At 42.7% G+C, this 57,671-nt stretch carries 56 protein-coding genes and 2 pseudogenes; 19 read left to right on the top strand and 39 right to left on the bottom strand.

What is annotated here, in order from left to right; genetic code table 11:
- Positions 1–9 precede the first annotated feature (9 nt).
- Complete coding sequence (gene cspE, locus NXS07_RS01560) at positions 10–219, bottom strand: transcription antiterminator/RNA stability regulator CspE (protein WP_038195172.1); 210 nt, start codon at positions 217–219, stop codon at positions 10–12.
- A 482-nt stretch (positions 220–701) separates the two neighbouring features.
- Between cspE and NXS07_RS01555 the strand changes: the two genes are divergently transcribed.
- Complete coding sequence (locus NXS07_RS01555; RefSeq protein ID WP_080717481.1) at positions 702–905, top strand: hypothetical protein; 204 nt, start codon at positions 702–704, stop codon at positions 903–905.
- A 246-nt stretch (positions 906–1,151) separates the two neighbouring features.
- Here NXS07_RS01555 and NXS07_RS01550 read toward each other — a convergent pair whose 3' ends face one another.
- Entirely contained in the window at positions 1,152–2,522 is a 1,371-nt protein-coding gene (locus NXS07_RS01550) for an amino acid permease (RefSeq protein ID WP_258086045.1), read from the bottom strand.
- 504 nt (positions 2,523–3,026) lie between these two features.
- The gene (gene mgrB, locus NXS07_RS01545) at positions 3,027–3,167 is read right to left on the bottom strand and encodes a PhoP/PhoQ regulatory lipoprotein MgrB (RefSeq protein WP_461716741.1); all 141 of its coding nucleotides are present in this window, start codon (positions 3,165–3,167) and stop codon (positions 3,027–3,029) included.
- Between the two features lie 188 nt (positions 3,168–3,355).
- Between mgrB and NXS07_RS01540 the strand changes: the two genes are divergently transcribed.
- A complete protein-coding gene (locus NXS07_RS01540) occupies positions 3,356–3,742 on the top strand; it encodes a helix-turn-helix domain-containing protein (RefSeq protein WP_012989155.1) in 387 nt (128 codons plus the stop codon).
- A gap of 110 nt (positions 3,743–3,852) precedes the next feature.
- On the opposite strand, the gene NXS07_RS01535 is transcribed toward NXS07_RS01540, so the two are convergent.
- The gene (locus tag NXS07_RS01535) at positions 3,853–4,683 is read right to left on the bottom strand and encodes an N-acetylmuramoyl-L-alanine amidase (protein WP_258086061.1); all 831 of its coding nucleotides are present in this window, start codon (positions 4,681–4,683) and stop codon (positions 3,853–3,855) included.
- 340 nt (positions 4,684–5,023) lie between these two features.
- Entirely contained in the window at positions 5,024–6,478 is a 1,455-nt protein-coding gene (locus NXS07_RS01530; RefSeq protein WP_046336836.1) for an alanine/glycine:cation symporter family protein, read from the bottom strand.
- 783 nt (positions 6,479–7,261) lie between these two features.
- On the opposite strand from NXS07_RS01530, the gene NXS07_RS01525 reads away from it, so the two are divergent.
- The 3 genes from NXS07_RS01525 to NXS07_RS01515 all read left to right on the top strand — a co-directional run bounded on the left by NXS07_RS01525 (position 7,262) and on the right by NXS07_RS01515 (position 8,846).
- Positions 7,262–7,453: a hypothetical protein gene (locus NXS07_RS01525; protein WP_012989158.1), complete on the top strand. Its 192-nt coding sequence runs from the start codon at positions 7,262–7,264 to the stop codon at positions 7,451–7,453.
- Between the two features lie 427 nt (positions 7,454–7,880).
- Complete coding sequence (locus NXS07_RS01520) at positions 7,881–8,363, top strand: PliI family lysozyme inhibitor of I-type lysozyme (protein ID WP_046336837.1); 483 nt, start codon at positions 7,881–7,883, stop codon at positions 8,361–8,363.
- Between the two features lie 111 nt (positions 8,364–8,474).
- Positions 8,475–8,846 carry a hypothetical protein gene (locus NXS07_RS01515; protein WP_046336838.1) on the top strand — a complete coding sequence of 124 codons (372 nt, stop codon included), beginning with the start codon at positions 8,475–8,477 and terminating at the stop codon, positions 8,844–8,846.
- Between the two features lie 43 nt (positions 8,847–8,889).
- Here the strand turns inward: NXS07_RS01515 and prfH are convergent, their stop codons facing one another.
- From prfH to NXS07_RS22155, 4 genes and pseudogenes are all read right to left on the bottom strand, one after another.
- Complete coding sequence (gene prfH, locus NXS07_RS01510; RefSeq protein ID WP_038206527.1) at positions 8,890–9,507, bottom strand: peptide chain release factor H; 618 nt, start codon at positions 9,505–9,507, stop codon at positions 8,890–8,892.
- A complete protein-coding gene (locus tag NXS07_RS01505; RefSeq protein WP_038206525.1) occupies positions 9,504–10,625 on the bottom strand; it encodes an RNA ligase RtcB family protein in 1,122 nt (373 codons plus the stop codon). The genes prfH and NXS07_RS01505 overlap by 4 nt, the downstream gene beginning before the upstream one ends.
- Positions 10,626–11,007: 382 nt before the next feature.
- Positions 11,008–11,745, bottom strand: a complete 738-nt coding sequence (locus NXS07_RS01500; protein ID WP_038206523.1) for an ankyrin repeat domain-containing protein — start codon at positions 11,743–11,745, stop codon at positions 11,008–11,010.
- Positions 11,746–12,044: 299 nt separating this feature from the next.
- Positions 12,045–12,140: pseudogene (locus NXS07_RS22155) on the bottom strand (hypothetical protein); the annotation flags it as partial.
- A gap of 414 nt (positions 12,141–12,554) precedes the next feature.
- Here NXS07_RS22155 and NXS07_RS01495 point away from each other — a divergent pair.
- A complete protein-coding gene (locus tag NXS07_RS01495) occupies positions 12,555–12,713 on the top strand; it encodes a hypothetical protein (protein ID WP_155271343.1) in 159 nt (52 codons plus the stop codon).
- A gap of 9 nt (positions 12,714–12,722) precedes the next feature.
- On the opposite strand, the gene NXS07_RS01490 is transcribed toward NXS07_RS01495, so the two are convergent.
- Positions 12,723–13,970: an amino acid permease gene (locus tag NXS07_RS01490; protein ID WP_258086044.1), complete on the bottom strand. Its 1,248-nt coding sequence runs from the start codon at positions 13,968–13,970 to the stop codon at positions 12,723–12,725.
- Between the two features lie 78 nt (positions 13,971–14,048).
- On the opposite strand from NXS07_RS01490, the gene NXS07_RS01485 reads away from it, so the two are divergent.
- Complete coding sequence (locus tag NXS07_RS01485) at positions 14,049–14,336, top strand: hypothetical protein (RefSeq protein WP_258086043.1); 288 nt, start codon at positions 14,049–14,051, stop codon at positions 14,334–14,336.
- Between the two features lie 11 nt (positions 14,337–14,347).
- On the opposite strand, the gene NXS07_RS01480 is transcribed toward NXS07_RS01485, so the two are convergent.
- Entirely contained in the window at positions 14,348–14,584 is a 237-nt protein-coding gene (locus NXS07_RS01480) for a hypothetical protein (protein WP_258086042.1), read from the bottom strand.
- A gap of 874 nt (positions 14,585–15,458) precedes the next feature.
- Complete coding sequence (gene icd / locus NXS07_RS01475) at positions 15,459–16,712, bottom strand: NADP-dependent isocitrate dehydrogenase (RefSeq protein ID WP_046336840.1); 1,254 nt, start codon at positions 16,710–16,712, stop codon at positions 15,459–15,461.
- 141 nt (positions 16,713–16,853) lie between these two features.
- Between icd and rluE the strand changes: the two genes are divergently transcribed.
- The 8 genes from rluE (at position 16,854) to NXS07_RS01435 (ending at position 24,814) form a co-directional block, all read left to right on the top strand.
- The gene (gene rluE / locus NXS07_RS01470) at positions 16,854–17,483 is read left to right on the top strand and encodes a 23S rRNA pseudouridine(2457) synthase RluE (RefSeq protein ID WP_258086041.1); all 630 of its coding nucleotides are present in this window, start codon (positions 16,854–16,856) and stop codon (positions 17,481–17,483) included.
- Positions 17,476–17,928, top strand: coding sequence for an NUDIX hydrolase (locus NXS07_RS01465; RefSeq protein WP_038203345.1), 453 nt, complete (start codon positions 17,476–17,478; stop codon positions 17,926–17,928). Before rluE ends, NXS07_RS01465 begins: the two co-directional genes overlap by 8 nt.
- Before the next feature lie 109 nt (positions 17,929–18,037).
- Entirely contained in the window at positions 18,038–19,141 is a 1,104-nt protein-coding gene (gene mnmA, locus NXS07_RS01460; RefSeq protein WP_258086040.1) for a tRNA 2-thiouridine(34) synthase MnmA, read from the top strand.
- A 2-nt stretch (positions 19,142–19,143) separates the two neighbouring features.
- Entirely contained in the window at positions 19,144–19,770 is a 627-nt protein-coding gene (gene hflD, locus NXS07_RS01455) for a high frequency lysogenization protein HflD (protein WP_038203320.1), read from the top strand.
- Between the two features lie 23 nt (positions 19,771–19,793).
- On the top strand, positions 19,794–21,164 hold the full coding sequence (gene purB, locus NXS07_RS01450) for an adenylosuccinate lyase (protein WP_038203317.1): 1,371 nt from the start codon (positions 19,794–19,796) through the stop codon (positions 21,162–21,164).
- A gap of 298 nt (positions 21,165–21,462) precedes the next feature.
- Entirely contained in the window at positions 21,463–22,146 is a 684-nt protein-coding gene (gene phoP, locus NXS07_RS01445) for a two-component system response regulator PhoP (protein ID WP_038195148.1), read from the top strand.
- On the top strand, positions 22,136–23,596 hold the full coding sequence (gene phoQ, locus NXS07_RS01440; RefSeq protein ID WP_308686586.1) for a two-component system sensor histidine kinase PhoQ: 1,461 nt from the start codon (positions 22,136–22,138) through the stop codon (positions 23,594–23,596). Before phoP ends, phoQ begins: the two co-directional genes overlap by 11 nt.
- 96 nt (positions 23,597–23,692) lie before the next feature.
- Positions 23,693–24,814: a ribosomal protein uL16 3-hydroxylase gene (locus NXS07_RS01435; RefSeq protein ID WP_258086039.1), complete on the top strand. Its 1,122-nt coding sequence runs from the start codon at positions 23,693–23,695 to the stop codon at positions 24,812–24,814.
- 40 nt (positions 24,815–24,854) lie between these two features.
- On the opposite strand, the gene pepT is transcribed toward NXS07_RS01435, so the two are convergent.
- The 5 genes from pepT to lolC all read right to left on the bottom strand — a co-directional run bounded on the left by pepT (position 24,855) and on the right by lolC (position 30,310).
- The gene (gene pepT, locus NXS07_RS01430; RefSeq protein WP_258086038.1) at positions 24,855–26,102 is read right to left on the bottom strand and encodes a peptidase T; all 1,248 of its coding nucleotides are present in this window, start codon (positions 26,100–26,102) and stop codon (positions 24,855–24,857) included.
- A gap of 67 nt (positions 26,103–26,169) precedes the next feature.
- The gene (cobB, locus tag NXS07_RS01425; protein ID WP_038212813.1) at positions 26,170–27,000 is read right to left on the bottom strand and encodes a Sir2 family NAD+-dependent deacetylase; all 831 of its coding nucleotides are present in this window, start codon (positions 26,998–27,000) and stop codon (positions 26,170–26,172) included.
- Positions 27,001–27,166: 166 nt separating this feature from the next.
- Positions 27,167–28,414 carry a lipoprotein-releasing ABC transporter permease subunit LolE gene (lolE, locus tag NXS07_RS01420; RefSeq protein ID WP_038203305.1) on the bottom strand — a complete coding sequence of 416 codons (1,248 nt, stop codon included), beginning with the start codon at positions 28,412–28,414 and terminating at the stop codon, positions 27,167–27,169.
- On the bottom strand, positions 28,414–29,115 hold the full coding sequence (gene lolD, locus NXS07_RS01415) for a lipoprotein-releasing ABC transporter ATP-binding protein LolD (protein ID WP_038195140.1): 702 nt from the start codon (positions 29,113–29,115) through the stop codon (positions 28,414–28,416). The genes lolE and lolD overlap by 1 nt, the downstream gene beginning before the upstream one ends.
- Positions 29,108–30,310 carry a lipoprotein-releasing ABC transporter permease subunit LolC gene (gene lolC, locus NXS07_RS01410; RefSeq protein WP_038212818.1) on the bottom strand — a complete coding sequence of 401 codons (1,203 nt, stop codon included), beginning with the start codon at positions 30,308–30,310 and terminating at the stop codon, positions 29,108–29,110. Before lolC ends, lolD begins: the two co-directional genes overlap by 8 nt.
- 568 nt (positions 30,311–30,878) lie before the next feature.
- Between lolC and mfd the strand changes: the two genes are divergently transcribed.
- Positions 30,879–34,319 carry a transcription-repair coupling factor gene (gene mfd / locus NXS07_RS01405; protein WP_258086037.1) on the top strand — a complete coding sequence of 1,147 codons (3,441 nt, stop codon included), beginning with the start codon at positions 30,879–30,881 and terminating at the stop codon, positions 34,317–34,319.
- A 72-nt stretch (positions 34,320–34,391) separates the two neighbouring features.
- Here mfd and umoD read toward each other — a convergent pair whose 3' ends face one another.
- The 19 genes from umoD to yceD all read right to left on the bottom strand — a co-directional run bounded on the left by umoD (position 34,392) and on the right by yceD (position 50,800).
- Positions 34,392–34,997 (bottom strand): UmoD family flagellar biogenesis regulator, encoded by a 606-nt coding sequence (gene umoD, locus NXS07_RS01400; protein ID WP_230579617.1) that lies wholly within the window; start codon positions 34,995–34,997, stop codon positions 34,392–34,394.
- A gap of 429 nt (positions 34,998–35,426) precedes the next feature.
- On the bottom strand, positions 35,427–36,731 hold the full coding sequence (locus tag NXS07_RS01395) for an NAD(P)/FAD-dependent oxidoreductase (protein ID WP_038195133.1): 1,305 nt from the start codon (positions 36,729–36,731) through the stop codon (positions 35,427–35,429).
- A 414-nt stretch (positions 36,732–37,145) separates the two neighbouring features.
- On the bottom strand, positions 37,146–38,165 hold the full coding sequence (gene nagZ / locus NXS07_RS01390; protein ID WP_238126001.1) for a beta-N-acetylhexosaminidase: 1,020 nt from the start codon (positions 38,163–38,165) through the stop codon (positions 37,146–37,148).
- A 90-nt stretch (positions 38,166–38,255) separates the two neighbouring features.
- On the bottom strand, positions 38,256–39,143 hold the full coding sequence (locus NXS07_RS01385; protein WP_258086036.1) for a phosphotransferase: 888 nt from the start codon (positions 39,141–39,143) through the stop codon (positions 38,256–38,258).
- The gene (gene lpoB / locus NXS07_RS01380; RefSeq protein WP_258086035.1) at positions 39,106–39,672 is read right to left on the bottom strand and encodes a penicillin-binding protein activator LpoB; all 567 of its coding nucleotides are present in this window, start codon (positions 39,670–39,672) and stop codon (positions 39,106–39,108) included. Before lpoB ends, NXS07_RS01385 begins: the two co-directional genes overlap by 38 nt.
- A gap of 50 nt (positions 39,673–39,722) precedes the next feature.
- A complete protein-coding gene (hinT, locus tag NXS07_RS01375) occupies positions 39,723–40,073 on the bottom strand; it encodes a purine nucleoside phosphoramidase (protein WP_038212829.1) in 351 nt (116 codons plus the stop codon).
- Between the two features lie 88 nt (positions 40,074–40,161).
- Positions 40,162–40,956 carry a metal-dependent hydrolase gene (locus NXS07_RS01370; protein WP_238125993.1) on the bottom strand — a complete coding sequence of 265 codons (795 nt, stop codon included), beginning with the start codon at positions 40,954–40,956 and terminating at the stop codon, positions 40,162–40,164.
- Between the two features lie 22 nt (positions 40,957–40,978).
- The gene (gene holB, locus NXS07_RS01365) at positions 40,979–41,968 is read right to left on the bottom strand and encodes a DNA polymerase III subunit delta' (RefSeq protein ID WP_258086034.1); all 990 of its coding nucleotides are present in this window, start codon (positions 41,966–41,968) and stop codon (positions 40,979–40,981) included.
- Positions 41,965–42,606 (bottom strand): dTMP kinase, encoded by a 642-nt coding sequence (gene tmk / locus NXS07_RS01360; protein WP_258086033.1) that lies wholly within the window; start codon positions 42,604–42,606, stop codon positions 41,965–41,967. Before tmk ends, holB begins: the two co-directional genes overlap by 4 nt.
- Positions 42,603–43,628, bottom strand: coding sequence for an endolytic transglycosylase MltG (gene mltG, locus NXS07_RS01355; protein WP_038221520.1), 1,026 nt, complete (start codon positions 43,626–43,628; stop codon positions 42,603–42,605). Before mltG ends, tmk begins: the two co-directional genes overlap by 4 nt.
- A 44-nt stretch (positions 43,629–43,672) precedes the next feature.
- Positions 43,673–44,497: an aminodeoxychorismate lyase gene (gene pabC, locus NXS07_RS01350; RefSeq protein WP_038203276.1), complete on the bottom strand. Its 825-nt coding sequence runs from the start codon at positions 44,495–44,497 to the stop codon at positions 43,673–43,675.
- A gap of 172 nt (positions 44,498–44,669) precedes the next feature.
- Positions 44,670–45,911 carry a beta-ketoacyl-ACP synthase II gene (gene fabF, locus NXS07_RS01345; RefSeq protein ID WP_038193053.1) on the bottom strand — a complete coding sequence of 414 codons (1,242 nt, stop codon included), beginning with the start codon at positions 45,909–45,911 and terminating at the stop codon, positions 44,670–44,672.
- A 74-nt stretch (positions 45,912–45,985) separates the two neighbouring features.
- On the bottom strand, positions 45,986–46,222 hold the full coding sequence (acpP, locus tag NXS07_RS01340; protein WP_012989255.1) for an acyl carrier protein: 237 nt from the start codon (positions 46,220–46,222) through the stop codon (positions 45,986–45,988).
- 150 nt (positions 46,223–46,372) lie between these two features.
- Complete coding sequence (gene fabG / locus NXS07_RS01335) at positions 46,373–47,107, bottom strand: 3-oxoacyl-ACP reductase FabG (protein WP_258086032.1); 735 nt, start codon at positions 47,105–47,107, stop codon at positions 46,373–46,375.
- Positions 47,108–47,118: 11 nt separating this feature from the next.
- Positions 47,119–48,048, bottom strand: a complete 930-nt coding sequence (gene fabD / locus NXS07_RS01330) for an ACP S-malonyltransferase (protein WP_038203273.1) — start codon at positions 48,046–48,048, stop codon at positions 47,119–47,121.
- Positions 48,049–48,066: 18 nt separating this feature from the next.
- Positions 48,067–49,020, bottom strand: coding sequence for a beta-ketoacyl-ACP synthase III (locus tag NXS07_RS01325; protein ID WP_038193047.1), 954 nt, complete (start codon positions 49,018–49,020; stop codon positions 48,067–48,069).
- Positions 49,021–49,026: 6 nt separating this feature from the next.
- Positions 49,027–50,064: a phosphate acyltransferase PlsX gene (gene plsX / locus NXS07_RS01320; RefSeq protein WP_071826299.1), complete on the bottom strand. Its 1,038-nt coding sequence runs from the start codon at positions 50,062–50,064 to the stop codon at positions 49,027–49,029.
- Positions 50,065–50,092: 28 nt separating this feature from the next.
- Positions 50,093–50,263: a 50S ribosomal protein L32 gene (gene rpmF, locus NXS07_RS01315; RefSeq protein WP_004247080.1), complete on the bottom strand. Its 171-nt coding sequence runs from the start codon at positions 50,261–50,263 to the stop codon at positions 50,093–50,095.
- Between the two features lie 12 nt (positions 50,264–50,275).
- Positions 50,276–50,800: a 23S rRNA accumulation protein YceD gene (yceD, locus tag NXS07_RS01310; RefSeq protein WP_038193044.1), complete on the bottom strand. Its 525-nt coding sequence runs from the start codon at positions 50,798–50,800 to the stop codon at positions 50,276–50,278.
- Between the two features lie 145 nt (positions 50,801–50,945).
- On the opposite strand from yceD, the gene NXS07_RS01305 reads away from it, so the two are divergent.
- Positions 50,946–51,539, top strand: coding sequence for a Maf family protein (locus tag NXS07_RS01305; protein WP_038203270.1), 594 nt, complete (start codon positions 50,946–50,948; stop codon positions 51,537–51,539).
- On the opposite strand, the gene rluC is transcribed toward NXS07_RS01305, so the two are convergent.
- Positions 51,533–52,489: a 23S rRNA pseudouridine(955/2504/2580) synthase RluC gene (gene rluC / locus NXS07_RS01300; RefSeq protein ID WP_038193038.1), complete on the bottom strand. Its 957-nt coding sequence runs from the start codon at positions 52,487–52,489 to the stop codon at positions 51,533–51,535. The two genes, NXS07_RS01305 and rluC, sit on opposite strands and share 7 nt — an antisense overlap.
- 557 nt (positions 52,490–53,046) lie before the next feature.
- On the opposite strand from rluC, the gene rne reads away from it, so the two are divergent.
- Both rne and NXS07_RS01290 read left to right on the top strand, forming a co-directional pair.
- Complete coding sequence (gene rne, locus NXS07_RS01295; protein WP_046336852.1) at positions 53,047–56,223, top strand: ribonuclease E; 3,177 nt, start codon at positions 53,047–53,049, stop codon at positions 56,221–56,223.
- 181 nt (positions 56,224–56,404) lie between these two features.
- Positions 56,405–57,031: an SDR family oxidoreductase gene (locus NXS07_RS01290; protein WP_258086031.1), complete on the top strand. Its 627-nt coding sequence runs from the start codon at positions 56,405–56,407 to the stop codon at positions 57,029–57,031.
- A 40-nt stretch (positions 57,032–57,071) separates the two neighbouring features.
- Here the strand turns inward: NXS07_RS01290 and tmaR are convergent, their stop codons facing one another.
- Both tmaR and NXS07_RS01280 read right to left on the bottom strand, forming a co-directional pair.
- On the bottom strand, positions 57,072–57,392 hold the full coding sequence (gene tmaR, locus NXS07_RS01285) for a PTS system regulator TmaR (RefSeq protein WP_012989266.1): 321 nt from the start codon (positions 57,390–57,392) through the stop codon (positions 57,072–57,074).
- A gap of 157 nt (positions 57,393–57,549) precedes the next feature.
- A pseudogene (locus NXS07_RS01280) lies at positions 57,550–57,671 on the bottom strand (IS5/IS1182 family transposase); the annotation flags it as partial.

The raw sequence follows: 57,671 nt of genomic DNA, 5'->3' as shown, positions 1-57,671 counted from the left end.
AGTTTGTTACTATAAAGCTGTGACGTTTGCAGCCGCAGGACCTTTAGGACCATTCTGAATTTCAAACTCAACTTGTTGGCCTTCAGACAATGTTTTAAACCCATCTTTCATAATTGCAGAAAAATGTACAAATACATCTTTGCTACCATCAGCTGGAGTAATAAAACCAAAACCTTTAGACTCGTTGAACCACTTCACAGTACCAGTGATTTTTGCCATTTCAAAAATTTCCTTTGAATCGCTTTATTCGCCGATTGTAATAAAAATAAACAAACCCATATTCGTCGCTGTTATTCATTAACAGAACCAATACTTCGTTTACCCATGTGTTTTATCACATACTCTTTATATAATCGCAAGCCATTTTTTCAGGTCCTGAACCCAACGCACACATTTAAAATTCTTAACAACTGCTCCTATTTTTAAATTACTAAAAAATCCACACATAACACAACAATATGAATTTATGTAAAAATAAAATTTTAACCCTAAGAAACCGATTTAGACAATCTAATACTTTATGCTGTTTTCCACACCTATTATGAAGTACATCAGAGAGTTATAATTGCCAAAGAAATATTTCAGATAACAACAAGATTATGACTAACTTCATTTCAAGGCTGGTATATACAATATAATTATCTTAAACGTCACTAAGTTATATTTTATTTATCCTTTATTAAATATTATTCAATTCTAATATGGATCCACACTCATCTACTATTCTATTAATTAGTGCGATAATATTATTTCATAAAGCTTATAGCGTGTGGATATCAGGTGCTCTGGATGGTTTCAGAATCGGAATGGGATTGACATTAAATGTCACAGCAAGTAATAATTATTATTATGCCCCTTTGCCATTACCGATTTTTTCTATCGAATATAATAGACTGTCATTTTAGTCAACTTATATTCCCGGGACATACAATAGTATGAATGTGCTTTTTGGCTGGCTACGCTAGCAATGGTGATCCAAGATAGTTGAACGAGGAAGTTAGACTGAGTGGCACACATTATGTTGCGCAGACTCTATTTCCTGCATCATTTTCCCTGTTGAGTATGATGCTGGCTGTAGGAAGTTTAATGAAGCTAATCATAAGACCAGCCGGAAATAGATCCGGCCGGAAGAATACTGAACAAATTTACCGTTAGATAACTCGCGCCTTTGCCTTTTTAGCCTTGGAGAACAAGTAGCCTCCCCATAACATGCCAATCCAGAACGGCATCAGGATAACTGAGATACGTATTTCCGGTGTCATCAGAATAATGACGAGAATGAATGCAAGGAATATTAAGCACAAATAGTTGCCGAATGGATACCAAAATGCCTGAAACTTCGTCTTAATTCCTTCTGCATTTTTTGCAGCTCGGAATTTCAGATGTGCCAGACAGATCATAATCCAGTTAATGACCAACGTTGTCACTACCAGCGCCATCAACAATTCAAATGCTTTTCCGGGCATAATATAGTTAACCAGCACCCCTATAGATGTTGCCAATGCCGACAATCCTATTGATAAAACAGGTACACTGCGCTGATTAACTTTTGTCAGGATGCGAGGGGCATTACCCTGTTTTGCCAAACCATACAGCATCCGGCTGTTACAGTATACGCCACTGTTATAAACAGATAATGCCGCCGTTAATACAACCACATTCAGGATATTAGACACACAAAAGTTATCCAAGTGATCGAAAATCAAAACAAATGGGCTGCCGCCTTCTACCACATTCATCCATGGGTAAAGCGAAAGCAGGATAGACAACGAACCAATATAAAACAGCAGGATTCGATAAACGACCTGATTAGTTGCCTTTGGAATATTTTTTTCAGGATCTTCAGCTTCTGCCGCAGTAATCCCGACCATTTCCAGTCCACCAAATGAAAACATGATCACGGCCATCGCCATAATCAGACCGGAAACCCCGTTTGGCATAAACCCGCCATACTGCCATAAATTGGCTACGCTAGCCTGTGGCCCGCCAGTGCCGCTGATGAGCAAATAAGCTCCAAAGATAATCATGCCAATAATGGCAGTAACTTTGATGATGGAAAACCAGAATTCGGTTTCACCATATAACCGGACATTAATCAGGTTAATGGCGTTGATCAGCACAAAGAATATTGCAGCAGAAATCCATGTTGGGATTTCCGGCCACCAATAATGAATATACATGCCGACTGCCGTCAATTCTGCCATTCCGACAAGAATGAACATTGCCCAGTAATTCCAGCCAGACAGAAAACCGGCAAAATCACCCCAGTATTTATAAGCAAAATGGCTAAACGAGCCAGCAACAGGCTCTTCGACAACCATTTCGCCCAGTTGACGCATAATTAGAAATGCAATAAACCCACCAATGGCATATCCGAGAAGTACCGAAGGCCCAGCCATTTTTATGGTTTGAGCAATCCCCAAAAACAATCCCGTTCCTACTGCACCACCGAGGGCAATAAGCTGAATATGCCTGTTCTTTAAACCACGCTTAAGCGTAGATTGTTCTGCTTGTTCTGCCATCTAGTCCTCTTAATTATAATGCTTAGAACCCGTTCCATTAAGCTATTTTATTTGTCGTTTTGAACCTGAACAGGGCGAGAAATTTTCTCATTTCCCCTAATTTCTGCGCGATTTGTCGTGCTCAAACTACCTTAACAATTGTAGCTATTGGATTAAGCTCTGATTTTAGCGCGACATTTAAACCAACCCCATTAAGCTATCTTATTTATCACTTTGAACCTAGACTGTGTTCATACGAAAGCAATAGTTTTTAAACGCGCTTTAGTACAGCCCAAAGGGGAACTCAGCGAATCATCTTCACGTGCTAATCCTTAAGGAACTACGTTTACGCTCCGGTTTCTACACAGTCCGTGTTCAAACTGTCGTCAACAATTAACGCCTGCTGGGATAAGCTCTTAGTCTGCTAATTAGAATCAGGTGAATATTAAAACATCATTTCCCAAGAATGAATACTGCGAACGTATGTTAGCACAGATAGTTGCAAGAGGATGATTGAGGTGAATATCAAAAAGGCAGGTATCGGGTAATTGAACAGATCCCCAATTCAAACCCTTCATTACCTTGATCACAATGGATGTCCAACGCTAATAAATATAAAAACAGACACACTGTTATTAAACATAGCACTAAAAAAGTTTTTTTTATGTTCAACTGAGTCACCTCACAATAATTTCATTGTAGTTAACTTTATAATAAAATATTATAGAGAGTTTTCATGTAGAAAAAATTTAAATTTCGCGCTTGATTACTGGAAATACCTATGCTGATGGGTTTTGTCATCTTGAAAGGAAGTTGTGTATACTCCTCAAACCTTCAATCAATTTAAAATTGTAATGCCACAAGATAACCACTTAGCACTTGTATGCGCACTGAGTAAATGGATCGAAAACCACCTTGGCCGAGTTATCCATCTTGAAGAGCTTGCTGCTTATTCTGGCTATTCGCTTTGGCACATGCAGAAAATATTCAAGGAAGTCACGGAAATCTCGCTTGGAAAGTACATACGCCAACGGCGGTTGGCCGGCGCTGTTCACCTGCTGAGAAACAGTTCCTTGTCTATCTTTGATATTGCCTTAGATTTCGGCTTTGGCTCCCAATCTCATTTTACCTATATGTTCCGTAAAGAATATGGCATTACACCTTACGATTTTCGTCAAAGTACAGATATAGAACTTGAGGTTAAGCTTCCATTGCATTTGACTTATAACTGCCAGTTATGAACTCTAGCACCATCAGCGGCCATTCGTTAAGGCCGCCGTTTCCTTCCCTCACTTCATGATATCTATTCCAGTGCTCTGAATAACACAGCACTATTGTGCTGCATTAATCATCATTTGTATTTTTCGACTAATGCCAAAGCAATCGCTTCCGTTTCCGCATCAGGAACACCACTAATATCTGATGGGCGGAAATGCATCTGAAACGCCTGAATGATTTTATGGGTATCTTCATCCAAATGACCTGTCTGAGGTATGGAATAGCCATAGAGAACCAACGCTTTCTGTATACCAATGACTGGCACAGGCATACTCGGCACCCTGTTGGCTAGATATTTATTAACCGTTATGAGATCCGGCCAAGCACCAATACCTTGTTGATAAAGTGCTTGCCACGGAAAAACAGGACCAGGGTCTTTTTTCCTGAGCGGGGCGATATCACTATGGCCAACAACATTCACAGCCTCAATTTGATATTTCTGAATAATATCTTTTGCCAGTCGGATTAATGCATCAATTTGTGACGGGTGGTATAAACACCATTCTTTTTTGATAAAGTGTTGCTTAAAACCACAATTAACGATTTCAATCCCAATAGAATTGCTATTTAAATTCTTATACCCCTTCCAGTCACTCCTCCCTGCATGCCAGGCCTTTTCATTTTCAGAAGCCAACTGAAAAATAACGGGTTCTTTATTCTCATATTTTGGCCGAGATGGGATGAGATAATGGACACCGACATTACCTCCGGTTAATACCCGTAAAGAATTTTGATCATTCAATGCCGTATAATGCAAAACAAGAAATCGGGCTGAATCGATGCCTTGCTTAGTCGAATAAGAATGCGAGTGATCAACGATATAATCGTTTCTGACTTCCCGTTGAGGCTGATGACTACAACCAATCAACAACGTAATACATACGCCTAATATTAATTTTCTTATCATGTTTGATCAGTGATTATGGAGGAAAAATAGAATCATCATGACTATATAGTAGATAAGACTACAATAGATGTGATGTTTTTTACTGGCAGAGGTGCTTATTAAAATCCAATAAAAACCGGGCATCCACTGAATGATTGAATGCCCGGCTGATACGTTTTATCTCATATGAGTAACATCATATTACTCATAATGAATGTATATCCTTTACCTTTTAAATTGCTGCTTTATTGGTGGCTTTCACTCACCCCAATCATATAGAAAGCTATATTCTTGGGGATTCGCTTCGCTCATTTACTACCGCGCTGCAACTTGAATTGATTAAGCATATACTTCAGTATCAATGACTGCACTTCTGGCTGTCCTGAGAGGACTTATTATCCCAGATGCCTTCTTCAACTTCCTTTTGAAGCTCTGGATACATATTGATATCGAATGTCGGCAACTGCCCGGCTTTTCTTTGTTGGTTGTAGTCCTTAGCCAGCTTTATCGCAATACCTGATAGCAGAAGAATAGCAATCAAGTTAACAATCGCCATACATGCCATCGATAAGTTCGCCATACTCCAGACTAATGGCACTTCTGCCAACGAACCAAACATCACCATGCTTAACGCAGCCAAGCGCAGGATAAACAAACCTGCGGTGTGATTACGCTCCAGGAATATCATGTTACTTTCAGCATAAGCATAATTGGCAATAATCGATGTAAAAGCAAAGAAGAAGATTGCAATAGCAATGAATGTCGTTCCCCAATGCCCAACAGCCGATGATAATGCCCGCTGAGTCAATTCAATTCCACTGATAGCAGTCACATTTTCATTGAGAATACCAGAAGACAGGATAATGACAGCGGTTGCACTACAGATAACAATCGTATCCATAAATACCCCCAGCATCTGCACATAGCCCTGAGAGGCCGGATGCGGCGGATATGGCGATGCGGAAGCCGCTGCGTTTGGTGCAGAACCCATCCCCGCTTCATTCGAGAACAGCCCTCTTTGAACACCCTGAATCATCGCCTGAGAAATGCCATAACCTAATGTTCCCGCGATCGCTTCCTGAAGGCCAAAGGCACTTTTGATAATTAATGCAAATACTTCTGGAATACGCTCAATATTGTGACCAATAACCCAAAACGCCAGTAACAAATAAGCACCAGCCATAAGTGGTACGACTAATTCCGCAACCCGCGCAATCGAACGCAATCCGCCGAAAATAATCGCGCCACTGATAATGACTAATACAATACCGACATAAATAGGTTTGACATGAAAGGCAAAAGCAGCCGCTTCCGCAATTGAGTTTGCCTGAACAGCATTAAATACAAGACCAAACGCGATAATAAGGAAGACTGAAAACAATACCCCCATCCATCGCTTCTTCAACCCTTTCTCCATATAGTAGGCAGGGCCGCCACGATAATTTCCTTGATCGTCTTTCGTCTTGTACAACTGGGCAAGCGTGCTTTCCACAAAAGAAGTTGCCATACCAATAAATGCGACTACCCACATCCAAAAAATAGCGCCAGGCCCACCAGCTGTAATCGCAATTGCAACTCCCGCTAGGTTACCCGTTCCAACACGTGCTGCAAGGCTAGTACATAAAGCCTGAAAAGATGAAATGCCAGAATCATCTGACTTATTACTATTTTTCAAGACTGAAAACATGTGGCTAAAATGACGAAGCTGTATAAGACCAGTGCGCAGTGTGAAGTAAAGGCCAACTCCAAGGAGTAAATATATTAATACGTAGTCCCAAAGTATGTTGTTAATGAAGTTAATCAGATCCGTCAAGATATTTTCCCCTTACTATTAGCAAACATTAGCTGACCATAAATCAGTATCCTGCAAAATTTATTGTGCTCAATATCCTTTATAATTAACCAGTCACAAGCAACACAATTCTGTGTACAAAAAATACAGAGATACCCGCCAGTAAAACGAAAAGAATGTAACACAATATCTATTTCAATGGGTAACTTTTAATAATTTTTTTACATTTACTTTAGCATTTATTAAGATTCACACTAAGTTTTACTGGAGATTTATTGCCCATTCCAAGCCTCTCAAGCGCATTTCACCAGCAATACATGCTGCGTAATCTTGTTTCCAGATATATTGCAAAAATACAATTTAATTAACAATTTCACCCATAATAAATAACCTTTTGGCAATCAAGATACAACCACCACAAAGCAATCTCAATACAATACCCTTATAAAAAACGTGCTTTAATCAGAAGTCATCTTTCTACAAGCACACCAAATGTACTACTCACTTTTCCTCCCTCCCATATACTGTCATGTTCCTTATGTAGTAATAACTCTATTTATTAAAAATAATAAAATAATTACAAAATTTAATATTGAAATTTCTAAGATTTACGAAAACATATAGCAATATTCTTCTTCAAATGAGATTATTAAATTTTAATACTGTGATAGTTGGAAAAAACCATCATTGCATATTAAAATTTTCAATTGTTATTTTTACAGTAGAAACAACAACGATAAGTTAATAAGATGTTAATGTTCCACTATCTGGCCATCAGATAATCTGCTAGTGAGGTTATAATTGATGTTAGAGCGAAAAAGAAAAAACCCCGCAGACAACATTCTGCCTAAACGGGTTTATAGAGGAAAATCAAAATACGAGTATCACCCAGCAACAGGCGGTTCGATCTCTATCTGTTGTTTAAGTTCACCAGTATCCGTTGTTTGGAAAGAATACAACAAGGTTGTAGAAAAAATTGAAAAAAACAGCACGTAGAGTTTGATATATGTTGAGATTAATAAAGCGGGAGTTTCCACTCCCGTTGATTTTCTGGCTTTCAATTAATTCCATTCATATTTTCAAACAAAAAATAACCAATGTGTAATGAATTGTTGGATATTTCTAAAGAATGATATATCTAAATTAGAATAAAATTCAGCATCCATATCAAAAAAAACCATATTACGAAATATTTTCTTGTTATTTATAGTCAATAACCACACTTTTAATATCCAAATAATAATAATAAAATTTACTAATAATCCGCACTAAAATCACATTCTCTCACCTATAGGCTATCGACCTAACCCAATTGACGACTTCATCCGGCCAGTAAGCATCTCAGCTTTTGAAATCCATGCTACGATATAAATTTAATACCATCCACATGTTGAAACAAACAATAGCCAATGGAGTATTGCTTATGTATTTGTGTAAGATACTAAAAATTGCTGTTATCCCTGCTCTAATCGTTCTATCACTATCAACCCCAGCCCTCGCAAAAGACGGAGCATTGATTAGTTTACCTGATAAGAGATTTGCCGTCATATCAGTTAGCGATCTGGAAAGTGAATCAATTGGCAGCTATTCTATCGCTGTTTTCAAGGATCGGGATCTGACGGAATTCGAAACCGGAGCTGTTTTTTCCCGTGATGGTTTGGTGTTCGAAGATAACAATAAGCCAAGAGTGACATTTGCAGATATTAACGGTGATGGTGCCAAGGAGTTGATTGTGTACAAACTTACGGCAGGCTCTGGGAATTATCTTGAAGTTGATGCACTCAAGATAACAGATAAAAATGTCAGATTCCTCGCCCGAATCAATACAGATAGTAAACATGACCCAATTCAGTTACTCCGCACCCTGTGTAAAAAAGGCCAGTGCACAGGCCAGCTACACCATTAATCACATCATCAAGGCACCCAGTTTTCCACCGGAATTCGGGGCAAACCATGAATAATGTACTATTGTTAATGTTGTCACCACTATCCCGGTCTAGTCGATTAAGAGGAAACTATGAAACGTCTTTTACTACCCCTTTTCCTTGTCCCATTCTTCTCTTATGCCGCACATATGAATGCAGATAAAACAGCGGAAACCTATTGTGATTTGTTTGGAAAAGCCTCTGTAGAAGCATTCAAGACCAATGACTCACCAGATACTATAGCTCAAAAAACCTTTAGTGAATTGAACAAGAAGGGATTTGATCTTAAGGAAATCCATAGCAACAAAGATGAATTAATTACCACTATCAAACAAACAGTCATAGAAATCAGAAAGAATAAACAGGCATTTCCAAGCCATAAACATTTTGATGAATCATTAGATAAATCCGTCAAAACCTGCAAGACTCAAATAAAAAATACCTTATCTCAAGGTACTCAATAATCGATTCTAGAGCGACGAACACCCATCGTCGCTCTATTTATCATCAAATTTGCGGATTAAACTGCATACCTGCAAAGGTACGTACAGGATTACCCCTTTCTATTTGGTTGTGAAATAAACGTCGTTCAGCCTTAAGTTGAGCCTGATGCATATCTTGCTGTTGCTGTAGCCGATGCTCCAATAACAAGCAAGCAAGCCGCCGATTAGCATGCTGACTTCGCTCCGACTGTATCTTGACACTAATTCCACTAGCAATATGCACTGCCCGAATCGCTGATTCTGTTTTGTTGACATGCTGCCCACCAGGACCTGAGGCTCTTAGCGTTTCAAAACGGATTTCACTTTCCATCATTTGCTGTAAAGGTTTAAACTGCGCCACACCGATAAACCAGTTTTTGCGGCCGTCTTCTTTTCGCCACGGGCTTGCACAAATCCATTTGATAGTCCCGCTCCAGCGCTCAAAAAGCTGCTGTTCATTTTCGCCCTGAATAGCAACCATCACAGAGCGTAATGTATGAGAACGCCGCCCTGCCTCCTCCTCCAATATATCAGCCATAACACCTAATTCGTCGGCTTCATGGATCAACCGTTCCAAAGCCTTTCTGACGGCCAGCGCACATTCATCTGGCCCCTGAGCCGCGGAAATCTGCAACAATATCATTCCTTGTTACCCCGCGTTTTATATGTCAGAATGGGCTTAAGCCGCGCTATCAATTTCACCAAACCCGCTTGCAGCATAGCATCCATCACGCCGCCTATAGGTTTATAAGCTTCTGGGGCTTCCTGAAAAATCAGTTGCTTATCCAAACAAATCACACGACTGCCAAATGCGGTACGAGAAAGCTGTTCTGAGTTATAACGTCCAGTTAAACGTGCTTTACACTCACTACGCATCCATTTCCGTCCCGCACCATGTGCAAGGGAAAAGAGACTGCGATCACTGGTCAGTGGCTGAACCAAGTAGCTGTAATCCCCTCGAGATCCCGGAATAATTACGGCTCCTTGATCAGAAGGTGTTGCGCCCTTACGATGCAGCCAGCCATCAACACCGCCAATTGTGTATGGCATAAGCATATTATGTGAAACATCAAATAAACAACTTCCATGAGTTCGCCAGCGTTTTAACATCCGCTCTGCAATTAACTGGCGGTTAAAACAAGCATAGTCCAGAGCTTGCTGATGCTGTTGAAGATAACTCTGTGCTTCCGGGCTGGAGGCTATCAGCCCATTATGCCCATGTTCGCGAACATGCTGTTCAAGAATAACTTGTCCCAACCCGCGCGAACCACTATGTACCAATAATAAGAGCTGTTGCTTATTCAATTGCCATGTTTCGAGCATTTCCGGCTGATAAATTTCATCCAGTTGCTGCAATTCAGCAAAATGATTGCCACCACCAATCGTTCCCGGTGAATAACAAAAATGCTCAGGTATATCATCAGGCAACTCTTCTGCTTGCAGAGGATTATCAATAGAACCAAGCCGTTTTTCCAGCTTGTCCAGCGACCATTTATTCAGTGTCAAATCTGTTCGCCACAACGCCATACCGCAGCCAATGTCATTGCCAATAAGGGCTGGATAAAAACGTGAATGTGAAAAAAATGCAGCGCCAACGGGATATCCTCTGCCCGGATGGAGATCAGGCAGACCAACGACGCTTACCATATCAGGGAGTTGTGCTGTTGTTTCAAGTTGCTGGATAGCTTTACCTTCCAGCCAAGTATTTTCTGCTGCGATAATCTGAACGCGAGACGTAGCTAAATGCAAAGTATTGCCCATGGATCAATCCTATGATCAATGAAAAAATAAGGGATGTGATCAGGCCTTCCTAGCCAAAGCAATACTAAAAAGAAAAATCAGTAATTAGCTATGAGCTGGCCTGAGAAGAGTCATTGTTGTTGTCATCATAAATTCCTCCTTTCAGCTATTAATGGGGTTTAGTTGATATCTGTACTTACAGTCAGTACGCTGCATCTTACTCTAAGTTTTATGTCCATTACCAGTGTTTTATTTAATCTCATCTACCCGCAAGTAATAGTTGCTAATAGGGCATATTCTATTATTACAAACAGATATAGCCATCTATTTTCATAGATGGCTATATCTGTAGTGATCACAAGTGAATTCTACTTTAATATTTATTTAATTATATCTTACAAAATTAATTACATGATGGCTTATGTGTTTTGTGATTTAACGCCCCGTGCTTAATGAGTAATTTTTGCATTTCTTCTAAATTACGCTCACAGGCATAGGTTAATGCGCTTTGATCATAAGAATACATGCTTTTATCATCAGTTATCGTAAATAAATTCAGATTCGCACCCTGCTCAATCAGATATTTTACTATCTCAATTCTATTATTGCTTGCTGCGATCATTACGGGTGTTTCGCCGTCATCCTCAATAGTTTGATCATTTAAATCAAGTTCATGCTTCATTAGATTATGTATTTTCTTCACTATGTTGGTATTTTTACCTAAAACTGCCGATTTTAAGGTATGATGAACATCCCTTGTGTCTGTCGCCCACAAATTAGCTTTCTTTGATATTAAATAATCCACTATATCTTCATAACCAATAAAGGTAGCCCAACCCAGTGCAGTTTGATTTAAGCTACCGGTGTCTTTGGCTTCAATATCTTGACCACTCTCAACCATTTTTTTGACGGTTTCAAAATCACCTTGCTTAATAGCATCAAACCACTTGCTGTTTTCTCCGGTAGAAGGCTCTTCATAAAAAACTCTATACGATAACCTTTGTGGGTTAGCCAGATCGACCATCTCCACATAATCCAGCCTGAATTTCTTGTACTTGTCCGGATTATTCTCATTTAATACTTGAGCATTAACATTAACCGATGTAAATAGTAACGTAAAAAGCATTATTATCTTTCTCATAATTCCCTCATTATTTAATCTAATCTCACGTTTAAAAGAGTAAAAGAATATAATCAAAATAGATTATTTCTGTTACTGTTATGCCTTATTATCATTGAGTTACAATTCTTTAATATCTTACACTACTGATTAATCTTATCAATCGTTACCCGCAACAATTAAATTTACAATCTCGGTTAGCTATATATTGATTTTATAATTTCAATCAAAATAAGATTTATTATTTACATATCATAATTTAAACGGAGATAGATCTGTTATAAGGAAAAGTTTGAGTGGAATTTTGGTAAACGAATCTCTTATCTCAATAAATCAACGGAAGCTATCAGACGTTCAAAATCATAAGTCACAATCTTGGCAGCAATCGCCCTTTCCGTTCCCTTAACGATAAAGTCAATTTGGTGAACACGGTGAAGTTTTCAGGAGCAATGGCAAACGGAACAGGTTCAATAATCAATAATGGGCTGTGGTGAGTGACTCTGATATATTCATGACATCTATAATGGGATTTCATGAGGGATTATATATGGCGAAAGCAGTAAAATTCATAAATTCGCTTTTTTGTGATTATATTTTTCTATTTGGTTTTTTTTGGTGCATTTCTGTTCCTATAGGGCTGATTTTTACAGCTATGGCATGTGTATTCAAAAAAGCAACCTACAGAATTTCATGTTCAATATTGGCTATATTCTTTTTATTTCCACCAATATTCGCGTTTATGTATATAGTACTATCTAAATAAGTCATTAAATTAAACACCAGCCTCGCAAATGTGCGGGGTTTTATTACCTGAATAATAGGATAATATTATGACACATAAAGAATTCCTTGAGAATTTTATGGATGTAAACACTCCCACTGTATTTCCTGTAAACATGAAAAATAGAGATGGAATTACCGAATGTCAGTTCCCAGGTGTGGTCATAATGAAAGCATGGGGATTCGATTATTTTCAGAAACCCCATTGAGAATGGCTGTCAGCTAAAAAGGCTAAAAACAGCAATACCAAAACTACCAAGACCGACTAATAGAACTATCAAATTAGAAAAAGAACGATAGGGGCGTAGTGGTTCAACCAAGTACGTTGATAGAGACGGTAAAACAAACAAAATAAGCGCAATCATAGGTCCAGTGATGCCTGCGATAACGTTCAGAGTATTCGGATTCCAGATAGTAATCATTAAAGTAAGGACAAAAACAATAGCCATGCCGATCAACTTATCACGCACTTTATTTTCTTTATGATGGAGAATTTTACTCTCCAATGCTCCGACTAATCCTCTTACTCCCTCCAATGCCCCAAAGTAAGTTCCTAAGAATGATTTAGTCATAGCAATGATAGCAACAGGGGTTGCCGTTATTGCTATCCAATACAAGCCCTCTTTCTGCGCGATCGCGCTGAGAATGGTAATATTGTTGTCTTTTGTTGCCTGTATTTCCTGAGGTGATAACGTTAAAACACAACTAAATACAAAAAACAGAATGACTATGCAGATTAGCGCATAAGTCGGTTTCACAATCTGTTTAATGTGGTATTCCGCATCTGTTGTATAGGCTCGTTTACAGTGGTTAGAAAAAGTAGACATGATTGGGGTGTGGCTGAAAGAGAATACCATAACTGGCATTAGTAACCAAAGCGCTCTCACTGAATCCAGATCAGTATGAATATTGCTGATGAGATGTTTAATATTTGCACTATCCCATTGAAATATAAGCGTCACAGATAATGTCAGCAGGTAAAGAATGAGTGGAAGAACTAACACGCCCATGAATTTCAGTGTGATTTTTTTACCCAATAAGAAAATTAGGTGTAACCCTAAAACTACCATAAACGCTGTTAGTGTTCGTGGAAACTGAATCTGCCAAAATTGCTGCAACAAAATATTAACGGAATTGGTAATAGATATTGCATAAACAAAAATAATAAGCAGGAAAGTTAGTGCATAAAAAAAGTTGATGATACGAGCTATCCTGATCCCATAATATTGTTTGGTTGCACTGAGTAATGTGGGAGAAGGGGAATTGCTGGTAATGATATAACGTGCAAGACCTAGGTGAGGGTAATAGGTAAATGGGAATGCTATCAATAGCATAACCAACATAGCAAGTGGTCCGGATAGTCCTAATTGTATAGGGAGAAACAGGGTTCCTGCACCTACTGCCGTTCCGAATAGTGCATAAAACCAAATATTGTATTCATGAATCCACTTTTGTTCCGTCTTCAAGTACGTCTCCTACTAAGTTTATAGTTTTTCATGTTTTCCTAAACCAGGATAAAGATAAATCTTTTCAGGAAAAACAGTGTGCCAACCACCACACTCACTGCAAGCCATGCAATAAACCGATATTGCAGTCGGCTGTTAACGTTTTCCAGTCTGTCACAAGCTGCCTTGAGTCTTTTATCCAGTGCATCAAAAGATGCTTCTGTTATCTCCAGCCGTTGCAGTAGTTTTTTGCCAAACGTTTCATTGAGCTTATCAAAGCTGCTCTATATACCTTTGGTAACTTCATCCCGCGCGCCCATTTTGAGGCTATTCAGTCACGTTGTGACCTCACCGGACAGTTTCGTGATGTTTATGATGAAAGTCTGAAAGGGTTGTTTTCAGGCTCTACAATGCTGCCACCATCTCCCGAGACTGTTTATGCAGCGAGTCTGTCCGGCTGTCATTCTCCAGTGCATGAAGGTGTTACGTTGCCGTAGCTCTTCATCGCGAGTCTGACTGCCGGCGACGATCAGTGCCTTTGTCGCTTTCTGGATTTCTTCCGCGATGTGTTCCGGGCGCTGTGCACGTTCAAAATACTGGTTGCAGGTATTCTGCCAGTTCTCACGAAGCTGCATCAGACGTGCTTTACGGGTTTCAATGGTCAGCCCGGAATAGGCTTTCTGACAGCCTCGTGTTCGGGATTTTTGGGGTTATAACGTCGGAAATACTATTCAGAGTCACTGCGAATAGCATCATTGATGCGGACAGAAAACATCAGGTGACAGTGTAGCTGCTCCCCTCCGTCTACGGAGGTGGAAACGTGAATAGATTAACGCTTCAAACCCCATTAAGCGCGCCTTCTGCATTATTGCAGTTTCCCGAAGGATAACCCATTATCAGCAATACTGGAAGTTCTGTTAAATTATCAGACTTGTAGTGGGGAAAAATAGCTGTTCATGTCTTAGTTGATCTTGACGGTCGATTAGTACGGTTTTTATGACTTAATAGGTCGGATTTTAAGTAAGTCTCAGTCTGCTTTATGACGCAAATTATGACATGTACTCAGTACTTACCAAGCGCAGTAATTACAACGAGTTTAAGTTATTTTCATAATATACGTCATAATTATCACCAAGGTTAAGATCTAAACCACACAAACACGCAAATTTAATTATGGGGTATGCGAAAGCGGCGCAGGCAAAAGATGTTCCCCAATAGTTTCTATTATTACTCACTTACAATTCTCGTAATCATATTCATTCTACTCATCGCCAGATAATTTTCGTATTAAAGACATGCTCAGCTCACAGCGTAAAAGACAGAATATTACCTGACTTCACCTTAATGCGACAGAACCCGTATAAATACCACGATGACCGAGGCAAAGACTGGATTATTTTAGCCGCGAAATAGCGTTCAAATTTTAATCCGTTTTGCAGAAGAGTTTCGATGTACAAAAAACAAACGGGAACTATTAAGCCCCCGTTATCTATTCAATTACGTAATCAATCACATATGAGAGATAAGTGCATCACCGAACTCACTACATTTCAGCAGCTTAGCGCCTTCCATCAGGCGTTCGAAGTCGTAAGTTACGGTCTTGGCAGCAATCGCCCCTTCCGTTCCCTTAATAATAAGGTCAGCAGCTTCAAACCATCCCATGTGGCGCAACATCATCTCAGCAGAGAGAATCACAGAGCCTGGGTTCACTTTGTCCTGACCAGCATATTTAGGTGCAGTACCGTGTGTCGCTTCAAACAATGCGCATTCATCACCGATATTTGCCCCTGGTGCAATACCAATACCGCCTACCTGTGCCGCCAATGCATCAGAAATGTAGTCACCGTTCAAGTTCATACACGCGATAACATCGTACTCAGCCGGACGCAGCAGGATTTGTTGCAGGAAAGCATCCGCAATCACATCTTTAATGATGATGTCTTTGCCACTCTTAGGATTCTTGATCTTCACCCATGGACCACCATCCAGCAGTTCACCGCCGAATTCGGTGAGAGCCAGTTCATAACCCCAGTCTTTGAAAGCGCCTTCAGTGAATTTCATGATGTTGCCTTTGTGAACCAAAGTCACTGATTCACGATCGTTATCGATGGCATATTCAATCGCAGCACGTACCAGACGCTGAGTCCCTTCTTCTGAACATGGTTTCACACCGATACCACATTGCTGAGGAAAACGGATCTTAGTGACACCCATTTCATCCTGCAGGAATTTGATCACTTTATCCGCTTCTGCTGAGCCTGCTTTCCATTCAATACCAGCATAAATGTCTTCAGCATTTTCCCGGAAGATGACCATATCGGTTAATTCAGGTTGTTTAACCGGGCTTGGAGTACCTTGATAGTAACGAACAGGGCGCAAACAGATGTATAGATCTAATTGCTGGCGCAGGGCCACGTTCAGAGAACGAATACCACCACCAACAGGTGTTGTCAGAGGGCCTTTGATAGCAATACGGTAGTCACGGATCAGATCCAGAGTTTCCTCTGGCAACCAGACATCTTTGCCATAAACCTGGGTAGATTTCTCTCCGGTGTAGATTTCCATCCAAGAAATTTTGCGCTCACCGCCGTAAGCTTTCTGAACCGCAGCATCAACAACTTTCAGCATGACCGGCGTTACATCAATACCAATGCCATCCCCTTCGATATAAGGGATTACCGGGTTATTCGGAACATTTAATTTACCTTTGGCATCAATAGTAATTTTTTTACCTTCCGCCGGAACAACTACTTTGCTTTCCATTAACCTCTCCTTTCAAGATAAGCGCAATGACTTGTTAATTTTTTGTAAGGGACGTGTCAATACTACTTGAATATTCTGCAAACGCCAATGGTCACAGATTTAAGGTACAATACGCACCCTCATTTTGCGCGATGGCTTATCATGACAAATATCTCTTTTAAAAAACGTAAACTTAACCGATTCAGCCAAAGAAAAAATAAAGATACTATAAAAAAATTAACAGGCCCTCGCAGGGTACTGATCTTGAACAAACCTTATGATGTGCTCCCACAATTCACCGATGAAATGGGGCGGACAACGTTAAAGGATTTTATCCCATTTCTTGATGTTTATGCCGCAGGTCGTCTGGATCGCGATAGCGAAGGGTTGCTGATTTTAACCAACGATGGAAAATTGCAGGCCAAGTTGACGCAGCCTCATAAAAAAACAGCTAAGGTTTATTATGTTCAGGTTGAAGGAATTCCTGATGAGAGCGCTCTGAACAAGCTACGCAACGGCGTCACATTGAAAGATGGCCCAACACTTTCCGCTGGGGCCGAGTTGGTAGAAGAACCAGAATGGCTCTGGGAAAGGATTCCTCCTATTCGGGAACGGAAAAGTATTCCAGTAAGCTGGCTTAAAATTACCCTTTTTGAAGGCCGCAACCGTCAGGTACGCAGAATGACCGCTCATGTCGGTTTTCCAACATTGCGCTTAATTCGTTTCAGTATGGGTTCGTTACAATTGGGGCAGCTATCCCCAGGAGAATGGAGAGAAATTGATTTTGTTTAATCCACACGTCACAGTTGCCTGCATTGTGCATGCAAAAAGCAAATTTTTGATCGTCGAAGAATTCATTAATGAGATTCCCCTCTGGAACCAGCCTGCGGGTCATCTTGAAGCGGGCGAAACGTTGCTGGAAGCCGCTGAACGCGAATTATGGGAAGAAACCGGCATTCGTGCCAAGCCACAGGCATTATTGAAATTACATCAGTGGAACGCCCCTGATGGTACGCCTTTTATCCGTTTTCTGTTCCTGATTGAAATGGAACAAATCGTAGATACCGATCCACAAGATAAAGATATTCACTGCTGCCACTGGCTAAATGCAGAAGAGATCCTCAGCAGCCCACAGCTACGATCACCGCTCGTTGCTGAAAGTATCCGCTGTTATCTGGAAAATCAGGCTTACCCGTTATCAATATTGGATAGCTATGGGTCACCTTTCACCAAATGAACTTTTAAATAAGAAGCCGAATAAGAAAGCGCGCGAAGACGTTTGGTGCACCTTATCTACCGACGTGTTAAAGTATTGCGCTTGTTTTTTTCCGCAGTGAGATATATCCATGTTAGATAACAGCCAGAAAAAAGTCATTGTCGGGATATCCGGCGGTGTAGATTCATCCGTTTCCGCCTACCTTCTGCAACAGCAGGGTTATCAGGTAGCTGGTCTGTTCATGAAAAATTGGGAAGAAGACGACGGTGAAGAATATTGCTCGGCTGCCGCTGATCTTGCGGATGCCCAGGCAGTTTGTGACAAACTGGGCATTGAGCTGCATACCATTAATTTTGCAGCCGAGTATTGGGATAATGTGTTTGAACATTTCCTTGCTGAATATAAAGCGGGCAGAACTCCAAATCCCGATATCCTCTGTAACAAAGAGATTAAATTCAAAGCATTTCTGGAATTTGCTGCTGAGGATTTAGGGGCTGATTACATCGCAACAGGCCATTATGTCCGCCGTCGGGATGTGGATGGTATCAGCCAATTGCTCCGTGGACTGGATGACAATAAAGATCAAAGCTACTTTTTGTATACCCTGAGCCACCAGCAAATTGCTAAAAGCCTGTTTCCCGTTGGGGAGCTGGAAAAACCCGAAGTTCGCCGCATTGCTGAAGAAATCGGGCTGGTAACCGCCAAGAAAAAAGACTCTACAGGCATTTGCTTTATTGGTGAGCGTAAATTCCGCGATTTTCTGGGGCGCTACCTGCCTGCCCAGCCGGGTTCTATCATTACAGTTGATGGACAGACCATCGGTCAGCATACTGGTCTGATGTACCACACACTCGGCCAACGCAAAGGATTGGGGATCGGTGGAACCAAAGATGGCAGCGAAGAGGCATGGTATGTTGTCGATAAAGATGTCGAAAACAATACGCTGATTGTTGCTCAGGGTCATGATCATCCTCGTCTGATGTCTGTCGGTTTGATTGCACAACAGCTTGATTGGGTTGATCGTCAGACATTAAAAACAGAAATGCGCTGCGTAGTAAAAACGCGCTATCGTCAGCATGATATTCCCTGCACTGTCATCCCCTTGAATGAAGACAAAATTGAAGTTCGTTTTGATAGCCCCGTTGCCGCTGTCACTCCAGGTCAGTCGGCCGTATTTTATCAGGGGGAAATCTGTCTAGGCGGTGGCGTGATCGAACAACGTATACAGGAGTAGTCGTGGCTAAAAATTATTATGACATTACACTGGCACTGGCAGGTATCTGCCAGTCAGGCCATCTGGTTCAGCAGCTTGCCCATGAAGGCCAATGTGATGCCGATACTTTTGAAGTGATGATCAACAGTATCTTGAACATGAATCCGGCATCCACACAGGATGTCTTTGGCAACGATGCCTGCAACCTGCGCATCGGCCTTGATGCTATGTTGAGCATGTTCAACAACACTCGCAGTGGAGTCTCTGCCGGCCTTACCCGCTATATGTTGAGCCTAATAGTATTAGAACGCCGACTTAGCAAAAATCAGGCGGCAGCTAATGAACTGGCTAATCGCATTAACCAGCTAGAGCGTCAACAAACCTACTTTGAACCTATGTCAGAGGGTATCCTCAACGCCCTTGCGGGTATCTATGTCGATGTTATCAGCCCATTAGGGCCTCGCATTCAAGTCACGGGTTCACCTGATGTATTACGCAATACGCTGGTACAGGCGAAAGTCCGAGCAGCATTACTGGCAGGTATCCGCAGCGCCGTATTATGGCAGCAAGTTGGCGGCAGTCGCCTGCAAATCATGTTTTCTCGTCAGCGCCTAATCCGACAGGCAAAAGACATTCTTGATCATTGTTAAATTAAATCCGGGAGTTGCTACCAATGGAATTATCCTCACTGACCGCTGTTTCTCCAATTGATGGTCGTTACGGCGACAAAGTTAGCGCACTGCGCGCTATTTTTAGTGAGTTCGGCTTACTGAAATTCCGCGTGCAGGTTGAAGTACGTTGGCTGCAAAAACTGGCCGCCACAACAGAAATTAAAGAAGTTCCTGCGTTTGATGCAAGCGCAAACGCTTACCTGAATGAAATTGTCGCAAATTTCAATGAACAGGACGCACTGCGCATCAAAGAAATTGAACGCACAACCAACCATGACGTTAAGGCCGTTGAGTATTTTCTGAAAGAAAAAGTGGCGCATATTCCTGCTCTTCATCAAGTCTCTGAATTTATTCATTTTGCCTGCACATCAGAAGACATCAATAATTTGTCGCATGCATTGATGCTCAAAACCGCCCGTGAAGAGATTATACTGCCTCAATGGCGTCAGTTGATCGACACTATCAAGCGTATGGCCCACGACTACCGTGACTTACCTTTGTTGTCACGTACACACGGACAACCCGCCACCCCTTCTACTGTTGGTAAAGAATTGGCTAACGTAGCTTATCGTATGGAGCGCCAATTTCGCCAGTTTGGGCAGGTTGAGATCCTAGGTAAAATCAACGGTGCTGTCGGCAACTACAATGCTCACCTGTCTGCCTATCCGCAGGTGGATTGGCACCAGTTCAGCGAATCATTCGTCACATCTCTGGGGATTCAGTGGAATCCATATACCACTCAAATCGAGCCACATGATTACATTGCGGAACTGTTTGATTGTGTAGCACGTTTTAACACTATCCTACTGGATTTTGATCGTGATACCTGGGGTTACATTGCCCTGAATCATTTCAAACAGAAAACAGTTGCTGGTGAAATCGGCTCTTCTACCATGCCACATAAAGTCAATCCAATTGATTTTGAAAATTCTGAAGGAAATCTGGGATTGGCAAATGCTGTTCTGGGGCATCTTGCCAGCAAACTACCCGTTTCCCGCTGGCAGCGTGATCTGACGGATTCGACTGTATTGCGCAATCTGGGTGTGGGTTTGGGGTACGCGCTAATTGCTTATCAAGCCACCATGAAAGGTCTGAATAAATTGGAAATCAACGAACAGCACCTGTTGGATGAGCTGGATCAGAACTGGGAAGTGCTGGCTGAACCTATCCAAACCGTCATGCGCCGTTACAGTATTGAAAAACCCTATGAAAAATTGAAAAAACTAACACGCGGTAAACGCGTTGATGCCGAAGGTATGAAAACCTTCATTGATGGCCTTGAGCTTCCCGAAGAGGAAAAATCTCGTCTCAAATCCATGACACCAGCAAACTACATTGGCTATGCCACTTCACTAGTCGATGAATTAAAATAAAATTTTTTCATATATCCCCCTATGGACAGGAAATTTTCCTGTCCATAGGGGAAAAAAAGCATGCGAAAAATTACATAAAACATAAATAAAAGCAAAGTTATCTACTCCCACCAATTCTAATCCCTTGTTTTTAAAAGTCACTTTCATTAATATTCCGGCTTGGCCAAAATAGTTACTATACTTAATTCAATCATAATAATGATATATATAATCTTATTTAATACCTGTTGGCGAAATTGACTATTTAGCTATTTTAAATTTACTTAGTAAACGTTACTGATTAGCATAAGGAATCATTATGCGTATACTCATTATTGAAGATGAGGCGATACTTCGCCATCATTTGACAGTACAGCTCCAAGAACTCGGTCATCAGGTTGATGCGGCTGAAAATACCAAAGAAGCTGATTATTATCTGAAAGAAAATCATCCTGATATTGCTATCGTCGATCTGGGGTTACCCGGAGAAGATGGCCTCAGCATGATACGGCGTTGGCGCAGCGATCAGGTTAATTTACCGATCCTAATCCTCACAGTTCATGACAGCTGGCAAGAAAAGGTCACAGTACTGAATGCTGGAGCAGATGATTATGTTACCAAGCCTTTTCGTCTGGAAGAGATTAACGCGCGCATACAGGCATTAATGCGACGTCATAGTGGGCTAGCATCTCAACTCGTTGAATTATCGCCATTCTTAATTGATCTCTCTCGCAAAGAGTTTTCAGTTAATAAAAACAGTATCAAATTGACTGCATTCGAATATACGATTATCGAAACTCTGATGCGTAATAATGGCAAAGTTGTCAGTAAAGAATCACTGATGCGCCAGTTATACCCTGATGCTGAATTACGTGAAAGTCATACAATTGATGTATTAATGGGACGCTTAAGAAAAAAAATATCGAATGAGTGGTCAGACGAAGTCATTGTTACAGTCCGAGGCCAAGGGTATCGTTTCGATGTAAAACAACATGATATTTAAATTTTCGAAAAAGCATATTTCACTGAGAACTCGATTTCTCATGGCGACGTCGGCCATTATCCTTGCGCTGACGCTGTCATATGGCCTTGTCGCCATTATCGGGTATTTAGTGAGTTTTGATAAAACAATTTACTCCATACTCCGTAGCCAAAGTAATTTATTTAGTACCTTGGCTAAATGGGATGGTAGCAAGCTGGTTATTAAAATTCCCCCAAATTTATCCATGACTAATCGCTCCCTGGCCCTGATTTATGACAATCAAGGTCGTATTCTCTGGCGCCAAAATCATACGCCAGAATTGGAAAAAAAAATTCCTGAGGAATGGCTGAAAAAAGATGGTTTGCATGATTTATCTATCTCTTTTAAAGAAAAGGAAGGTTTTCTCTACCCTAAAACATCGACTCAGTCAGACAATTCAACCAAAACCGACGGGATCGATAATGATGAGTCATTAACTTATTCTGTAGCAGTCAACTCTTATGCTAAGACCGATAAACTGCCTGCGATGACAATTGTTATTATTGATACTATCCCACAAGATATGCAGAGTTCAGTGAAAGTCTGGGCATGGTTTGGATATGTATTGCTTGCCAACCTGATTTTAATCATCCCATTAATCTGGCTTGCTGCCGATTGGAGTCTGCGTCCAATTAAATCGGTAATTACCCAAATAAGCTCTCTGGAAAGAGGTGAACGTGAAAAATTGGATGAAGAGCCCCCCAACGAATTAAAAGGTCTGGTCAGAAACCTGAATGCATTATTAAGCAATGAACGTCGACGTTATACTAGATATCGCACGACACTTTCTGACTTATCACATGGCCTAAAAACCCCATTAGCCGTGTTGCAATCTACCCTACTTTCACTGCGCTCAGGTAAACAGATGTCCATTACACAGGCTGAACCAATCATGCTTGAGCAAATCAACCGGATGTCCCAACTAGTTGACTACTACCTACGTCGTGCCAATATGCACAGCGATCATAACCTACTTTTGAGACAGACTTCTTCCGTCTCAATTTTGCTGGATAGACTGATCATCGCACTGACAAAAGTTTATCAGTACAAAGGGGTCGATATTACACTGGATGTTTCTTCCGAAATCACTTGGTTAGGCGAAAAGAATGACTTCTTGGAAGTGATGGGAAATATTCTGGAAAATGCCTGTAAATATTGTCTGGAGTTCGTCGAAATCACCGCCTTAATGGGCGATAATTCTGTCACTATCATTGTCGATGATGATGGCCCAGGTGTACCGCCAGAAAAACGCGACATGATTTTCGAGCGTGGTCTACGTGCAGATACATTACGTTCTGGTCAAGGGTTAGGGCTGTCAATTGCTGCTGAAATTGTCGTGCAATATGACGGAAGCATCAGCGTTGAAGATAGCCCACTTGGGGGGACTAGGGTAAATGTAGTATTCCGCTCACAGCAAAGCTGTGAATACTGAGTGGGAGCAAACTCGAAATATTTCAACCAAAACTGATATCGTGATTGACTATTCGTTATAATGGCCGGAAATTCACTTGTCACTCAGGATGTCACCATGGATTATCAGCTAAATCTGGACTGGCAATCGTTTTTGCAGAATCATTGGCAAAAACGGCCACTGCTGATTAAGCAGGGTTTCCAGCAATTTATCGATCCCCTTTCTCCCGACGAACTGGCGGGACTGGCGATGGAAAATGAAATCGATAGCCGTTTGGTCAGTCAGAAAAACGGTCGTTGGGAAGTTTCACATGGACCATTTGAAATTTATGACCATTTAGGCGAAAAAGACTGGTCATTACTTGTACAAGCCGTTAATCACTGGCATCTTCCTTCTTCTGCCCTGATGAAACCATTTCGCATGCTGTCTGACTGGCGAATGGATGATCTGATGGTCTCTTTCTCTGTTCCAGGCGGTGGTGTCGGCCCTCACCTTGACCAATATGATGTGTTTATCATTCAGGGGCAGGGACGCCGTCGCTGGCGTGTCGGCGAAAAAATACCAATGAAACAGCATTGCCCTCACCCTGATTTATTACAGGTTGATCCTTTTGAGGCAATCATTGATGAAGAAATGTTGCCAGGGGATATTCTTTATATTCCCCCTGGATTCCCGCACGAAGGCTACGCTATCGAGGATTCACTAAATTATTCCGTAGGCTTCCGCGCACCCAATGCCCGTGAACTCTTCAGTGGTTTTGCTGATTATATTCTGGCAAATGAATTGGGAAGCCATCGTTATAGCGATCCAGAGCTGGCATTGCGTGATAATCCAGCGCTAATTCAGTCAAATGAACTGGACACTCTGCGAATAATGATGCGTGATCTGCTGGAACAACCAGCAACTTTCCAAAATTGGTTTGGCGAATTTATCTCCCAATCACGCCATGAGTTGGACATTGCCCCACCAGAACCCCCTTATGAAAGCGATGAAATTTATGAACTGCTGAAGCAAGGTGAAAGTTTGAATCGCTTAAGTGGGTTACGCGTCCTGCGAGTTGATGATCAATGTTTTGTCAATGGCGAATTAATAGATACTCCTCATATCCATGCCGCTGATGCGCTTTGTCAGCATGATCGAGTGGATGCGGGTATTCTGGGTGATGCCATTGATGATGTTCGTTTTATCAGCCTACTAGCGGCATTGGTCAATAGCGGTTACTGGTATTTTAATGATTAATCTCTGAGTAAAAAATCCATCTGCATAGCAGATGGATTTTCTATATGTCAAATAATGAATTGTTTTCACGGATAGCTGTCAGTTCAGCAATCCGCATGATGACACTTACCGCCTGCTCCATTCCTTCCAGTGAAATAAATTCATACCGACTATGGTAATTATATCCACCCGTAAAAATATTCGGGCAAGGCAAACCGCGATAAGACAGTTGTGCTCCGTCAGTACCACCACGAATAGGCTGAATTATCGGTTCAATATCGCAATCCAACATAGCTTGTTTAGCAATGGCAATAACATGTGGGTGTTTCATCATTTCACTGTACATATTGTAATAACGGTCATCAATCGTCAGTTCAATGTAGCAATCTGGGTGCAGTCCTTTTCCCGCCTTTTCCGCAATAGCGCATAGCGTGTTTTTACGTTTTTCAAAATTATCACGGTCAAAATCACGGACAAGGTAATGCATCTCAGCACGTTCCACCGTACCTTTTACACTCTGCAAGTGATAAAAACCTGCATATCCTTCCGTATGTTCAGGTGTTTCGTCCACTGGCAATGCATGATGGATACGCATTGCCAGAGAAGATGCATTGACCATCACCCCTTTGGCGCTGCCAGGATGAACCACATTACCGACAATCTTGATAGTCACAGTCGCTGCATTGAAATTTTCAAACTCCAACTCACCCACGCCACCCCCATCCACGGTATAGGCCCATTCAGCACCAAAAGCTTCTACATCAAAAGAGTGTCCTCCTTTGCCAATCTCTTCATCGGGCGTGAATGCAACCCTAATATCGCCATGTGGAATGTTTTGCTGCTTCAAGCGCACCATCGCTGTGATAATTTCAGCAATGCCCGCCTTATCATCCGCTCCCAATAAAGTTTTTCCATCCGCCATAATCAATGTTTTTCCCAATAAGTTATGCAATACCGGAAACATGACTGGCGACAGCACTTCATTTCCTATCCCCAAGGCAATATCCCCTCCTCGATAGTTTTCCAAGATTTGCGGATTAACATGCTTACCAGAGAAATCCGGCGAAGTATCGAGATGTGAAATAAAACCGATGACAGGCACAAACCAGGCAACATTGGATGGCAATGTTGCCATTACACAACCCTGCTCATTTAGCGTAACATTAGAAAAACCAAGCTGAGTCAACTCATCATGCAGTGCTCTGGCGAGTTTCAGTTGACCATTACTGCTGGGAACGGCTTTAACTGATGGTTTTGATTGAGTATCAAACGCAATATATTCAAAAAAACGCTCTAATAATCTGTCCATCTTCTCCTCCCCCTGAATCATCTATCTTCATTATGGAGAAGAGGGACAGTATAAGTATTGCGTCAAATCAGCTTTTATCCGCCTTCATCTGCTGAAGTAATGACTGAACATATTGCGTGACAATTTTACTGGCATGACCATAGTGTTTTTCATCAAATAGACTTTCGACCTGACTGGGTTCCAGATTCAACTCAATAGTAAGTGTGCCAGATAACTTAGCTTCATGCACAAAACCTGCGGCGGGATAAACGTGACCAGACGTCCCTATGGCAATAAAAAGATCAGCATCCGCTAAAGCAGAATAAATCTGCTCCATACCCAATGGCATTTCACCAAACCATACGACATGGGGACGCAGTGGAGAAGGAAACTGGCAACAATGGCAGCGGTCTTCCGTTGTCAATTCGGTCTTCCATTCAATCACCTGACCAGACTGGCAACAGCGCGCTTTCAACAATTCACCGTGCATATGCAAAACACGACGACTTCCTGCTCGTTCATGCAAGTTATCGATATTCTGTGTCACAAGCAGAAAATTATCACCCAGTTGCTGTTCTAGCTCTACCAAGGCATAATGCGCGGCATTAGGCTGAATTTCCGGCTGCTGGAGCTGTTTTCGACGCGCATTGTAAAATGCCTGAACTAATTCAGCATCACGTTGGAAACCTTCTGGCGTAGCAACATCTTCAACACGATGTTCTTCCCACAGGCCATCAGAAGAGCGAAATGTTCGAATGCCTGACTCAGCGGAGATACCCGCCCCCGTCAGTACGACCACATGAGGCCTTTTTATTTTATTTGCCAATCGAATATCCCTGTAAAAATTTTTTCTATTTAATCGCTGACACCGCAATCGTTTAATCTTGCAAAACTTACCAAACCGATGACGAACACGCATAAAACTATTTCCTTAGCATTGCCCTAATCTTCCTTTCACCCGGCACCTGTTCTGTTTAGAACATGCTTAGGTCGTCTATTCTGCTGATTAGAACCCTACCCGTTAAATCGCTATCGATTAAACCGACACGATAGCGCGCTTAGAGGATTGTTGATACTTTGGCATATTATTGACCGCTCAAAATCCGTGCTGGATCAAGTTTACTGGCCCGACGAGCCGGATACCAACTGGCCAACAGACTCAATATCAATGCCGTTAACAGGACATAGAAAATATCCATAGCATGTAATTCTGACGGCAGAAAATCAATAAAATAGATATCACCAGAAAGGAATTGATGACCGAGCAGTTTTTCCAGCCCTTTAATAATAGTCGTCAGATTCAGCGATGTGAGGATGCCAGCCATCGTGCCAATAACGCTGCCGACCATGCCAGTCAGTAATCCATACCATAAAAAAATCGCTCTGATATGACCATCTTTAGCTCCCAGTGTACGCAAAATAGCAATATCACTGCTTTTGTCTTTCACAGCCATAATCAGCGTTGAAACAATATTAAAGCAAGCCACACCGATAACCAGAACCATCGCTAAGTACATGATGCCGCGTACCATCTGGATATCGTTGTACATATATCCGTAGTCCTTTATCCATGTACTGATATAGACATATTTTTCTGTCGCCTTACCCGCATCCAAAACCCGCTGTTCTGCGGCAAAAACATTATCAGCTTTGATGGCAATCCCCGTAATAGCATGACCATAATCCAGATATTGCTGCGCATCGGATAAAGGAACCAAAGCCAGACGATGATCCAGCATGCCACTTAACTGGAAAATCCCAGTAACCTGTAGGCGAATGCGTTTCGGCTGCAAAAGTTTCAAACTCGGATCACTATTGGGGATCATGACCGTCAGCCAGTCACCTTGTTTCACATGCAGCGAATTCGCCACACCCTGCCCTAAAATCACCTGATGTTTGCCAGCATGAAACACTTTCCATGCATCATCACCGACAAATTGAGGCAAAGCACTGACATCAGCTTCGGTGGTCGGCTCAACACCTCGTATCTGTACAGCGTGGAGTTTTTCACCTTTCTCCATCAATCCGGTAAATTCAATATAAGGGGAAGCACCAACAATACCCGCTGTCTGTTTTACGCGCTCAAGTGCCTGTTCCCAATGCTGAAAAGGCTGTTCTACCGCGTAGACCTGCCCATGTGGTACAACAGAAAGCACCCGGTTTTTCAGTTCTCGTTCAAAACCGTTCATAGCACTCAAGCCGATAATCAGCACTGCAACACCAAGCATGATACCCAATGTCGAGATGACAGAAATCAGAGAAACCATTCCTGCACGACGACGACCTCGGCTAAACCGTAATGCGGTAAATAATGCAAGAGGCAAATTCGCCATTACCTCTCTCCCACCAGAACGAGTTCATCCTGTAAAAACCCATCGCGCATTTCGACCTGACGAGCCAATCGGCCAGCAAGTTTCAGATCATGAGTCACCACCAGAAACGCCGTCCCTTGACGTTGATTCAATTCCTGCAAAATTTCAAAGATGCTGTCAGCATTACGCTGGTCAAGGTTGCCTGTTGGTTCATCCGCCAGCACCAGTGATGGTTCATTCACCAATGCACGGGCAATAGCGACACGCTGGCGCTCACCGCCGGACAGTTCAGCAGGCCGATGGTGTGCCCGCTTTTCCAACCCAACCGCCGCCAGCATCTCCAGCGCTTTTTGTGAAGCCTGGCGCTTTTTACCGCCAATCAATAACGGCATAGCAACATTTTCCAACGCACTGAAATCAGGCAATAGATGATGGAACTGGTAAATAAAACCGATTTCACTGTTGCGTAACTCGGCTCGTACAGAGGCAGACATTTCATTCAATGATCGCCCTTTAAAAAGAACTTCTCCGGACGTAGGCGAATCCAGCCCGCCAAGCAAATGCAGAAGTGTACTTTTACCCGATCCCGAACTGCCGACAATCGCCATCATTTCTCTCTGCCGTATGGAAAAAGTGACATTCTTTAACACTTCTGTGGAAACCTGCCCTTCCTGATATTTTTTGCACAGATGATGACACAGCAATAAGGGTTGATTACTCATAACGTAAAGCCTCAGCAGGTTGAATGGCAGCCGCGCGCCAGGAAGGATATAGAGTCGATAATAGGGAGATCAACATGGCACTGGTGGCAATAAGCACCACTTGGGTAATATCAATCGCAACAGGTAATTGGATACCTTCAGTCAACAGGCCAACAAGAGGCATTAAACTGTTTAACTGACTGGAAAGCAGAACACCCAGCCCCGTTCCCAACAAAGCACCAATGATGCCAGCACTCCCCCCTTGGATCATGAAGATCGCCATTACCTGACGGCGGGTTAGTCCCTGCGTCTGCAAGATGGCAATTTCACCCTGTTTTTCCATCACCAATAAAGAGAGGGAAGTGATGATGTTAAAAGCAGCGACTGCGATGATCAGGCTCAACAGTAACCCCATCATATTTTTTTCCATCCGAACAGCCTGAAAAAATTCGCCCTTGCGTTCACGCCAATCTTTCCATACTAATCCTTCCGGTAAAGTTTGCTGGCTTAATACATCCACCGTCAGCGGTTGATTGAGATACAGACGCCAGCCAGTGATATTATCCATGGGATAACGGAATAAGCGCACCGCATCTTGTTGATTGACCAGCATTTCCGTGTCATCGACTTCACTATTGGCAAAAAATGTTCCAATCACCGTGAATAACCGCTGGCTGGGAATTCTACCCATCGGCGTAAGCTGGCTGGCACTTGGTACGATAACGCGGATCTGATCACCTCGTTTAACACCCAGCTTTATAGCCAACTTCTCCCCCAAGATGACGAAATAACGTCCGGGTTGTAACTGAGTACGATCAATATCAGCAATATGCGCCGCCAGTGGCGTATATTCATTAGGAGTGATACCCAACATGATTCCCACACCAACATTACGGGCACTTTGTAGCACCACATCGCCTTGTACAATCGGAGTAATACGGTTAACTCCTTTTAGACCCGAAAGCTGATTCATCGGGTGCTCATCAGGGTTGATAGAGCCTTTTTCTGATGTGATGATTGCCTGCGGCATAAAACCCAAAATACTGCTTTCCAATGAACGTTCAAAACCATTCATGACTGACAGCACAGTAATCAGTGCAGCCACACCCAGCGTAATACCAATGGCCGATAACCAAGAGACAAAACGGCCGAATTTATCGACCGCTCGTCCGCGCATATAGCGCAATCCTATAAATAATGAGACAGATTGAAACATGAAATCCGCCGTATCAAAATGATGTTTTTAAAAACAATGGGTTAAGAAAAAATGTCATATTTTATCTCTAGTTATGTATGCCAATATGTACAAAACCAATATCTATCCCGTCAGCTTTACTTATCACATAGTATCACCGTTTCGCTCAGATTTGATTATCGTCAATTTCAAGTGAAAAATAAAAAAACCAGCCATTATACTCAACCCTCGAAAATTTTGGCCTGATACAGAAAAGGCTACGCCGATGCGTAGCCTTGAAAACGCCATAATCTAATATAAAGATACTATTAACAAGAGCTTCTGATGTCATCCAATCTGACTTGCGCTCCTCTGGAAGTACTGCCCAGATACTTTTGCCAAAATCAATAAACATGAAATCTATTACTCTTCTGTTGCCAAAGCAAAGTGTTCAGTGATAATAAAGGGCAGCAATACTGTATGGAACCACTCGTACCCCGGTTCTGTGTTTTTTTACTTTCTCTCAACCTGCCAGCGTATTTGTTGCAAGGCTACTTGGTCAAAAATGTGTTGGGAATGGACTAAACCTTAGAGAACACATCAAACGCTTATGTCCGCAAAATACCGTTATCAACTTCCTGAACGTCGCGGTGATATCCGCCAGTTGGGTCATTTGACTGGTGCCGCCTGTGCAGTCGAATGTGCCGAAATCATTGAACGTCACTCAGGTCCAGTGCTACTGGTGACACAAGATATGCAAAATGCTTTGCGATTGCGTGATGAAATTCTGCAATTCACCCACGCACCAATAAATATGCTGTCAGATTGGGAAACATTACCTTACGATAGTTTTTCACCCCACCAAGAAATCATCTCAAATCGCTTATCCACGCTTTATCACTTACCGTTCATGACGAAAGGTGCACTAATCCTGCCCGTCAATACGTTGATGCAGCGTGTTTGTCCACATGAATATCTCAAGGGACATGCCTTGGTTATGTTCAAAGGTCAGCACCTTTCACGGGATAAACTGCGGACAGAACTGGAACAGTCCGGTTATCGTAGTGTTGAGCAAGTACTTGAACATGGTGAATTTGCTACACGCGGCGCCTTGTTTGATATGTTCCCGATGGGGAGTGAACATCCTTACCGCATTGATTTTTTCGATGATGAAATCGATAGCCTGCGTACTTTCGATGTAGATAGCCAGCGAACACTGGCTGAAGTGGAAACAATCAATTTATTGCCAGCCCATGAATTCCCGACTGATCAAGAGGCGATTGAATTATTCCGCAGTCAATGGCGCGAACAGTTTGAAGTTCGCCGCGATGCTGAACATATTTACCAGCAGGTCAGCAAGAAAATGCTGCCGGCTGGCATTGAGTACTGGCAACCCCTGTTCTTTGAACAGCCCCTGCCTGCGATTTTTGATTATCTACCCGAAAATACCCTGCTCATTACACAGGATTTAGTCAGCGCAGCAGAGCGTTTTTGGCAGGATACAGCACAACGCTTTGAAAACCGAAAAATTGATCCAATGCGGCCATTACTATCTCCTGAGCGGATTTGGCTACCTGTCGATAAATTATTCGCTGAATTAAAAAACTGGCCCCGCATTCAGGTTAAAAATGACGCACTCCCTCAAAAAGCAGGAAGCACCAACCTTGCTTATCAGGCTCTCCCTGATTTATCGGTTGCCACACAGCACAAAACACCTTTGGATAAGGTGCGCCGTTTCATCGAACAGTTCAACGGCAGGATCGTTTTCTCGGTAGAAAGTGAGGGACGTCGGGAAACCGTACAAAAGCTGTTGTCACGTATCAAAATTAGCCCGATAAAAATAAAACAGTTGATAGATGCCAATGAGTCTGGCTGTTTCTTGATGATAGGGGCGGCGGAGCATGGTTTCATTGATGAAGAAAATAAACTCGCACTTATCTGCGAAAGCGACATGCTCGGTGAGCGTGTAAGCCGGCGCCGGCAAGATAGCCGACGCACCATCAATACTGATACTTTGATCCGCAACCTCGCTGAACTTCGTCGTGGCCAGCCTGTTGTTCACCTTGAACATGGTGTTGGTCGTTATCAGGGACTGATTACGCTGGAAACCGGGGGCATCAAGGCGGAGTATCTGATCCTGACCTATGCCGGAGAAGACAAATTGTATGTGCCAGTCTCCTCCCTGCATCTCATCAGCCGTTATGCTGGCGGTGCAGAGGATAGCGCCCCACTACACAAATTAGGTGGAGAAGCGTGGAATAAAGCACGTCAAAAAGCGGCCGAAAAAGTACGTGATGTCGCCGCTGAGTTACTGGATGTGTATGCGCAGCGTGCCATTAAACCGGGCTTTGCCTTCAAGCAGGATCCCGAGCAATACCAACTGTTTTGCCAAAGTTTTCCGTTTGATACGACACCTGATCAAGAACAAACGATCAATGCGGTACTGGATGATATGTGCCAACCCATTGCCATGGATCGGTTAGTGTGTGGTGATGTTGGCTTTGGGAAAACCGAAGTCGCGATGCGCGCCGCTTTTATGGCCATCACTAATAACAAACAAGTAGCCGTTCTCGTGCCGACAACCCTGTTGGCACAGCAGCATTATGATAATTTCCGAGATCGCTTTGCAAACTGGCCTGTGCATCTTGAAGTACTGTCACGCTTTCGCAGTGCAAAAGAACAACAGCAGGTTATTGATATGGCTGCTGAAGGCAAAGTCGATATCATCATCGGTACCCATAAACTTCTACAAAATGATCTGTGCTGGAAAGATATTGGTTTATTGATTGTCGATGAAGAACACCGTTTTGGAGTTCGCCACAAAGAACGTATCAAAGCCATTCGTGCTGATGTCGACGTCCTGACTCTGACCGCGACTCCCATTCCTCGCACGCTTAATATGGCAATGAGTGGTATGCGTGATCTATCGATTATCGCCACGCCGCCTGCCCGGCGTTTAGCGGTCAAAACCTTTGTACGTGAATATGACAGTTTAGTCGTCCGTGAATCCATCCTGCGGGAGATCTTGCGTGGTGGCCAGGTTTATTACCTCTATAATGATGTCGAAAATATTGAGAAGGCCAAAAATCGGCTGGAAGAATTAGTTCCTGAAGCCAGAATCGTCGTCGGCCATGGGCAGATGCGTGAACGTGATCTGGAACGGGTCATGGCAGATTTCCATCACCAACGTTTTAATGTGCTGGTATGTACCACCATTATTGAAACCGGAATTGATATCCCCAGTGCCAATACGATTATCATTGAACGCGCTGATCACTTTGGATTGGCCCAGTTGCACCAGTTACGCGGACGCGTCGGGCGCTCCCATCATCAGGCATATGCTTATCTGCTGACTCCAAACCCAAAAGCCATGACTACCGATGCCCAAAAGCGCCTGGAGGCCATCGCATCCCTCGAGGACTTAGGTGCAGGGTTTGCACTCGCCACTCATGATCTGGAAATCAGGGGAGCTGGTGAATTGTTAGGTGAAGACCAAAGCGGCCAGATGGCCAGCGTCGGTTTTACACTCTACATGGAACTGTTGGAAAGTGCCGTTGATGCGCTCAAAAACGGACGTGAGCCATCACTTGAAGATTTAACCAGCAGCCAGACCGAGATTGAACTACGTATGCCGGTACTTTTGCCTGATGATTATATCCCTGACGTGAATATGCGCCTGTCTTTCTATAAGCGCATTGCCAGCGCCCACAATGACGCTGAACTGGCTGAACTGAAGGTTGAATTGATTGACCGATTTGGTTTACTGCCTGATCCGAGTCGCCAGTTATTGCAATCTGCCTCAATTCGTCTGACCGCACAGAATTTGGGTATCAAACGCATCGAAGCGCATGAGAAAGGTGGCTTTATCGAGTTCAGTGATAACAATAAAGTCGACCCAAATTATCTGATCGGTTTATTGCAGACACAGCCTAACATTTATCGGCTGGATGGTCCCTCTAAACTGAAATTTATTACTGAATTAACAGAGAGACCTGCACGTTTGTCTTTCATCCAGCAATTATTGGAAGCCTTCATTCAGCATCAGATATAACACAACGATTGCACTGTTTCGCCGATACGGTTCCAGGCGAAACAGTGCAATCTCCTTCTGAAAAAAGTATGGCTACAAATATGGCTGGAGAATTAATTGCCCTTTTTCATTTAACGGAATGGTTTGCTCCGGTTTGTACGTCACTCGCACTTTTCCAGGATTATCCCCAATAGTATAATTAACATCATACCCAACGGTGCGTTGCTCCTTCACATAAACCATCAGGCAATTTTTTAATGCTGAATGGTTTAATGCAAGATATTCCCTGCTTGCTTTTATATTGTCAAGAAGAGTCAATATACGGTATTCATATCCCGTAAAGAGCCCCCCTTTCATATCTTCTGATCTAATAGGAATGGCGAATACTGTCTCATGGCAATAGTGATGAGGAGTAAGAACCGTTATTCGGATAGGCTCTGAAGATAATACTTGCGCAACTTTGGGTTGTGGGGATTCAAAATAAAGTGTTGCGGCAGTGCCAATGGCAGCAATAGCAATTAGAGAGCCTATTCCATACTGTCTTATCTTTAATTTACCCACATAGCACCTTGATATATTAATAATTTTATACACATTTTTATTGAAGCATGCTCCCTGAATATTTAAGAGAACTAAAAATGCGTTCAATTCATTATTTAAGAAAAATCCTATTCCATTAGCCTGATATAATAAAATCATTAAATTTACACTCTTTATTTCATGCCTTTATCATTTTGAATATCTCCAATCCTAACAGTTTAAACTACATTGTTATGCTACAGTAAACTAACTGAAGCAGACTCTATTACAATAATTAATTAAGCATGTAGATAAATAGTTTCAGTTAACTATAAATAATTAACCTACAACAATAACATTTAAATTTATTCGTTAAATCATATCAATAAAATCTGAATTTATTATTTTAAAAAACAATCATGAAATATATTAATAATTAATTAATTCAAATAGATACTTGGATTTAATAAAATACGTTTATTGATTATAATAAATCATTCAGAATTAAATTAGATAATAATAATTATGATAGGTGTAATAATAAATATAATAGGATAGATAAATGGCTCATCTGTGTTAATTAAATTCAGATGAGCCATTTTCAGTAAATTAGTGCAATTTCAACCGCGGACGAATGACACGATTGATGCCACCAACCAGCATCATCAAACCTGTTTTTATATATCCATGCAGTGCTACCTGATGCATACGATACAACGAGATATAAACCACACGTGCAATACGGCCTTCTACCATCATTGACCCGCGCATCAAGTTACCCATCAGGCTACCAACTGTACTGAACTTAGATAAGGAAACCAATGAACCATGATCTTTATAAACATATTCTTTTAATGGCTTTTCATTCAATAAAGCCAGAATATTATCATAGCAACGACTCGCCATTTGGTGAGCAGACTGGGCACGAGGAGGAACAAACCCACCCTCTTTTTTCGGACATGATGCACAATCACCAATGGCGAAGACATCAGCATCCAACGTCGTCTGCAAAGTCGGTTTCACAACCAACTGATTAATGCGGTTTGTTTCCAGTCCACCAATGTCTTTCATAAAATCAGGCGCTTTAATTCCTGCTGCCCAAACCATCAGGGAAGCCTTGATCAGCTCTCCATCTTTGGTATTCAGGCCATGCTTATCTGCGCTGGTCACCATAGTCTTGGTCAACACCTTGACGCCAAGTTTGGTCAATTCCTGATGTGCCGCACTGGAAATCCGTGGAGGCAATGCCGGAAGAATACGCTCACCCGCTTCAACCAGAGTGACATTCAGCGCGTCTGAATTCAAACTCTCAAAACCATAGCTATTAAACTGCTTAACTGCATTATACAGTTCTGCCGAAAGTTCTACGCCAGTTGCGCCACCGCCAACGATCGCGATGTTGACTTTTTCTCCCGCACACTGGTTGGCAGAATATTTCAGGAACAAGTTCAACATTTCATTATGGAAACGATGCGCCTGTTGTGGATTATCGAGGAAAATGCAGTTTTCCTTTACACCTGCTGTGCCGAAATCATTCGACTGGCTACCCAATGCCATAACAAGAATATCGTAAGCCAGCTCTCGCTCTGCTACCAGCAGATCATTGCTTTCATCACGGATTTCCGCCAGAGTGATTTTCTTTCCATCACGATCGATATTCGTAAGCGTGCCTAACTGGAAGTTAAAATGATGGTTACTGGCATGAGCTAAATAACTCAATGCATCAACACCATCATCAAGAGAGCCCGTTGCTACTTCATGTAATAATGGTTTCCATAAGTGGCTGTTGTTGCGATCCACCAAAGTAATTTCGGCTTTTTGCTTACGCCCCAATTTGTGCCCTAAACGCGTTGCCAGCTCTAAACCACCAGCGCCCCCACCAATGATGACAATTCTTGTCTTTGGCGTTGTCATGACTACCCCACTGAAAATACAACTAATGTTATGTAAGGCGCTAAAGCCGTTTCTTTTAATAACGTTCTTAAATAACATCAGATTTGACAAGTTTCATACTGCAAATATCTCCAGAATATCATGGCTGGTTAGTTGGTCATACCAAAAATAGTTACGATCAAATTCTTTTGATTAATTAGACATCAGTCACGAAATTTTCGCGCTTACTTTCAATTAATTTGATATACATCTTACTTATGAACAATAAGAATTTACAATGTTAATGCTGTGTGAATATGAGGTTTGATTTGATAGAAACGGTGTCTCATCGGGAAATAAAAAAAGGAAAAATCGAGAAGAAAAACAAAAAAGGGACAGAATTGCCAACTAGCAACCCATCCCCAATTTTATTAAAATAAATATATAAAACAATGATTAAATATAACTTAACCACTGCTCACACAAGCCATTCAATTCTTTATTTGCCTGTTGCCAGCGTTGTGATTTCTTCAACTCTTCCAGACTGTATTGACTACCCTGATGATATAACCGTGCTACCCTATCAGATTTGACCATCGGCAAATTATCCAGCACGCTGATTGCCCCCTGCCGATTGTTGCACACCAAAATCATGTCACAACCCGCTTCCAATGAGGATTTTCCTCGCTCGGCATAGCCGCCCATGATAGCCGCACCTTCCATCGACAGATCATCGGAAAAAATAACACCTTCAAATCCCAGTTGCTGACGCAAAATAGATTTCAGCCAATAAGGTGAACCACTGGCTGGACGATCATCTACTTGAGAATAAACCACATGAGCAGGCATAATTGCATCAAGCAGGTTACGTTGGATAAGATCGCGAAAAATATGCATATCATGGCAGCTAATAGCATCCATCGAGCGATTGTCCCTTGGCGTTTCTTTGTGAGAGTCTGCTACAACTGCTCCATGCCCCGGAAAATGCTTACCTGTCGATTTCATCCCTGCGGAATGCATACCCTTGATAAATTTTTCTGCCATCATCACCGCGAGTTCAAGCTCTCCGTGGAATGAGCGCTCACCAATCGCAGTGCACTGGTGTCCTAGATCCAGTACAGGAGCAAAACTGATATCAATGTCCATTGCAATCATTTCTGATGCCATTAACCAACCCGATTCTTGCGCCAAATGCGCTCCCATAAGCGAGTCATTCAAGCAGGCAAAAGACTGTGCGGCAGGTAAACGAGTAAAGCCTTCATGAAAACGCTGAACACGTCCCCCTTCCTGATCGACCGCAATCACCAAACGGTGATGCGACGCTTCACGGATTTGGCGAATTAATTCACGCAATTGTTGCGTATCCTGGAAGTTGCGGGTAAACAGGATTAAACCGCCCACTAATGGATGTTGCAAAATTTCGCGTTCTTCATTATCCAACTCATAACCAACAACATCTAACATTACTGGCCCCATAACATTCCTCACCTCTATATCATTGGTTGCCATCTATAATTCATCGTCATTAATGGCGATTGATACTATCCAGCGTGTTAAAACGCCAGTTTAATGCGCTAATTTAAACCCCTGGCGCAGAGGGTGCGCCAATACTAAAAATTGCGGATCTTTCGTCTGCTGCCAACGTACTTCATACCACATCAGCATCATATATCTGACCCACGGTTCCCACCGTTTAATTCTCTGCTGCAATAATGTGATATCCGCGTACCCTGATGCGTAAGTACAATAATAATCTAAAAAAATCTGTTGCTGCATCTCATTCCACTGATTGCCTTTAAACAACACAGCCAATGAAAAACCAATATCGACATCAGCGGCATATTCCCAATCAATCAATTTTAACCCTTCTACAGTCATAAGTAGATTATCGGGGTGAATATCCATGTGAGCAGGTGCTATTTTCAGGGTTGTTGGCGTTCTGGCTGCCATAAAAAATTTCTGCAAACGCAGCCAGCGAGGAGATAAGCGGCTCTGGTCAATCTGCTGCCACTGAGATGCGATTTGCTTTTTGAGTTGGAGGGGATAACCCAATCGGTGATGGTTATGAAGAGTGGCAAGTATCTGTGCCAGTAACTTCTGCAATAATGGTAAGTTCAACGTTTCGTGAGTTATCTTTGTTCCCGAAAACCATTCCAGCAATAGCCAATCACCGTTCATGGCTATTACTTTAGGAGAGATGCCAGTGGAAGATAACCTGCGTAAAACCTGATTTTCCCGCTGACGATCCACACCCAGTGTTTCACTATTCTGTGTTTGTGTGCGCCCAACCATCTGGCGCACACCATCTGTAATAGAGAAACTTCCCTGTGTCAGTCCATTTAATCGCCTGATTTCCCAATTTTTTACTGGAATGTCAGGCCATTGCTGACATAACATTCTTAGCAAGGTGTTATCGCTAGTTAACGTCACCGCTACCTGACCAAAGTATTTCACCCGTTTTAACCAGCATAAGCTGCATTTCTATGTTACGTTGATCGTTACTACCAGAAACCACGGAGTAGAGCACATAATCAGCACTCAAATAACGTGCCAAGCCAATAGATTTACTGCGCAATCCCAAGCTATCTTCCGATGACAATCCCAATGCCTGTTGAGCGCTATGCACTTGTTTTTTCGGTACAATCTGAAAAAGCTGTTTACGGCTCACGGCATCATTAATGATATCAGTCACTTGCAGGGCTCGCAGCGAACCATTAGTGTTGTTTTTAACAGTATCGACAAGTAATACTTTTCCCGTTTCCACACCATTGGCCTTAACCATCTGCGCAACCAACGGTTGAACAATGCCATTCCAATTAGTCGACTGAATCTTAGGTGGCTGAGGAACTTTATCCGATGGCTGTACTTGTGGTTCCGTTTTTTTCTCTGGCTTCACAGGTGTAACAGGAGCAGGCGACTGTATTGGTAAGTTACAACTCGCCAGAAACATCGCTGATAATATAACAAAGAGAATTCTTTTCATTAACCTACTCCGGTTACAGCGCTATCGTGTACCAATAATGGTGAATCACATTACTTTACCAACAGTGGCCCCAATGGACGTCCACCCACCATATGCATATGGATATGGAAAACTTCCTGCCCGGAATGGCGATTACAGTTCATGATGAGGCGATAACCATCTTCTGCGATGCCTTCTTGTTGTGCGATTTTCGCTGCAACAGTGAACAGGCGCCCCAATGCAAGTTCATTCTCTGGAGTGACATCGTTAACCGTTGGGATCAGTACGTTTGGCACGATCAGAATATGGGTGGGCGCTTGAGGGGTAATGTCACGGAATGCTGTTACCAGATCATCCTGATAAACAATATCAGAAGGAATTTCACGACGAATGATTTTGCTAAAAATAGTTTCTTCTGCCATCTCACTTCTCCTTTTTTGTCATTAAAGATGACTCATGATTAAGTCTAAATACGAAGTCGAAATACTAAACTAAAACATAAAAGGTTATCTAGATAACTTCATTTTCTGGGATGTTGATATGAAACAGGTCACAAAAATTTCTGGTTGTCACCGCGGCCAATTCATCAAGACTCACCCCTTTCAATACCGCCATATATTCAGCGACATCACGTACATAGGCAGGCTGATTCTGCTTACCTCGATGCGGTATAGGTGCCAGATAAGGTGAGTCAGTTTCTACCAAAATCCGATCGAGTGGGACAAACCTTGCCGCTTCACGGATCTGTTCTGCATTGCGAAATGTCACGATACCAGAGAAAGAAATATAAAAACCCAGATCCAGCAAAGCTCTCGCCGTATCTTTATCTTCCGTAAAACAGTGCAGCACACCGCCACATTCCTGTACTTTTTCTTCTCGCAAGACCAAAAGAGTATCATCCTTTGCATCGCGGGTATGAACAATGACAGGTTTGTTTAATTTACGTCCAATGCGGATATGTTCACGAAAGGAAGTTCGCTGTAACTCTGCATTTTCTTTTTGATAATAATAATCCAGACCGGTTTCTCCCATTGCGACGACATCATCGTCCGCTGCAAGCCGGGCAAGTTCATCAAAATCGTAGCCTTCATCCAGATTCAATGGATGAATACCGCAGGAATACGCGATATTTTCACGTTTACCAATCAAATTCTTCATTTGCTGGAATCCCGGTAGCGTAGTCGCCACCGCCAACATATACTTCACATCCCGTTCTGCTGCCTTAGCCACAACATCATCCACACTCTTGTGTAGAGTTTCATAATCAAGGCAATCGAGATGACAGTGTGAATCAACTAAAAACATAATATGCTCGTATCTAAATGAGTTACCGTGTGGGACAAAGCTGCTTTTCCCAATTGAGTAATTGTCCTGTCAACAATAATTCCCGATTGATGCCCACCACAGATAGTAATTGATGACGACAATGTACCCAATCATCAACTGTACTTAATAATTTTTCCACACTTTGAGTGGAAGCCAGATGATGGATCAAAGCCTGCTGATCTTGGTTGACGCAGTAATCCTGCGCCTGCTGCTGCCATTTCACAGCATCGGATAACAAGCTAACCAGCCAATACAAAGATTGCTGTGCATCATCACGATTCAATAATGGTAAAAGTGACAGGGTATCACAGTTATACAATGCCTGTTCAATTGCCTGACAAAACACATTTCTCTGCTGCCATTTTTCAGTCTGAAGCAACTGTTCAGCAGCAAGAGGCGCACCCTGTGAAAGTTTTAACGCCGTCTGCGCATCCAGCGATGATATTGCAGGGAGTTGATGTTGCAGCCAATAAAGCCCTACATGCTGTTCAGGCACAGGCAGAAAATAGTAAAAGCAGCGACTGCGCAGCGTTGCCAGCAAACGCGCTGGACGCTGGCACTGCAACAAAAAATAGGTATTTTTAGGGGGTTCTTCCAATGTTTTTAGCAAGGCGTTGGAAGCAGCATCGGTCAGAGACTCCGCAGAGGGTAGCCAGATAATTTTAGCGCCACCTTGTTGAGAATATTCGTAAAGTCTTTCGTTGAGCTGACGTACAGCATCAACTCCAATAGTACTTTTTCCCTTTTCAGGGGCAAGAACATGCCAGTCAGAATGCGTTTCTGCCAACATCAGATGACAGCCGTGACACTTGCCACAACTTTTCATTCCTTGTTTGTCCTGACACATCAACCAGCGGCTCAATCCATACAATAACGCATCGGCACCCGTTCCATCATGAGCATGAAGCAAAAGGGCATGGTGCCCACGCTCCTGCTGATGGGATTCAATCAACAGGCGATATGCATGGTTAAGCCACGGATACCAGTTCATGCCTGCATGTCCTGTTGTTTCAACCACTGTAATAAGGTCTGACGAATAGCATCCTGCACTTTTTCCAGCGGTTGTGTCGCATCTACTTTTTTGATGGTGTCATCTTGTGCCACAAGCTCGAGATATCTTTCACGAATACGGTGGAAAAAATCCAAGGATTCTTTTTCAATGCGATCCAATTCACCCCGCTCACGAGCACGCTGTAAACCAACCTCTGGTGGCAAATCGAGATAAATAGTCAAATCCGGGTAAAAATCACCGAGTGCCGATTCGCGTAATGATGTCATCAGTTTCTGATCAATGCCACGACCACCGCCCTGATATGCCTGAGAGGAAAGATCATGACGATCTCCAACCACCCAAGTTCCTTTTTCCAGTGCCGGCTTGATAACATTTTCTACCAATTGGACTCTGGCTGCATATAGCATCAATACTTCTGCCTTATTCGTCAGTGATTCACCTTCAACGCCCTGTTTGATGAGTTGACGTAATTTTTCTGCCAACGGAGTTCCACCCGGTTCACGAGTAAAAATCAGATCAGAAATGCCATACTGTTTCAATGTTTCAACCACTGTTCGGATTGCAGTGGTTTTCCCTGCGCCCTCAAGCCCTTCAATAACAATAAATTTGCTGTTCATTTATCCTGCTTTAATCTCTGACGATAAAGATTTACCGCCCTATTATGTTCTGCCAGATTCGCAGTGAATGTATGACCGCCATTACCATTTGCAACAAAGTATAAGTACCCTGTCACAGCAGGGTGTGCCGCAGCTTTAATCGAAGCTAGGCTTGGCATGGCGATAGGCGTTGGCGGTAATCCTTCAATCATATAAGTATTATATGGCGTAAAAGCAGTCAGGTTACTACGGAAAATAGAACCCGTATACTTATCCCCCAACCCATATATTACTGTCGGATCAGTTTGTAATCTCATCTTTAATCGCAGCCGATTAATAAATACCGAAGCAACTTTTGTACGCTCAGAATCTATTGCTGTCTCTTTTTCGATTATGGATGCCATGATCAACATCTCATAAACACTCTTATATGGCAGATTTTTTTCGCGATTTTTCCACTCTTGCTCTAGTGCCATGTTCATTTTTTGATGAGCACGTTTTAGCAATTCAACATCACTGGTTCCTGCGGTGTACAGGTAAGTATCGGGATAGAGCCAACCTTCCAATGGTTCTTCCGCTTTCATGTCTAAAGCGTCAGTCAATTCCTTTGGTGATTTGCCCTCTGCTTCATGTTTTAAGTATGGCGCATTCTGTAATATTTTCTCCCAGTCAGACAATCGACTTCCTTCAACGAAACGGATAGAAAATTGCACTTCTTTACCGCTGGAAAATAGTTGCAAGATTGCTCGCAATGACATGCCTTGTTGCAAACGATAAGTACCAGCCTTAAATTTCGCCAATTCTGGTTTTAATCGGAATAACCACGACAACAATTGGTGATCTTTGATTAAGTTATGCTGAACCAACAATATTCCTAGCCCAGCACGCCCTGTTCCTGCTGGCACAGTAAATATCATTTCTTGATTAAGATTAATTTTCTGATTAGCAAAATTTTCTATTTTTTTCACAAAAGAAAAAAACATGATTGCTACAATCATAATAATCAAGCTGGGTAAAATGAAAATACGCTTTTTAAGTTTCATTGGTAATCACTTTGACCTATCCTTCAATGATGAGTATTGAATAACTACAGCCTTAAACATGCAGGCAATAGATACTCATGCAATTCTCTTGATTGATATTTCCATGCAGGCTGATTTTTATGCGCCTGAATTTGGTTTACTGCGATAACAGGCATCAAGGAATTGCAGATAATCACCTCATCAGCATGAGCTAATACCTCAGGATAACGCATGACACATGACAGGTTATAATCACTTTCTGCCAATAATTGCATAATCTTCTGCCGCATCACCCCTTCTACACCACATTGATTCAAATCAGGCGTATAAACGTTTTTACCTTTTCGCCAGAAAATATTAGCAGTACAACACTCAACCAGTAAGCCATCACTATCAAGAACCAGTGCTTCATCAGCCTTTGACTGCTCAATGAATCTTTTTATCAGAACCTGTTCCAAGCGGTTCAAGTGTTTAATACCCGCCAAATGGGGATTGATACCCATAACAATTGGGCTAAGAACGAGTGAAATACCATTTTTACGCTGGATAACATACTGTTCTGGATATGAACTCAACGAGAGAACCTGATTTGGCTCGATAGCATCACTAATACCATAACCACGACCACCAACTCCTCTGGAGAGAATAACTTTCAGAATACCGGATTCACAGCCGGTAACCACCTGCTTAATATGATCCTCAAGTTGCAGCCAATCCAGTGCTGGCATAAACAGTTTTTCAACGCCTTTTTGTAACCGTTTTATGTGCAAAGGTAGCAAAGCTGCCTGCCCTTGCTCAACTCTTATTGTTGTAAAACAGCCATCACCAAATTGTACCGCACGATCATTAACAGGTAATTGATTACACGGTTTGCCATTAATCCAATACATCATTTCATTTTCTAATTTTCGATAAGAAGGCGTGATAACCTCAGCTATTAAGGAGCGTTATCATAGTATATGAACCGTGGCAGTGCAAAAATGCCTATTCAAAAAAATCATAAAAATCAGGAATAAAAAAGCCTCAACAAATGTTGAGGCTCTTCATAAAAAGAGGACGTTTTTATATCTTACGGAAAATCAGTGACCCATTAGTACCACCGAAACCGAAAGAATTACACAGTGCGTATTCCATCCCTTCAACTTTACGTGCTTCGCCTGGAACAAGATCCAAACGGCAGTTTTCATCCTGATTTTCCAAATTAATGGTTGGAGGAACAATCTGCTCACGTAAAGCAAGAATAGTGAAAATCGATTCAATCGCTCCCGCAGCACCCAGCAAGTGACCTGTCATTGATTTGGTTGAACTCACCAATACTTTAGTGCCTTCACCAAAAACAGATTCTACCGCACGAGCTTCCGCAAGATCACCAACTTGCGTTGAAGTACCATGAGCATTAATGTAGCCCACTTGGTCTGGGGAAATATCCGCATCTTTCAGGGCATTTTCCATTGCAAGCGCAGCACCCGCTCCATCTTCAGGCGGTGATGTCATATGATAAGCATCACTGCTCATACCAAAGCCAACGATTTCAGCGTAAATTTTTGCACCACGTTTTTTGGCATGTTCGTATTCTTCAAGAACCAGAACACCGGCGCCATCACCCAGCACAAACCCGTCTCGATCTTTATCCCAAGGGCGGCTTGCACCTTGAGGATCATCATTACGGGTCGATAATGCACGAGCAGCACCAAACCCTGCAACGCCAAATGTAGTACTGGCTTTCTCAGTACCACCTGCCAGCATAATATCAGCATCATTGTACGCAATAATACGAGCTGCATGACCGATATTGTGCACGCCAGAGGTACAGGCAGTTGCAATGGAGATGCTAGGACCACGAAGACCATAAAGGATGCTCAGATGGCCTGCAACCATATTGATGATGGTCGAAGGTACAAAGAATGGGCTGACCTTGCGAGGTCCCGCCGAGAGCAATGTACTGTGGTTTTCTTCAATAAGACCCAAACCACCAATACCAGAACCAATAGCAGCACCAAAGCGGCTAGCATTGGCTTCTGTTACTTCGATTCCTGCATCTTCAATAGCTTGTATACCAGCAGCAATTCCATACTGAATAAACAGATCCATTTTTCGAGCATCTTTGCGCGAAATATTGAAATCTTCATGATTAAAATTTTTCACCACACCAGCAAACTTAGTTGCATGGTTAGCGGTGTCAAAATGTTCGATAAGGCCGATACCACTCTGTCCGGCACAAACAGCGTTCCAAGAAGACTCTACTGTATTGCCGACAGGAGATAACATGCCTAGTCCGGTCACGACTACTCGACGCTTAGACACGGTTATCCTCCAGGGAGGGAAAAAATTTAGGACGAAGAACATAGGCGGTCGAACGACCGCCTAGGTATGTATGCTTATTTACCTGCGTTTTCAACGTAGTCAATAGCAGCCTGAACTGTAGTGATTTTTTCAGCTTCTTCGTCTGGGATCTCGATATCGAACTCTTCTTCCAGAGCCATTACCAGTTCAACTGTGTCAAGAGAATCAGCGCCCAAGTCATCAACAAATGAAGCTGTGTTTACAACTTCTTCCTCTTTAACACCCAGTTGTTCAACGATGATTTTCTTAACGCGTTCGTCGATAGTGCTCATACTATTAAATTTCCTATCAAAACTCGCTTTCGCGATGGTTTTCGTAGTTTATAAAATACAGGAAAAGATGCAACCAAATCCCGGCTGGTCGAACCACAAACTGTATCTTTTTGTATAAAAATACATCAGAGACAGCGAGTTCGCTCATTTTTAGATCATGTACATGCCACCATTGACATGTAATGTTTCACCCGTAATGTAAGCGGCCTCGTCAGAAGCAAGAAACGCTACAGCACTGGCAATTTCCTTTGCATTACCGAGACGACTGGCAGGAATTTCAGATAAAATGCCTGCTCGTTGATCGTCTGTCAACGCTCTAGTCATATCCGTTTCGATAAAACCAGGTGCAACAACGTTGACGGTGATGCCACGAGAAGCGACTTCACGAGCCAGTGATTTACTGAAACCAATGACTCCTGCTTTCGCTGCCGCGTAATTCGCCTGCCCTGCATTTCCCATTGTTCCGACAACAGATCCAATGGAAATAATACGTCCATAACGTTTTTTCATCATAGAACGCATTACTGCTTTTGACAGACGAAAAATCGAAGAAAGATTGGTGTCAATAATATCTTGCCACTCTCCATCTTTCATACGCATCAACAAGTTATCACGAGTGATGCCTGCATTATTTACCAGAATGTCTATTTCACCAAATTCAGCACGAATATTCGAGAGTGCTTTTTCTACGGATTCTGAATCTGTGACATTCAATACAAAACCTTTGCCTTTATCACCAAGGTAGGCACTGATTGCTTCGGCTCCATTCTCGCTGGTTGCTGTGCCGATAACACGAGCACCACGTTCAACCAATAATTCTGCAATCGAGCGACCTATGCCACGGCTAGCGCCAGTGACCAGTGCAATTTTTCCATCAAAGCTCATGTTTTCCTCAGTCATTTATTCAGAGCAACTGTGAGTGATGATACATCATTTACTGCTACAGCATTTAAAGTATCAACAATCCGTTTCGTTAAACCAGTTAATACCTTACCTGGCCCCATTTCCAACAGTTGTTCAGTACCTTGTGCCGCTATATATTCAACGGATTCTGTCCAGCGTACAGGATTATACAACTGACGAACCAGTGCGTCGCGAATCGCATCAGCAGATTCTTCTACTTTGACATCTACATTATTGACAACAGGGAACTGTGGCTGATTAAACACAATTGATTGCAATGCAGCAGCTAACTGATCGGCTGCCGACTTCATGAGTGCACAATGTGACGGAACGCTGACAGCCAAAGGCAGAGCACGTTTTGCGCCAGCCGCTTTACAAGCAGCACCTGCACGCTCTACAGCCTCTTTTTCACCCGCAATAACGACTTGTCCAGGCGAATTAAAATTCACAGGTGAAACAACCTGACCCTGTGCGGACTCTTCACATGCCTTTGCAATGGATTCATTATCCAATCCGATAATGGCGTACATCGCCCCTTGCCCTTCTGATACAGCTTCCTGCATCAATTTCCCGCGTAATTCGACGAGCCTGATCGCCTGCTGGAATTCAATCACACCAGCACAAACCAGCGCCGAGTATTCGCCAAGGCTATGGCCAGCCATCATGGAAGGCTGCTTGCCTCCCTTTTGCTGCCATATACGCCAGATAGCAACTGAAGCTGCGAGCAATGCAGGTTGGGTTTTCCACGTTTTATTCAGCTCTTCTGCTGTCCCCTGCTGAACTAATGCCCATAAATCGTATCCCAAGACCGCAGAAGCCTCTGCGAAAGTCTGTTCCACCAGCGGAAATTCTGTGGCTAAATCAGCCAACATACCAAGTGACTGAGAACCTTGACCGGGAAACACCATTGCAAAATCAGACATGTTTATTTTCCTGTTAAATTAAAAACGTACTAGCGCTGAGCCCCAGGTAAAGCCACCGCCAAATGCTTCAATCAAGACAAGCTGGCCGCGTTGAATTCTTCCATCACGTACCGCTTCATCAAATGCCGTTGGAACAGATGCTGCTGAAGTATTGCCATGACGATCCAGTGTTACAACCACTTTATCCATCGTCATGTCCAATTTCTTGGCAGCCGCCGAAATGATACGTAAATTCGCTTGATGTGGCACTAGCCAGTCAAGCTGAGAATGATCCAAATTGTTTGCTTCCAGTGTTTCATCAACAATACTGGTCAACTCACGGACAGCAACTTTAAATACTTCATTGCCAGCCATTGTAACGTATTCAGGTGAACCCCATTTCAATCGATCCTGATTAGGTAATGACAGTAAATCGCCATAGCGACCATCAGCATGCAGGTGGGTTGACAGTATACCCGGCTCTTCTGAAGCCCCTACTACCATTGCGCCTGCTGCATCACCAAAGAGGACAACTGTACTGCGATCTTTAGGGTCGACAACTCTTGAGATAATATCTGCCCCGATAACCAGGGCATGTTTAACCTCGCCAGCCTTGATAAATTTATCGACAATGCTTAACGCATAAGTAAATCCAGCACAAGCTGCCGCAACATCAAAGGCGGCGATACCTCGAATGCCTAATGAATTCTGAATCTGGCAGGCCGTACTCGGAAACGCATGGGATGAAGTTGTTGTTGCTACAACAATCAAATCGATTTGTGTTTTATCGATGCCAGCCATTTCAATAGCTTTTTCGGCTGCTTTGAATCCCATAGTGGCAACGGTTTCACCCTCAGCCGCAATACGACGCTCACGAATGCCTGTACGAGTAACAATCCACTCGTCAGTCGTATCCACCATTTTTTCTAAATCTGCGTTAGTACGCACCTGCGGAGGCAAATAACTGCCTGTACCTAAGATTTTTGTATACATTTATGCTTATTCACTCTTGGGTAATACTGCATCCAGCCGGACAGCGATTCTATCAGGAACCTGATTCTGTACGGTCTGAACTGCTTGATCTATAGCAGCCTTGAACGCACGTTCATTCGCGGCACCATGACTTTTTATGACGATACCACGCAATCCTAATAGTGTTGCGCCGTTATACTGGTCAGGGTTTAGGTGGCCAAAGCGTTTTAATATCTGTTTTAACAACCACTTCTTGAATACTTTCCTCAACCACGATGATTTTTTCTTCTGACCATCCGGTGATTTTACCAAAGATAAAATCACCCTGATCGCACCTTCCATCGTCTTCAGCGTAACATTACCTGCGAAGCCGTCACACACGAGTACATCGGTTTTTCCCGTCAGTAACTCATTCCCTTCTACATAACCTATATAATTGATTGCTGAGGTATTCTGTAAGGTCATAGCAGCTTCGCGGATATTATCCAGCCCTTTGGATTCTTCCTCTCCGATATTGAGTAATGCTACACGCGGATTTTTCACACCTGCAACATCCTCTGCCATTACTGCTCCCATAATGGCAAACTGGACTAACATACGACTATTACAATTAATATTAGCTCCCAAATCTAATATAACAGTTTTCTGCTGTTTTAAATTAGGGATCATCGTCATCAATGCAGGCCGCTCAATACCCTCGATGGATTTCAGCATCAATTTGGCCAGCCCCATCAATACGCCTGTATTTCCTGCACTGACACATGCCTGCGCTTCACCAGTTTTAACTAAATTTAGTGCAATACGCATCGAAGTACCATGACTGGAACGGATCGCCTGAGAAGGTTTTGCATCGTTGGAAACAACGTGTTCCGCAGGAATAATTTGCAAACGACTAAGCTGCTCAGCATTTTTATTTGCAAGCAAAGGGGAGATGGTTTCGGGATCTCCGACCAACAATAATTTTAATTGCGGATTAGATGCCAGTGCCTGCAATGCAGCAGGCACCGTAACGCGAGGACCAAAATCCCCGCCCATAGCATCTAACGCTAAGGTTAGATTAGCCAAGATATCAACTTGCTAATAGTTAGCTGAATTACTTGTTGATTACCTTGCGGCCACGGTAGTAACCGTCAGCAGTCACGTGGTGACGCAGGTGAGTTTCACCAGAAGTCTTGTCTACAGAGACATGTGTTGCAGTCAGTGCGTCATGAGAACGACGCATACCACGTTTAGAACGAGTTGGTTTATTCTGTTGTACGGCCATTGACCTTACTCCTTAAGTACTTTTCTTTAAACTGGCTAATGCGGCAAATGGGTTTGGTTTTTCTGCTTCAGGAGGCAGTACACCAAATACCATTTCCGCGTCGGACACTTCACAGTGTTCAGAATCATGCACCGGGACTACCGGCAGAGAAAGAATTATTTCATCTTCAATCATTGCCAGCAAATCTATTTCGCCAAATTCATTAATGTTGATTGGCTCATACTCTTCCGGTAATGCCTCGGCCCGTTCATCATTGATGACCGGACTAAAACAATACGTTGTGTGAACATGATGACTGAAATTACTGCCACAACGCTGACAGGCAAGTGTAACATCCACATCGGAATGCCCTTTTACAACTGCCAGACGCAGATTATCAATTTGAAATGATAATGAGCTATTTATATCACCATCCACACTGACCACAGACTCGGCGAGACGAGAAGCTTGTTCAGCAGAATAACTACCTTCGTAGTCTAAGCTTTTCTGAGCTGCACGAAGCGCATCAATGGTCAGGGGTAATTTTACCTTCTGCATAAGGCGCGCATATTATCTTTGTAATGGAACATAGTCAAAGAAAAAGGCCACACATCTGCACCTTTCCGCCAAAAATTCGCTTATTAAGCGGGGTATAGTTTAAAATGTCTGAGAATATTTCTCTACGTATTTTATGGAAAAAATGATGCTTCCGATTGTTTTATCATCAACATCGATATATCGCCGCCTATTGTTGGAAAAAATGGGGTTACCTTTTGTCTGTGCTGATCCCAATATTGACGAAAGCCCACAAGAGAATGAAAGCCCCACACAACTGGTGATGCGCCTGTCACAGGCAAAAGCTACCGCATTACAACCGAGTTATTCCAGCCATCTGATTATAGGTTCAGATCAGGTTTGCGTTTTAAATGGAAAAATTACAGGTAAACCACACAATTTTGAGAACGCTTTCGCACAACTCAAAAAAGCCAGTGGACAGTGTGTCACTTTTTATACTGGAATTACGCTATTTAACAGCAAAACAGGAAACACTGATACCCGCTGTGAATTATTTCATGTCCATTTCAGAGATCTGACAGAACCCGAAATTATCAGCTACCTAAACAAAGAACAGCCTTTTAATTGTGCCGGTAGCTTTAAAAGTGAAGGTTTGGGAATTACGTTATTTAAAAAGCTCGATGGCAGAGATCCTAACACCCTAATCGGTCTGCCATTGATCACTCTAACAGAAATGCTCATCCGCCAGGGGATAAACCCACTGACGGTGTGTTATCAATAATTATTTTGTCGTAATGTTGTTAAACATTGCCGTAACTCATCATCCATTTGAGCTTCGAAACGCAGAGTTTCTCCCGTGGATGGATGAGTAAACTTTAATGAACTGGCATGCAGAAACAATCGGTTAAGCCCTGTTTCTGTCAGTTGTGCATCAAACGCCCTATCACCATAGCGGTCATCAAATGCAATAGGATGACCAGCATGTAAGGTATGCACACGGATCTGGTGCGTACGTCCCGTTACTGGGCTTGCGCGCACCAAGGTCGCAAACTCATACCGCTCTTCAACTTTAAAACGTGTTTCCGATGGTTTACCATCGCCGCTGACTTTCACTACCCGCTCACCACTTTGCAGGATATTTTTCAATAAAGGTGCCTGCACCACTTTGCAATGTGACTGCCACTGCCCTCGTACCAGCGCAAAATAATCTTTCTGCATCTGTTTCAAACGCAACTGTTCATGCAGTGCACGCAATGCAGAACGCTTCTTCGCAATCAGCAAAACACCCGATGTATCACGGTCGAGACGATGCACCAGTTCGAGGAAACGCGCTTCGGGACGTAATGCACGAAGCCCTTCGATTACACCGAAGCTCAATCCGCTTCCACCATGCACCGCGGTACCTGATGGTTTATTAATGACTAGTATGTAGTCATCTTCATAAAGGATGCATTCTGCCAGAACTGCTACTTTGCCCAGCTTGGCAGATACAGGTGGCTGCTGTTTTTCCGCTACCCTGACTGGTGGGATACGGACAACATCAGCCGCTGCTAATTTATACTCAGGCTTGATTCTTCCTTTGTTAACTCGAACTTCACCTTTGCGCAAGATCCGATAGATCATACTTTTAGGCACACCTTTTAAGCGCGCCAGCAAAAAGTTGTCAATTCGCTGACCGGCTTCATCGTCATCAATAGTGACAAACTGTACAATTGGATTATTTGTTTTCATAAGCAAGATTTTAATTATCCGTCAATCAGAGCGCCACTCATTTTTAAATATGTATAAATAACATCCATAGTTTCATTTCTCATTGTTTCTAATGTCTTAGGATAAAGACCAAAGATTAACAACTTATCACTATTTCCTGATAAAAAACTGCTAAAGCGATAAAGTCACCTTGCTATCACCCCAATAGCAATGGAATAATGCTTTCTGGCCACAGTTTACTAAACTATGAATGGCAAGATTGAAATTGTTTGTTATCTGTCTGATCGAACAAAAACGCAGCAATGGCGTAAGACGTAATGTTTAATCAAACAATTTATGGGCTGCGAGTTGCAGCTTACTGGATTGGGTGAAATCTGTACCGGTTTATTACAGTATCCCAATAAAGAGTGCTGTATTTAAATGAAATTCAGACTCGCCGACAAATATAGGCGCCTCTATACAAACGATAGCCGTGAGGCTGGCGGCTTTGTAAAAGACACGAGGCCATCGGTTACCAGTAGTGCATCTCTTTTTGCTCGCAGCTCTATACCAATGTAAAAAATAATGAGTAAGTTAGAATGAAAAGAATGCTAATCAACGCAACTCAACAGGAAGAGTTGCGTGTCGCCCTTGTTGATGGGCAACGTCTTTATGATTTGGATATTGAAAGTCCTGGACACGAGCAGAAAAAAGCAAATATCTATAAAGGTAAAATTACACGGATTGAACCTAGTCTGGAAGCTGCTTTTGTCGATTATGGTGCGGAACGTCATGGTTTCCTGCCCATTAAAGAAATTGCTCGCGAATATTTCCCCAGTAATTATCATGCTCATGGCCGACCTAACATTAAGGATATCCTTAAAGAAGGTCAGGAAGTCATCGTCCAGGTTGATAAAGAAGAACGAGGCAATAAAGGTGCAGCCTTAACAACCTTTATTAGTCTAGCTGGTAGCTATTTAGTTCTGATGCCAAATAACCCCAGAGCAGGTGGTATTTCTCGCCGTATCGAAGGTGATGACCGTATCGAATTAAAAGAAGCGCTCTCCTCTCTTGAATTACCCGAAGGTATGGGGCTTATCGTCCGTACTGCCGGAGTAGGCAAATCCGCCGAAGCTTTGCAGGGAGACCTGAATTTCCGCCTGAAACACTGGGAAGCTATCAAGAAAGCCGCAGATAATCACCCAGCTCCGTTCCTGATCCATCAGGAAAGTAATGTTATCGTACGCGCCTTCCGTGATTACCTACGCCCGGATATCGGGGAAATTCTGATCGACAATCCTAAAATTCTCGATTTGGCACGCCAGCATATCACTGCGCTTGGACGTCCTGATTTCGCCAGCAAAATCAAACTGTACAGTGGTGAAGTTCCCCTGTTCAGTCATTATCAGATAGAATCACAGATTGAATCAGCTTTCCAGCGTGAAGTTCGGCTGCCTTCTGGTGGTTCAGTAGTCATCGATACAACTGAAGCTCTGACTGCAATCGATATCAACTCATCCCGGGCAACCCGTGGGGGAGATATTGAGGAAACGGCCTTTAACACCAATCTGGAAGCTGCGGATGAAATTGCACGTCAATTACGCCTGCGTGACCTCGGTGGTCTTATCGTTATCGATTTCATTGATATGACACCTGTACGCCACCAGCGTGAGGTTGAAAACCGTTTACGTGATGCAGTACGTCAAGACCGTGCCCGTATTCAGATTGGCCGCATTTCCCGCTTTGGCCTGCTGGAAATGTCACGCCAGCGTTTAAGCCCATCTCTGGGTGAATCCAGTCACCACGTCTGCCCTCGCTGTAGCGGTACAGGAACCATTCGTGACAACGAATCACTTTCTCTGTCAATTCTTCGCCTGATCGAAGAAGAAGCACTGAAAGAGAATACACATCAGGTTCATGCGATTGTTCCCGTTCAGATTGCGTCCTACCTGCTGAATGAAAAACGTAAGGCGGTCAGCGCCATTGAACATCGCCAAGGTGATGTAGGTGTTGTTATCGTACCAAACGATCAGATGCAAACTCCGCATTTCTCTGTTTTACGGGTTCGTAAAGGTGAAGAAATTTCTACCCTGAGTTATCTGCTTCCACAAATACATGAAGCAGAAATGACGAATGCTCAGGATGATGGACAACATGAACGCAAGCGTCCTGAGCAACCTGCTATTTCAACTTTTGATCTGCCTGCAGAAACTACCACCCCTGTGGCAGCAAAAACAAAAGAGAAAAAGGTAGCAGTGAGCAATAATCAGCAAACAGAACAACCAGGTCTGTTCAGTCGCTTCCTCTGCGCCCTGAAAAAAATGTTCAGTGGTGAAAGTGGTGAAGAAGAAAAACAGGCGCAGGAAAAGAGCAATAAATCTTCTAGTAACGATAACCGACGTTCCCCAGAACGCCGCAATTCACGTCGCCAGAATCAAAGACGTGAGCGTAACGAGAATGACACTCGCAATAACCGTGAGCGCGGCGATGAACAGCGTAAAGGTCGCAATGTTCAGCAGAAAAACAACGCGCCGGATAATATTGCGGTAAATGTAGATATAGATAATGAAGCTCGTGAAGCACAGCAGCAACAGCGCCGTGAACAACGGGCGGAACGCCAGCGCCACCGTCAAGAAGAAAAACGTCAGCAGCAACTGGAAACCAAGGCTCAACAGACGAGTAGACCTGAAATTACAGAAGAGGAAGTCGAAGAGCATCAACCTGTAATGCCTCGTCGTCAGCGTCGTCAGCTTGAACAGAAAATTCGTATCACAGATAACGTGAAAGAAGAAGCTGTTGTTGTCTCTTTACCGATTGTAACAAAGGTGGTCATTCCGGCGATTACAGAAGAAGAGAAAAAAGTTTCTGTACCAGCCATTATCGATACGAATGTAGAAGCGGCTAATCAGCCTTCAATACCACAAGGCTCAATCACGCAAAATAATGAGCAGCAAGACAACATCATGCCTCGCCGCTCTCGCCGTTCACCACGCCATTTACGTGTCAGCGGTCAGCGTCGTCGTCGTTATCGTGATGAGCGTAACCTGACTCAATCACCTGTACCACTGGCAATGGCAGTTGCGTCTCCAGAGTTGGCATCAGGTAAAGTTTGGGTGCGTTACCCTGTTACACCTGTGACAAAGCCTGCTGAACCAGAAGTATCTGCTGTGGAAGAAACAGCGTCAGAGCAGCAAGAGAGTGTCATGCCGATACCTGCTGTTGCTGGTTCAGTGTCAGTTTCAACTGTTGCTGATACTCAGGTTACCGAGCAAATTGCAGCCACTCATGACGATGTTAAGCTTGCGACCAATGGTTATCCGCTCGTGGCATCCGTAGAACCTGTGCTTGAAAAACCTGAAGTATCGGCACCGGAAAACCTGGAACCCGTCGTCAACCATGAAACTAAACATCAGCCTGAAGCCTTAAATGACACGGAAGAAACACGCCACATAGCAGAACCAATCATTGTGACGTCTATCGTTGAACAGGAACAGCATGAAGAACAGCCAACTGTCGCAACGGAAATATGCTCTAAGGCAGAGGAAGTTAAAGCGGAAGAGACAAAAATTGCTGAGTCTCCGATTATCGTGGAAAAAAATCATCACGCTTCTTCCCCAATGACAAAGGCACCAGCACCAGACTTAGTAGTACAGACTGTCATTGTCAGCGAATGGCAACGCCCTGCTTATCCATTCAGAGGAAAAGGCGGCGCGGGTGGGCATTCTGCAACAAATGTCGCAATATCTGCAATGTCAAAACCGCAATCATTTGAATAATAATTGGATGTTGTGATTCTCAGAAAAATCAAAAATGGCTCCTCTTTATGGAGCCATTTTTTTATCATTCATTCTATAAAAAACCTGCCTGTCTCATTTCATTCACTCTCTGATTTCAATAAACTTAGATAATTATCATTATCATTTAGAGTTGTTGATTTTTATGGAGAACATTCCGACTATGAAATCTTGGCTAATTTTTGGTGCTGGCAGAGGCGTTGGACGCCATTTAGCCATTATGGCACTGCAACAAAACCACCCCGTTACGGCATTAGTTCGTAACGTACAGCAAGCCGTGGAACTGAGTACAATGGGCGCTAATGTGATACATGGCGATGCCTGTGACAAAAAGAGTATCGAAAAAGCCATTGCTCAGGCCGGAGAAAACCCTATTGTTTTCTCAACCATTGGCGGCGGAAACGCTGATCACCATGGTAATATGGCCATCATAGATACATTGGAACAAGCTGAAGTTTCACGCATGCTACTGGTTACATCCATCGGATGTGGAGACAGTTGGAAAACGTTGTCACCACGTGCCAAATCATTATTTGGGCAATCAGTCAGACATAAATCGCTGGCAGAAAGTTACCTGCAAACCAGCAAATTGGATTTTACGATCATTCGTCCCGGAGGACTCACTGATAAATCAGGTACTGGACATTGCCAACGCTATCAAGGTGAAGTTCACGGTATGGTGAGCCGAGAAGATGTAGCACAACAATTGGCACTGATGGCTGAAGATGAGGAAACTTATTACCAGATTTACGCTTTAGTCGATCCAGAGTTAAAACCTCACTGGGGCTGACAAAATAACCACGCCCAAAGGGCGTGGTTACAACAAAATTTTATTTTACTCCGCCATCCATTGCCTTAAGTTTTTTGGACAGCTCACGACGCTCTTTAGACAATTCCGCATTTTTGATGATATATTCATCAACACGTTCTTCATAATCACTGCGCATATGAGCGATAATTCCTTGAATATCTTCAACTGACATTCCCGGTTTAATGTAATCGCTCAGGTTATCCAGCAATAATACACGCTTTTGGTTATCTCGAACTTTCTTCTCGTTGTCTACTATTTCGCGCTGTAATTTATTCTTGCGGCGAAATATACGCACAAATTCCAGTACATTATGGAATGTTGGTTTATTTGCGTTGTCCATTTTTACACCTTTTTTAATCAGACCGATAATTTTTTATGCTGACTACACAATACAATTTCAAGTAACGAATAGACAAGTCAGTTTCGACAATTTATTGACATTATAAACTTTAAGTATATTCCTTAATCAATCATTTTCATCGTCCTAGACGATGTCGTCATGAGATTTTCAGCCAAAGAACAAGGCAACGGATTTGCACTGCGGCAAGAAAAGACGCGCTATTTTTTGCATAGCGAGTGGCTATACCACGCCAGCGCTTAAGATGAAGGAAAGTATTTT

Origin of the sequence: Xenorhabdus bovienii, from assembly GCF_024721015.1 — a bacterium.
Taxonomy (GTDB): domain Bacteria; phylum Pseudomonadota; class Gammaproteobacteria; order Enterobacterales; family Enterobacteriaceae; genus Xenorhabdus; species Xenorhabdus bovienii.
The sequence above is the reverse complement of the archived record's forward strand: the minus strand, read 5'-3'. Positions and strand labels throughout refer to the sequence as shown.

Excerpts from the sequence above, each read along its gene's own strand:
- cspE (WP_038195172.1), bottom strand. The coding sequence starts at position 219 with ATGGCAAAAATCACTGGTACTGTGAAGTGGTTCAACGAGTCTAAAGGT.
- NXS07_RS01555 (WP_080717481.1), top strand. The coding sequence starts at position 702 with ATGGATCCACACTCATCTACTATTCTATTAATTAGTGCGATAATATTA.
- NXS07_RS01550 (WP_258086045.1), bottom strand. The coding sequence starts at position 2,522 with ATGGCAGAACAAGCAGAACAATCTACGCTTAAGCGTGGTTTAAAGAAC.
- NXS07_RS01540 (WP_012989155.1), top strand. The coding sequence starts at position 3,356 with ATGCCACAAGATAACCACTTAGCACTTGTATGCGCACTGAGTAAATGG.
- NXS07_RS01525 (WP_012989158.1), top strand. The coding sequence starts at position 7,262 with ATGTTAGAGCGAAAAAGAAAAAACCCCGCAGACAACATTCTGCCTAAA.
- NXS07_RS01520 (WP_046336837.1), top strand. The coding sequence starts at position 7,881 with ATGTATTTGTGTAAGATACTAAAAATTGCTGTTATCCCTGCTCTAATC.
- NXS07_RS01515 (WP_046336838.1), top strand. The coding sequence starts at position 8,475 with ATGAAACGTCTTTTACTACCCCTTTTCCTTGTCCCATTCTTCTCTTAT.
- prfH (WP_038206527.1), bottom strand. The coding sequence starts at position 9,507 with ATGATATTGTTGCAGATTTCCGCGGCTCAGGGGCCAGATGAATGTGCG.
- NXS07_RS01505 (WP_038206525.1), bottom strand. The coding sequence starts at position 10,625 with ATGGGCAATACTTTGCATTTAGCTACGTCTCGCGTTCAGATTATCGCA.
- NXS07_RS01500 (WP_038206523.1), bottom strand. The coding sequence starts at position 11,745 with ATGAGAAAGATAATAATGCTTTTTACGTTACTATTTACATCGGTTAAT.
- NXS07_RS01495 (WP_155271343.1), top strand. The coding sequence starts at position 12,555 with ATGACACATAAAGAATTCCTTGAGAATTTTATGGATGTAAACACTCCC.
- NXS07_RS01480 (WP_258086042.1), bottom strand. The coding sequence starts at position 14,584 with ATGCAGCTTCGTGAGAACTGGCAGAATACCTGCAACCAGTATTTTGAA.
- icd (WP_046336840.1), bottom strand. The coding sequence starts at position 16,712 with ATGGAAAGCAAAGTAGTTGTTCCGGCGGAAGGTAAAAAAATTACTATT.
- rluE (WP_258086041.1), top strand. The coding sequence starts at position 16,854 with ATGACAAATATCTCTTTTAAAAAACGTAAACTTAACCGATTCAGCCAA.
- mnmA (WP_258086040.1), top strand. The coding sequence starts at position 18,038 with ATGTTAGATAACAGCCAGAAAAAAGTCATTGTCGGGATATCCGGCGGT.
- purB (WP_038203317.1), top strand. The coding sequence starts at position 19,794 with ATGGAATTATCCTCACTGACCGCTGTTTCTCCAATTGATGGTCGTTAC.
- phoP (WP_038195148.1), top strand. The coding sequence starts at position 21,463 with ATGCGTATACTCATTATTGAAGATGAGGCGATACTTCGCCATCATTTG.
- phoQ (WP_308686586.1), top strand. The coding sequence starts at position 22,136 with ATGATATTTAAATTTTCGAAAAAGCATATTTCACTGAGAACTCGATTT.
- NXS07_RS01435 (WP_258086039.1), top strand. The coding sequence starts at position 23,693 with ATGGATTATCAGCTAAATCTGGACTGGCAATCGTTTTTGCAGAATCAT.
- pepT (WP_258086038.1), bottom strand. The coding sequence starts at position 26,102 with ATGGACAGATTATTAGAGCGTTTTTTTGAATATATTGCGTTTGATACT.
- cobB (WP_038212813.1), bottom strand. The coding sequence starts at position 27,000 with ATGCGTGTTCGTCATCGGTTTGGTAAGTTTTGCAAGATTAAACGATTG.
- lolE (WP_038203305.1), bottom strand. The coding sequence starts at position 28,414 with ATGGCGAATTTGCCTCTTGCATTATTTACCGCATTACGGTTTAGCCGA.
- lolD (WP_038195140.1), bottom strand. The coding sequence starts at position 29,115 with ATGAGTAATCAACCCTTATTGCTGTGTCATCATCTGTGCAAAAAATAT.
- lolC (WP_038212818.1), bottom strand. The coding sequence starts at position 30,310 with ATGTTTCAATCTGTCTCATTATTTATAGGATTGCGCTATATGCGCGGA.
- mfd (WP_258086037.1), top strand. The coding sequence starts at position 30,879 with ATGTCCGCAAAATACCGTTATCAACTTCCTGAACGTCGCGGTGATATC.
- umoD (WP_230579617.1), bottom strand. The coding sequence starts at position 34,997 with ATGATTTTATTATATCAGGCTAATGGAATAGGATTTTTCTTAAATAAT.
- NXS07_RS01395 (WP_038195133.1), bottom strand. The coding sequence starts at position 36,731 with ATGACAACGCCAAAGACAAGAATTGTCATCATTGGTGGGGGCGCTGGT.
- nagZ (WP_238126001.1), bottom strand. The coding sequence starts at position 38,165 with ATGGGGCCAGTAATGTTAGATGTTGTTGGTTATGAGTTGGATAATGAA.
- lpoB (WP_258086035.1), bottom strand. The coding sequence starts at position 39,672 with ATGAAAAGAATTCTCTTTGTTATATTATCAGCGATGTTTCTGGCGAGT.
- hinT (WP_038212829.1), bottom strand. The coding sequence starts at position 40,073 with ATGGCAGAAGAAACTATTTTTAGCAAAATCATTCGTCGTGAAATTCCT.
- NXS07_RS01370 (WP_238125993.1), bottom strand. The coding sequence starts at position 40,956 with ATGTTTTTAGTTGATTCACACTGTCATCTCGATTGCCTTGATTATGAA.
- holB (WP_258086034.1), bottom strand. The coding sequence starts at position 41,968 with ATGAACTGGTATCCGTGGCTTAACCATGCATATCGCCTGTTGATTGAA.
- tmk (WP_258086033.1), bottom strand. The coding sequence starts at position 42,606 with ATGAACAGCAAATTTATTGTTATTGAAGGGCTTGAGGGCGCAGGGAAA.
- mltG (WP_038221520.1), bottom strand. The coding sequence starts at position 43,628 with ATGAAACTTAAAAAGCGTATTTTCATTTTACCCAGCTTGATTATTATG.
- pabC (WP_038203276.1), bottom strand. The coding sequence starts at position 44,497 with ATGTATTGGATTAATGGCAAACCGTGTAATCAATTACCTGTTAATGAT.
- acpP (WP_012989255.1), bottom strand. The coding sequence starts at position 46,222 with ATGAGCACTATCGACGAACGCGTTAAGAAAATCATCGTTGAACAACTG.
- fabG (WP_258086032.1), bottom strand. The coding sequence starts at position 47,107 with ATGAGCTTTGATGGAAAAATTGCACTGGTCACTGGCGCTAGCCGTGGC.
- fabD (WP_038203273.1), bottom strand. The coding sequence starts at position 48,048 with ATGTCTGATTTTGCAATGGTGTTTCCCGGTCAAGGTTCTCAGTCACTT.
- NXS07_RS01325 (WP_038193047.1), bottom strand. The coding sequence starts at position 49,020 with ATGTATACAAAAATCTTAGGTACAGGCAGTTATTTGCCTCCGCAGGTG.
- rpmF (WP_004247080.1), bottom strand. The coding sequence starts at position 50,263 with ATGGCCGTACAACAGAATAAACCAACTCGTTCTAAACGTGGTATGCGT.
- yceD (WP_038193044.1), bottom strand. The coding sequence starts at position 50,800 with ATGCAGAAGGTAAAATTACCCCTGACCATTGATGCGCTTCGTGCAGCT.
- NXS07_RS01305 (WP_038203270.1), top strand. The coding sequence starts at position 50,946 with ATGCTTCCGATTGTTTTATCATCAACATCGATATATCGCCGCCTATTG.
- rluC (WP_038193038.1), bottom strand. The coding sequence starts at position 52,489 with ATGAAAACAAATAATCCAATTGTACAGTTTGTCACTATTGATGACGAT.
- rne (WP_046336852.1), top strand. The coding sequence starts at position 53,047 with ATGAAAAGAATGCTAATCAACGCAACTCAACAGGAAGAGTTGCGTGTC.
- NXS07_RS01290 (WP_258086031.1), top strand. The coding sequence starts at position 56,405 with ATGAAATCTTGGCTAATTTTTGGTGCTGGCAGAGGCGTTGGACGCCAT.
- tmaR (WP_012989266.1), bottom strand. The coding sequence starts at position 57,392 with ATGGACAACGCAAATAAACCAACATTCCATAATGTACTGGAATTTGTG.